General features: G+C 54.6%; 48 protein-coding genes (1 of these 48 running past the window's edge). 15 read left to right on the top strand and 33 right to left on the bottom strand.

Annotated features, from left to right (window positions below; genetic code table 11):
* The 5 genes from G6R38_RS27120 to G6R38_RS27100 form a co-directional block, all read right to left on the bottom strand.
* Nucleotides 1-859, bottom strand: partial view of a prolyl oligopeptidase family serine peptidase gene (locus G6R38_RS27120; RefSeq protein ID WP_166831918.1) — the 5' portion only. The gene continues 71 nt to the left of window position 1, outside the view; the window shows 859 of its 930 coding nt (coding positions 1-859); the start codon lies at nt 857-859; its stop codon lies beyond the left edge, outside the window.
* A gap of 94 nt (nt 860-953) precedes the next feature.
* The gene (locus tag G6R38_RS27115) at nt 954-1,286 is read right to left on the bottom strand and encodes a carboxypeptidase-like regulatory domain-containing protein (RefSeq protein ID WP_166831917.1); all 333 of its coding nucleotides are present in this window, start codon (nt 1,284-1,286) and stop codon (nt 954-956) included.
* Between the two features lie 168 nt (nt 1,287-1,454).
* The gene (locus tag G6R38_RS27110) at nt 1,455-2,495 is read right to left on the bottom strand and encodes a DUF1559 domain-containing protein (RefSeq protein WP_166831916.1); all 1,041 of its coding nucleotides are present in this window, start codon (nt 2,493-2,495) and stop codon (nt 1,455-1,457) included.
* Nucleotides 2,496-2,630: 135 nt separating this feature from the next.
* On the bottom strand, nt 2,631-4,277 hold the full coding sequence (locus tag G6R38_RS27105; protein ID WP_166831915.1) for a carbohydrate-binding protein: 1,647 nt from the start codon (nt 4,275-4,277) through the stop codon (nt 2,631-2,633).
* Between the two features lie 542 nt (nt 4,278-4,819).
* A complete protein-coding gene (locus G6R38_RS27100; protein ID WP_166831914.1) occupies nt 4,820-5,401 on the bottom strand; it encodes a sigma-70 family RNA polymerase sigma factor in 582 nt (193 codons plus the stop codon).
* Between the two features lie 161 nt (nt 5,402-5,562).
* Between G6R38_RS27100 and G6R38_RS27095 the strand changes: the two genes are divergently transcribed.
* The 4 genes from G6R38_RS27095 (at nt 5,563) to G6R38_RS28545 (ending at nt 9,236) form a co-directional block, all read left to right on the top strand.
* A complete protein-coding gene (locus tag G6R38_RS27095) occupies nt 5,563-6,216 on the top strand; it encodes an ISAs1 family transposase (RefSeq protein WP_166831913.1) in 654 nt (217 codons plus the stop codon).
* Between the two features lie 657 nt (nt 6,217-6,873).
* Nucleotides 6,874-7,662, top strand: coding sequence for a class I SAM-dependent methyltransferase (locus G6R38_RS27090; protein WP_166831912.1), 789 nt, complete (start codon nt 6,874-6,876; stop codon nt 7,660-7,662).
* A 19-nt stretch (nt 7,663-7,681) separates the two neighbouring features.
* Entirely contained in the window at nt 7,682-8,719 is a 1,038-nt protein-coding gene (locus G6R38_RS27085) for an NAD(P)/FAD-dependent oxidoreductase (protein WP_166831911.1), read from the top strand.
* Nucleotides 8,720-8,753: 34 nt separating this feature from the next.
* Entirely contained in the window at nt 8,754-9,236 is a 483-nt protein-coding gene (locus G6R38_RS28545) for a carboxymuconolactone decarboxylase family protein (RefSeq protein WP_166831910.1), read from the top strand.
* A gap of 208 nt (nt 9,237-9,444) precedes the next feature.
* Here G6R38_RS28545 and G6R38_RS28540 read toward each other — a convergent pair whose 3' ends face one another.
* From G6R38_RS28540 to G6R38_RS27060, 4 genes are all read right to left on the bottom strand, one after another.
* A complete protein-coding gene (locus tag G6R38_RS28540) occupies nt 9,445-9,810 on the bottom strand; it encodes a helix-turn-helix domain-containing protein (RefSeq protein ID WP_390881483.1) in 366 nt (121 codons plus the stop codon).
* Nucleotides 9,811-10,669: 859 nt separating this feature from the next.
* Entirely contained in the window at nt 10,670-11,035 is a 366-nt protein-coding gene (locus G6R38_RS27070; RefSeq protein ID WP_166831908.1) for a hypothetical protein, read from the bottom strand.
* Nucleotides 11,032-11,613 carry a transposase gene (locus G6R38_RS27065; protein ID WP_166831907.1) on the bottom strand — a complete coding sequence of 194 codons (582 nt, stop codon included), beginning with the start codon at nt 11,611-11,613 and terminating at the stop codon, nt 11,032-11,034. The genes G6R38_RS27070 and G6R38_RS27065 overlap by 4 nt, the downstream gene beginning before the upstream one ends.
* 141 nt (nt 11,614-11,754) lie before the next feature.
* Nucleotides 11,755-15,219, bottom strand: a complete 3,465-nt coding sequence (locus G6R38_RS27060; RefSeq protein ID WP_166831906.1) for a serine/threonine-protein kinase — start codon at nt 15,217-15,219, stop codon at nt 11,755-11,757.
* Between the two features lie 529 nt (nt 15,220-15,748).
* On the opposite strand from G6R38_RS27060, the gene G6R38_RS28535 reads away from it, so the two are divergent.
* Entirely contained in the window at nt 15,749-16,096 is a 348-nt protein-coding gene (locus G6R38_RS28535; protein ID WP_166831905.1) for a transposase family protein, read from the top strand.
* Here G6R38_RS28535 and G6R38_RS27050 read toward each other — a convergent pair.
* The gene (locus G6R38_RS27050; RefSeq protein WP_166831904.1) at nt 15,977-20,020 is read right to left on the bottom strand and encodes a flagellar hook assembly protein FlgD; all 4,044 of its coding nucleotides are present in this window, start codon (nt 20,018-20,020) and stop codon (nt 15,977-15,979) included. The two genes, G6R38_RS28535 and G6R38_RS27050, sit on opposite strands and share 120 nt — an antisense overlap.
* Nucleotides 20,021-20,347: 327 nt before the next feature.
* On the opposite strand from G6R38_RS27050, the gene G6R38_RS27935 reads away from it, so the two are divergent.
* From G6R38_RS27935 to G6R38_RS27040, 3 genes are all read left to right on the top strand, one after another.
* Nucleotides 20,348-20,881: a transposase gene (locus tag G6R38_RS27935; protein WP_240928406.1), complete on the top strand. Its 534-nt coding sequence runs from the start codon at nt 20,348-20,350 to the stop codon at nt 20,879-20,881.
* Between the two features lie 23 nt (nt 20,882-20,904).
* A complete protein-coding gene (locus G6R38_RS28530; protein WP_390881482.1) occupies nt 20,905-20,994 on the top strand; it encodes a fasciclin domain-containing protein in 90 nt (29 codons plus the stop codon).
* A 253-nt stretch (nt 20,995-21,247) separates the two neighbouring features.
* Nucleotides 21,248-21,430 (top strand): DUF6435 family protein, encoded by a 183-nt coding sequence (locus G6R38_RS27040; protein ID WP_166831902.1) that lies wholly within the window; start codon nt 21,248-21,250, stop codon nt 21,428-21,430.
* A 229-nt stretch (nt 21,431-21,659) separates the two neighbouring features.
* Here the strand turns inward: G6R38_RS27040 and G6R38_RS27035 are convergent, their stop codons facing one another.
* The 4 genes from G6R38_RS27035 to G6R38_RS27020 all read right to left on the bottom strand — a co-directional run bounded on the left by G6R38_RS27035 (nt 21,660) and on the right by G6R38_RS27020 (nt 25,466).
* Nucleotides 21,660-23,171, bottom strand: a complete 1,512-nt coding sequence (locus G6R38_RS27035) for an SDR family oxidoreductase (RefSeq protein WP_166831901.1) — start codon at nt 23,169-23,171, stop codon at nt 21,660-21,662.
* Nucleotides 23,172-23,628: 457 nt separating this feature from the next.
* Entirely contained in the window at nt 23,629-23,889 is a 261-nt protein-coding gene (locus G6R38_RS27030) for a hypothetical protein (RefSeq protein WP_166831900.1), read from the bottom strand.
* Between the two features lie 154 nt (nt 23,890-24,043).
* A complete protein-coding gene (locus tag G6R38_RS27025; protein WP_166831899.1) occupies nt 24,044-24,913 on the bottom strand; it encodes a MerR family transcriptional regulator in 870 nt (289 codons plus the stop codon).
* Between the two features lie 364 nt (nt 24,914-25,277).
* On the bottom strand, nt 25,278-25,466 hold the full coding sequence (locus tag G6R38_RS27020; RefSeq protein ID WP_166831898.1) for a hypothetical protein: 189 nt from the start codon (nt 25,464-25,466) through the stop codon (nt 25,278-25,280).
* Nucleotides 25,467-25,540: 74 nt separating this feature from the next.
* Here G6R38_RS27020 and G6R38_RS27015 point away from each other — a divergent pair, with 74 nt between their 5' ends.
* Nucleotides 25,541-25,837 (top strand): 3-oxoacyl-[acyl-carrier-protein] synthase III C-terminal domain-containing protein, encoded by a 297-nt coding sequence (locus tag G6R38_RS27015; RefSeq protein ID WP_166831897.1) that lies wholly within the window; start codon nt 25,541-25,543, stop codon nt 25,835-25,837.
* A gap of 74 nt (nt 25,838-25,911) precedes the next feature.
* On the opposite strand, the gene cls is transcribed toward G6R38_RS27015, so the two are convergent.
* Together cls and G6R38_RS27005 are read right to left on the bottom strand one after the other, a co-directional pair.
* On the bottom strand, nt 25,912-27,351 hold the full coding sequence (cls, locus tag G6R38_RS27010; RefSeq protein WP_166831896.1) for a cardiolipin synthase: 1,440 nt from the start codon (nt 27,349-27,351) through the stop codon (nt 25,912-25,914).
* 473 nt (nt 27,352-27,824) lie between these two features.
* Nucleotides 27,825-28,607 carry a TetR/AcrR family transcriptional regulator gene (locus tag G6R38_RS27005; RefSeq protein WP_206028759.1) on the bottom strand — a complete coding sequence of 261 codons (783 nt, stop codon included), beginning with the start codon at nt 28,605-28,607 and terminating at the stop codon, nt 27,825-27,827.
* Between the two features lie 58 nt (nt 28,608-28,665).
* Here G6R38_RS27005 and G6R38_RS27000 point away from each other — a divergent pair, with 58 nt between their 5' ends.
* Nucleotides 28,666-30,303, top strand: a complete 1,638-nt coding sequence (locus tag G6R38_RS27000; RefSeq protein WP_206028758.1) for an efflux RND transporter periplasmic adaptor subunit — start codon at nt 28,666-28,668, stop codon at nt 30,301-30,303.
* On the top strand, nt 30,300-33,614 hold the full coding sequence (locus G6R38_RS26995) for an efflux RND transporter permease subunit (protein ID WP_166831894.1): 3,315 nt from the start codon (nt 30,300-30,302) through the stop codon (nt 33,612-33,614). The genes G6R38_RS27000 and G6R38_RS26995 overlap by 4 nt, the downstream gene beginning before the upstream one ends.
* A 330-nt stretch (nt 33,615-33,944) precedes the next feature.
* On the opposite strand, the gene G6R38_RS26990 is transcribed toward G6R38_RS26995, so the two are convergent.
* The 8 genes from G6R38_RS26990 to G6R38_RS26955 form a co-directional block, all read right to left on the bottom strand.
* The gene (locus tag G6R38_RS26990; RefSeq protein WP_166831893.1) at nt 33,945-34,409 is read right to left on the bottom strand and encodes an MBL fold metallo-hydrolase; all 465 of its coding nucleotides are present in this window, start codon (nt 34,407-34,409) and stop codon (nt 33,945-33,947) included.
* A 181-nt stretch (nt 34,410-34,590) separates the two neighbouring features.
* Nucleotides 34,591-35,502 (bottom strand): metallophosphoesterase family protein, encoded by a 912-nt coding sequence (locus G6R38_RS26985; RefSeq protein ID WP_166831892.1) that lies wholly within the window; start codon nt 35,500-35,502, stop codon nt 34,591-34,593.
* A 95-nt stretch (nt 35,503-35,597) separates the two neighbouring features.
* The gene (locus G6R38_RS26980) at nt 35,598-36,794 is read right to left on the bottom strand and encodes a class I SAM-dependent methyltransferase (RefSeq protein ID WP_166831891.1); all 1,197 of its coding nucleotides are present in this window, start codon (nt 36,792-36,794) and stop codon (nt 35,598-35,600) included.
* Nucleotides 36,795-36,813: 19 nt separating this feature from the next.
* Nucleotides 36,814-39,627: a heparinase II/III family protein gene (locus tag G6R38_RS26975; protein ID WP_166831890.1), complete on the bottom strand. Its 2,814-nt coding sequence runs from the start codon at nt 39,625-39,627 to the stop codon at nt 36,814-36,816.
* A gap of 134 nt (nt 39,628-39,761) precedes the next feature.
* Complete coding sequence (locus G6R38_RS26970; protein ID WP_166831889.1) at nt 39,762-40,478, bottom strand: transposase; 717 nt, start codon at nt 40,476-40,478, stop codon at nt 39,762-39,764.
* A gap of 85 nt (nt 40,479-40,563) precedes the next feature.
* Nucleotides 40,564-40,716, bottom strand: coding sequence for a hypothetical protein (locus G6R38_RS26965; RefSeq protein ID WP_166831888.1), 153 nt, complete (start codon nt 40,714-40,716; stop codon nt 40,564-40,566).
* Nucleotides 40,717-40,736: 20 nt separating this feature from the next.
* On the bottom strand, nt 40,737-41,138 hold the full coding sequence (locus G6R38_RS26960; protein WP_166831887.1) for a hypothetical protein: 402 nt from the start codon (nt 41,136-41,138) through the stop codon (nt 40,737-40,739).
* 178 nt (nt 41,139-41,316) lie between these two features.
* A complete protein-coding gene (locus G6R38_RS26955; protein WP_166831886.1) occupies nt 41,317-44,250 on the bottom strand; it encodes a PQQ-dependent sugar dehydrogenase in 2,934 nt (977 codons plus the stop codon).
* Nucleotides 44,251-45,147: 897 nt separating this feature from the next.
* Between G6R38_RS26955 and G6R38_RS26950 the strand changes: the two genes are divergently transcribed.
* Complete coding sequence (locus tag G6R38_RS26950) at nt 45,148-46,605, top strand: alanine/glycine:cation symporter family protein (RefSeq protein ID WP_206028762.1); 1,458 nt, start codon at nt 45,148-45,150, stop codon at nt 46,603-46,605.
* Nucleotides 46,606-47,082: 477 nt separating this feature from the next.
* Here the strand turns inward: G6R38_RS26950 and G6R38_RS26945 are convergent, their stop codons facing one another.
* From G6R38_RS26945 to G6R38_RS26915, 7 genes are all read right to left on the bottom strand, one after another.
* Entirely contained in the window at nt 47,083-48,288 is a 1,206-nt protein-coding gene (locus G6R38_RS26945; RefSeq protein ID WP_166831884.1) for a M24 family metallopeptidase, read from the bottom strand.
* Nucleotides 48,289-48,352: 64 nt separating this feature from the next.
* Nucleotides 48,353-49,243 (bottom strand): PIG-L deacetylase family protein, encoded by an 891-nt coding sequence (locus G6R38_RS26940; protein WP_166831883.1) that lies wholly within the window; start codon nt 49,241-49,243, stop codon nt 48,353-48,355.
* A 261-nt stretch (nt 49,244-49,504) separates the two neighbouring features.
* Nucleotides 49,505-50,197 (bottom strand): TenA family transcriptional regulator, encoded by a 693-nt coding sequence (locus G6R38_RS26935; RefSeq protein ID WP_166831882.1) that lies wholly within the window; start codon nt 50,195-50,197, stop codon nt 49,505-49,507.
* A complete protein-coding gene (locus G6R38_RS26930; protein WP_166831881.1) occupies nt 50,198-51,160 on the bottom strand; it encodes an N-acetyltransferase in 963 nt (320 codons plus the stop codon). It lies immediately after the preceding gene.
* A complete protein-coding gene (locus G6R38_RS26925; protein WP_166831880.1) occupies nt 51,157-52,239 on the bottom strand; it encodes a DUF3419 family protein in 1,083 nt (360 codons plus the stop codon). The genes G6R38_RS26930 and G6R38_RS26925 overlap by 4 nt, the downstream gene beginning before the upstream one ends.
* Before the next feature lie 141 nt (nt 52,240-52,380).
* Nucleotides 52,381-53,586, bottom strand: coding sequence for a C45 family autoproteolytic acyltransferase/hydolase (locus G6R38_RS26920; RefSeq protein WP_166831879.1), 1,206 nt, complete (start codon nt 53,584-53,586; stop codon nt 52,381-52,383).
* Nucleotides 53,587-53,649: 63 nt separating this feature from the next.
* The gene (locus G6R38_RS26915; protein ID WP_166831878.1) at nt 53,650-53,844 is read right to left on the bottom strand and encodes a hypothetical protein; all 195 of its coding nucleotides are present in this window, start codon (nt 53,842-53,844) and stop codon (nt 53,650-53,652) included.
* A gap of 303 nt (nt 53,845-54,147) precedes the next feature.
* Between G6R38_RS26915 and G6R38_RS26910 the strand changes: the two genes are divergently transcribed.
* Nucleotides 54,148-55,713, top strand: coding sequence for a sigma 54-interacting transcriptional regulator (locus G6R38_RS26910; protein WP_166831877.1), 1,566 nt, complete (start codon nt 54,148-54,150; stop codon nt 55,711-55,713).
* A 32-nt stretch (nt 55,714-55,745) separates the two neighbouring features.
* On the opposite strand, the gene G6R38_RS26905 is transcribed toward G6R38_RS26910, so the two are convergent.
* Entirely contained in the window at nt 55,746-56,258 is a 513-nt protein-coding gene (locus G6R38_RS26905) for a site-specific integrase (RefSeq protein WP_166831876.1), read from the bottom strand.
* Between the two features lie 120 nt (nt 56,259-56,378).
* Between G6R38_RS26905 and G6R38_RS26900 the strand changes: the two genes are divergently transcribed.
* Together G6R38_RS26900 and G6R38_RS26895 are read left to right on the top strand one after the other, a co-directional pair.
* A complete protein-coding gene (locus tag G6R38_RS26900) occupies nt 56,379-56,567 on the top strand; it encodes a hypothetical protein (protein WP_166831875.1) in 189 nt (62 codons plus the stop codon).
* Nucleotides 56,568-56,697: 130 nt separating this feature from the next.
* Nucleotides 56,698-57,243: a prolyl hydroxylase family protein gene (locus G6R38_RS26895; protein ID WP_166831874.1), complete on the top strand. Its 546-nt coding sequence runs from the start codon at nt 56,698-56,700 to the stop codon at nt 57,241-57,243.
* Between the two features lie 31 nt (nt 57,244-57,274).
* Here the strand turns inward: G6R38_RS26895 and G6R38_RS27930 are convergent.
* On the bottom strand, nt 57,275-57,671 hold a 397-nt coding region (locus tag G6R38_RS27930), incomplete at its 5' end, for a hypothetical protein (RefSeq protein WP_206028757.1).

The following is a 57,671-nucleotide window of genomic DNA, read 5'->3' as shown; positions in this document are numbered from 1 at the left end:
ACAATATGCCTTTGTTCTCGGAAACCGTTTCTATAAATTCTAGGGATCGCTTGATGACTTCCGGTGTCACATTCATATGACCTTCTGCTGCATAATGATGGAATACAAAGGGAGCATTCTTGGCTTTTAGCTCCTCGACCATCGAAAGGGCATTTTCAATTGGAACCGATTTGTCGTTGTCGGCGTGAAAGATGATTAATGGCCGCATGTCCTGATTGACGTGCTTTATGGGAGATGCGTATTCCCTGGCTTCCATTGAGGGTTGGTAATTGGGTGTCCACAAATCTCCCCAGGGACAGGTTGTCAGATCAAGGGCACCTGAGACGCAAATCGCCGCACAAATGTCGTTTCGTGCTTCTTCCCAGCCACCGGTCTTTCTGTATTTTCCATTACCAAGTGTCGCCGCCAGCGAGACCATGTGACCGCCAGCAGACTGGCCAATCAGAAAGATTCGATCTTCGTCGATGTGATACTGATCGGCGTGGGCATGCAGATAGCGGATAGCACACTGCACATCCTGATAACAGGCAGGTGGAGGCGAACAGCCCCGTAGACGATAATCGATTGTCATTGCAAAAAAACCGAGATCGGCCCACTGTGCAACGTCAATCGCACCATAGATATTTTTGTTCCCGGCTTTCCAGCGACCTCCGTGCAAGGAAATGATTGCGGGCTTCTTGTTGTCAGTGCGTGGATTGGCGAAATCTGCTATTAACGCGGCTCCATGGACCCAGCCATAAACGATATTACGCTGTACAGAGACTGTCCTCGAATCAGTTGCCGCCTGATTGTCATTCTCTGCACTGGAAATTCTTGTAATGCTCAGTACAAGAAATAGTCCGAGACTATACTTTGTCATTATAACGTGTTCCTATCGAATATGAATAAGATGGCTATTGTTGAGTTGCGAATCGTTCGGGTCTGATACGACTTCGGGACGCTTCTTCGATGATTCATTCCAGATTGAACGTTAGTACGTTCGGACTATCCCGAGATACAACGGCCGTAAAACCGCTAGTTGATATGCTTTGATATTTCGAAGGAACGACAAAAAGCGAAAAACTCGACGCTTCATCGCGGGGTGCAGCGGTTGTCCCTGGCGCTGGCGGTTCTGGAGGGCTGACTGCGACTCCATAATCTCCGATTGGAACGTTTTTGATCAGGAATTTGCCGTCCGCGTCGAGTGATGCGTAAGCAGAGAAACCCGATTCAGCCGATTCCAGCAAGACAATGCCGGTTGTTAGCGGAGCCCCACTTAGCGTGATGGTTCCCTTAACCGGAGCCATTTGGATTCCTTGATCTCCCTGAGAACACCCTGGTAGAGCATGCAATGACACCAGGGCGACTCCCATGAATAAAGTACGTGATGACAGAGATGACAGCATGAAAAAGTCTCCTAGATACAAAAAGGATACTATGAGAATCTCATAGTTCTCTGATAAGCATTGTTCAGTCTAATACTCTGTTACGATCTCGCCATCATCCTTAGCACCTAAACGCAACAAAGTCTGGAAGTCGATATTTTCTGAGATAAATCTCACGCTGCCATCTGTTAAGCAGGCCTGGATTCCGCCTGGATGTCTTGAATTTAGCACGGTATTTCCATCATAGGGGTTGTTCGAACCCACGGAAGCGGTTGGAGAATTAATCTGATAGCGAATCGTGGTCATGCCACTTGTGAAAGCCCACCAGACAGCGTTCGGAGCGGTTGTATAACTATTCCAGCCCCACCATCCACCAAAATAATTGGCTCGTCTATCAACCCCTTCCAGTGGTGCTGATTGCTCACCAACAATGATGACATTCGATGTTCCATCAGCACAATCTGCCATCCTGAATGTCTGATATGGGACCAGCATGCCATTGTTACAGAAGATCCCACCGTATTGTTTTTGAGACGAGCAGACCCCAGAACGCCCACCTGGATCTGGAGTGGAGCCCATGATACCAACGTAGTCATGAGTCTGTCCGTGATCGTAGTTGTTCAATCCAGCTGTGTTCGCATTCGTTCCCAGTTCGCTCGATGGGCAATTGTAAGCCGGTGCAGCATAGCCTTTGAGCACAGAATTGGCTCCCACTCCATACCCCCCGGAACCTGATCCATTGTATGAAGCAAAGCCACCTGCGGCACCGGCTCCCCAGGAATCTGTGACTTCTAGACATGCTGTGTCAATCTGATTGGCGATTGCGGTTTGTTCCATGTAGGCCAGCAACGCAATTCTCCAGTTCGGACGCGTGTAAAGCGCTTGTCCTCCAATCGGAAACGTACTGTAAGCTGAGTGATAGTTGTGCAATGCCAAGCCAATCTGCTTGAGATTGTTCGAACACTGTATTCGTCGTGCGGCTTCCCTGGCTTGTTGAACCGCTGGGAGCAGTAAACCAATTAGTACAGCGATAATAGAGATCACAACTAACAGTTCAATTAGGGTGAAACCATTCTTTACTGATCGGCATGACGGCCACTTTTTTCGCCAGACAAAAGAAACGTGGTACATCAATCAATCCTTTCCGTTAGAGTACAGGAGAATTGTCCAAGGGACTTACGTCATGTTTCCGTACAACGATCAATTCAGGACGGATTGTCGTCACACCAGTCTCATGAATTGAATATCCTACAGAAATCGCGGTCATCAATTGTCTTCATCAGAAATCCCCGGTGGTGATACCCGATCGATGCGGAACCAGTCGAAGTTGCCTAGGCGTCCACTGGAATGATTGGCTTCCATAACGATCCTGAGCACCTGCCTTCCAGCCGGAAGTAAGATCGGCTCGGACTGAACGGTGCCATACCAATCCTCGAATTTTGCCTCTTCCAGAGGCGCCTGGGGCATGTCGAATGAACTGGTTACTACAAAAGGAGCACCAGGTTCGCCAATTTCAAAGCGGAACTTGCCACCTTTGAGTTTTGAACCGGCTCGAGCAGAAACCGTATACCGTCCTGGTTCTTCGATGTTGATGGTATAAGTCAACCATTCACCGGCGCGAACGACGGAGACGTTCGTGTGTGTCTCCTCTTTGAAGACATACTGTTTTAATTCAACACTCTCATTTCGGCGATAAACGTTCGATAGCGAATCTGCGGTCGTGTCGTAGTAGGCGACGTCTTGTCCGCCCAAATCGAAATCTTCCGCCTCGATTTTTTCACCGACTGTGAACGGTCGCCCTTGAAATGGTTTTGAGAGCCGACGTGTTTCTGTGTAGGCAGGAAGTGTGTTGACTGCTTCGTCATCGGAGACCAGAACCCGTAGTTGATCGCTCTCTCCTCCGGCAGTGCTTCGAACCGTCAGCGTCTTCCGGTCACTGCTGAGCCGAACCCAGTCGTTAGGGGCAGGAGATTCGTGTGTGTAGTGAATGTTCCATAGCCCGGTCATGCCTCGCATCCCGTAGGCAGGGGTGATGTTTGCTGAGAAGTCGTCTCCTTCCAACTGTCTGAAATTGGGTTTAGGAAGGTACTCGGTTCTTGGGGAGGCGAGCCAAGGATCGCTCTGCGAGAGCTGATCTCCACGGGCAATTACCGCGATAATCGGGCGATCGAAGGTAACGGAACCCTCGACCGTCACCGGAGATTGATTATTGGTTGAGCCCACAGGATCAAAATGGACGAGATAGCTTTCCACGTGCAGCCCCTCAGGCAACCAGGAAATGCGATCGTTAAAAGTTGTGTAGAGTCCCGGTTCGGTGAATGTGACGGCGAGTGGCTGGTTTAGAGTATGCTGTCTCTCGGCGAAGAGGAGTTGCGTCTCGCTGGATTCGGTCTCTCCTTCGGCAACACTGCTGGGGGCAGGGTGAGTGAATCGCATGCCTCCGGTTGTTTGGGCAATCCGGTTGTTGAGTTGCCAAGCTTTAGAAAAACGCTTGGGATTGAAAGCGATGCTTCGCACGATTGGACCGACCATATCAAATCCATTCGCCTGGCCCGTTCCTAGAGTGATCGAACTCTGATCGCTGCTTGCCTCGACAAAACGTGGTCGTACCTCGACCGATCCCTTAAATACGTGAACTTCGGATTCACCTTGAGAGTTCGTCGACAAACCGAATTCTGTGCCAAGGTCGATCAACCGAATCGCGGGAGTGTCAATGGTAAAACCCGAGTCCTCCGCGGAGACTTTAGCGACAAGCTGGCCGTTGCGGAGAAACTTCGAGCCATCTTCGCAAAACTCGAATTCCGCCGGAGCTTCCAAAGCGACTTCCGTTCCCCAGGGAAAAAGTAGCTTGGCGACACCTTCTTCGAGAAGATATCGACCAACATGCAAGTCATCTCCCTCTTCAATGGTCACAGCTTCATCGTTCAATCGCCAGACACAATCCGATGAGCGAATGACCCGAGCCAGATTCTGTTGGTATCTAGGGCCTGCCGGAGGGCTTGCAGTCAAGAAATGCCAACTCAAGAACACGAAAATCAGACACGCCACAACTATACATGACCAGAGTATCCTACGATGATTTCGCGCGACGATCTGAATACTTTCCGTAAAAGATGTCTGCTGATGATGAGTCTCACCAGATCGATTGTTCAATTCGTCAAGGAGCGTCAGAAGCTCGTTTTGCCGCTCCTTCGACTCTGTCCCCAGAATCCTGCTCAATGTCGTTCTGATACCCTGCCGTGATTTTCGTCCTGCGGATACCTCCTCCAAATGTCGACGATGAATCAGAATTGCATCGTGAACATAGACAAGATAAGCCCCACGGGCTTCTTCGGAACGCTGAACCAATTGATCGAGTCGCTCGCACTGGGCATTGGTGGCATCTCCAGCCAGGATCAAGTCGACCAGGGGGCCAACCTCTTCTGCGAAATTGCTAGCTGTAAACTGAGATGGTCTCATTGATCCTCCATCGGCCGAATTGCACTTTCGACACACTTCTTTAAAGAGCGACGTAAACGAGAGAGGGACTGATAAAGAGACGAAACTGTACGCTCTAATTTGCAGGCAATTTCCTCAACCGTGCTATCACCGCTATAGAAATCGCCCAGTAACTGTTGATGGCCTGGGTCTAGCTGCTCCATGCAGTGTTCCAGGGCTTCCAGCCTTAACTTCAACTGATCGGACTTAGATTCGTAGGCGGCCGAAACACTCTCTATGAACGAATCACTAAATCTGAGTCGGTCGCGTTGACCATCGTTCCGATAAGTCAGAACCTGGTAGTAAGCAAACCGACAGGCCCAAGGGAATACATTCTTTGACTCGTCCCACTCCTCAAGCCGTTCCAGCAGTCGCAAATACGTCTCTTGCAAGATCTCTTCTGCAGCTTTCCAGTCCAACACTAGGGAGAGTACATAGGAATGCAACTGTCGTTCATGTGAGACAAGCTCACGCGTAAATCTCTCTCGTCGAGCACGGGTCATCTCCAGTTTGTGCTCTTCCGTATGCTCATTCTGCATTTGCCAGTAGTCCTCGGCCATGGTTGTAATAAGCCATGTTAGATGGCTGCTGTTCCACAGTGTTTTCAGTGAATACTATGAATAGGCAGGGAGCCAGAATACTTGACATTAATTTTTCGTGAATGATGCCACAGTCTCGAACCCAAGGGCCAGTGGTGACTTTGGGGGATATGGATCGAGGAGTGAGTGTTGCGATTGGGTTGGTGATTGTCGATGTGCTCTCGGCTCTGAACTCCGAGGCGTTTCAACTGGCGTTCACGCAGTGGCTCGCCATGGATGGCAAAACGCTTCGCCGCAGTCATGACCGGACCGCGGGACTCGGAGCGTTGCACTCAGTCAGCGTGTGGGCGACGGAGTTCGGCCTTTCGTCGGGGCAAGTCGCCACTGATGAGAAATCCAATGAAATCACCGCGATTCCCCAGCTATTGAGACAGGTCGACATCGCCGGGGCCATCATCACCATCGACGCGATGGGCACTCAAACAGCAATCGCCCGGCAGATTACAGAGTCCGGTGGCGACTTTGTGTTGGCACTCAAAGGCAATCACGAGACTCTATTTGAAGGCGTGAAAGCCAAGATCGATCTGCAGACGGAACCGGATTTTGCTGAGGTCTCCCCCCGGTGTCAGATCACGAAAGAGCCCCGGCATGACCGAGAGGAAACACGCGTGGTCGTGCAGTTGCCCGCTCCCGAGACGCTGCCGGGACTGAGTCGTTGGCGGGGTTTGAAGACCATCGGCTTAGCGACACGATTCTGCGTTCAAAGCGGGCACGAGACGACCGAAGAGCGTTGTTCTATCAGCAGTTTGCCGATGGGCGTGAAGCGGTTTGCTTGAGCCGTTCGTTGCCATTGGAGTTTGAATGTGATCTATCACGAGGACGAATCCCGACTCCGCGCAAAACACCTGCGAGAGAACTTTGCTTGGCTGAGGCGGTTCACATTATCGTTGTTAAAGCAGCATCCCGCCAAGCTCAGCCTCTCCATGAAACACCAAAGCTGCGGCTGGAGTACAGATTTCTTAATGCAAGTCCTAACAACGTCAATCACTTAGTACGCGCTGGCCTGTTGCCTCAACGGAGCTGCTTGACCAGTGATAACGTAATCCCAATGACTAAGACGACGAGCCTCCACTCACTTGCGAGTACCGACTCGAAAATGTTGAAGAGGACATCATGGACGTCGAGGAACTAATCGTAGGTCATGGCGAGCCCTTCAAGTTTGGCGACTTCCCGATGCCAAAGTGCATGGCGAAGAAAGCGACAGCCGCCCGACGATCAGGCTCGTATTTCGGTTTTGTTCGAGTGAGTGTTGACAATGCTTTCTCTCGGAGGATTTCATGCCCGAGAGCGGTTGCCCCACAGCAGCAAGAATCTGTAAAGAAAAAGCAGACATCTGGAATACGTGTCGAGTCCTTCGCCATAAAATCATCGACAACTAGCAGGTGATCAGAGTGTGAGTGAAAGGCGGAGAGATGGAGACAGACAAGGTTCAGATGAGTACAGAACAATGGAACGCCATCGCAAAAGGGTACGCCCGGTTGCGGGAACCTCTAACGTTGCCGTATGGCCTTGACACCTTGGCGGCAATTCGAATTGCACCGGGTGAGAGGTTGCTCGACGTTGCTTGCGGCACTGGTGCAGTTGCACTCGCAGCGGCACGTCAAGGGACTGAGGTTCTTGCGGTCGATTGGTCACCCGGAATGGTTGACTTCCTTTCCGCACGAGCATTCGAGGAGAGGGTGGAGAACCTTACCGCACGGGTGATGGATGGTCAGAACTTGGAACTGCCAACGTCGCACTTCGACGCCGCTTGTTCTGTATTTGGGATTATGTTCTTTCCAGATTACCGAGCCGGTCTCAGTGAACTTTTACGAGTTCTCAAACCCGGAGGGCGGGTTGGATTGGCAGTGTGGGGAACTCCGTCTCGAATGGAACATCTTGCAATATGGGAACGAGCGGTCCACACAATCCAAACTCAAGCGCCGAACTTTCCTCGCCCAAACGCTTGGGTGCAATTGGACTCACAAGAGAAGTTGCATCAAGAGATGCAAAGGGCTGGGTTTCGGGACGTCTCCGTAACACCAGTCGTGCATGAGTGGGAAGTTCCGTCGCCACAATGGTTCATCGAAAACGCCGACAGCAGTCAGTCAATTTCGGAGCACTTTGGACTGGACTGTCCTGATCAGTTGCTCCAAGTGATACAGCGGCAACTCCGTCAAAAGTATGGAGATCGTCCATTTACACTGACTGCTCACGCTCACATTGGCATCGCTACGAAATGAAAAGCAAGAGGAGAGATCAATGATGTTGCCCACTGAGGTAAGTCGTCGGGAAGCGATCACTCTGATCGCAAGTACGTTGGGACTGCTCATTACTGATGTCAAGGTTGACGCAGAGGAATTGAATATGCCCGTCCCCAAGTTCGACTACGATGTCGTGATCGTCGGTGGTGGTCCATCTGGTTTGAGTGCAGCTTTGGTACTGGGGCGGTCCTGCCGTAAAGTTTTGGTCTGCGACGAGGGCACTCCTCGGAATCACAAATCACACGCCGTCCACGGCTACTTCTCACGAGACGGCATTAGCCCTGAAGGACTTCTCAAGATTGGTCGTGAGCAACTCAAGCCGTATGCCGTCGAGTGGCGTGGAGTACGAGTCACGAATGCAGAAAAGCTCGATGACGGGTTTCGGGTAGACATCGGTGATGGCAAATCTGTCGTTGCCCGCAAGTTGATCTTGGCAACCGGCGTCAAAGACAAACTTCCAGAAATTGACGGACTGCCCAAGCTCTGGGGAACGAGCGTACGTCATTGTCCTTACTGTCACGGTTGGGAGGTCCGGGGAAAGCCTTGGGCATTTCTTGATCGTGGAGAGCAAGCTGTTGATTGGGGACTTGAACTGTTGGGCTGGACACCAAATCTGACCCTCTGTTCAAACGGTCCTGCCGGATTGAGCGATGCCGGGCATCGCATCTTGAAAGACAGAAACATTGAGGTTCGGGAACAGAAGATCGAGCGATTAGAAAGCAATGATGGAGCGTTGAACGCAATCGTGTTTGAGAGCGGACGAAGACTGGAAGTTGGAGTCTTGTTCGTTCGCACGGTTACGACCCAACGGTCTCCACTGCCCAAAAGTCTTGGCTGCAAACTGGAATCTGTAGACGGAGCGTTGATCGACAGCGTCCCCACTGACATGTTCGGTGCAACTTCGATCACAGGCCTGTATGTCATTGGCGATGCGTCTCGTGGTGCATCGCAAGTGACAACCGCCGTCTCAGAAGGGTCAATGGCGGCGGTAATGGTGAATAAAACTCTGATCCGAGAAGACGCTGAGCGAACATAAAACATTGATCCCTCAAAGGAATTGGAGTCGAACGATGCAAGCCCGCATGACCAACCCCATGATAATTCTACCTGACGTGATGCCAGCACTAATGTCATTTGCGAAGGCGATGAAGCAAGGAAATGTGCCACCGACAACGTTGAACCTTGTCAGTTTGCGAGCGAGTCAGATTAACGGTAGTAGCGTGTGTGTCGAGATGCGCACTCGTGAGGCTAGAATGGCAGGTGACACTGAGAACCGTCTCTTTTCCGTAGCAGCGTGGCGAGACGCCCCTTGTTTCAACGACGCAGAGCGAGCCGCTCTCGCTCTGACCGAAGCTGTCACTCGCCTTTGTGATCGATCAGACCCGGTTCCAGACACACTTTGGTCCGACGTTTCCCGGCACTTCGACGAGCAGGCTCTGGCGACTTTGATCTTAACGATTGGGATGGTGAATTTCGGCAATCGAGTCAATGCAACGACGAAGCAAATTGTAGGCGAGTGCGAATGTCCCAAACCGAGATCGATGCGAAGATAAGTCCGCCGAGAACAAGGCGATTGACACCGCAGCAGGTGAGCACGCAACTTGAAAACGCTGGCTTCAGGGTTGAAGTCGTCAGCGAATCGATGCCATGGCACTACATGATCGTAGGACATAAAGTACCGTAATGCACGGGACACCTTCGTAGCCTACGAGAGTACTTGCGGCAAACTCCAATCTAGTTTACAGAATGGCAATTGATGATTCACTGACGAGAGATGAGTTCACCGGGCGTACAGCCGAAAGCCCGTCGAATATGATGCGACAGATGACTCTGACTTGAGAACCCGGTTGCCAAAGCTACGTCAACGATGCTTCGCCCTGCAAGTAGCAATTCCCTCGCACGTTCGACCCGACGACTGATGACGTATTTGTGCGGGGACGTTCCCGTCGATGCCTTAAATAAACGACTAAAGTGAAATTGGCTCCTGCCGACAAGTGATGCCAAGTCAGCCACGGTCAGGGGTGAGTCAATGTTGACTTCAATGTGCCGATACAAACGGTCTAACTCGCTACCGGAAAGGCATGACGCCGGTTTCGGAATATGACATGTACCAACATACTCTCGCATTAAATGAATACTGAGAGCGGTTGCCAACGATTCGGACATGAGTGGAGCACCAATTGGGTCTTTCCGACTGACCTCCTCAGCGAGCGACCCCACAAGCTTATGGACAAATGTATCTTGTCGCATTATTACAGGAGCAATGTGTGCCTTGGGGGCATCGTCAAGTTGATCGGCAATACGATTGAAAACTGCTGGAGATAAGCAAAGAAGGATACTCTCGTATTCCTTCTCACAATGAATTGTCATGGTCACATGGGCCGGACAAAAAAAGACATCCCCGGCTGTCGGTCGTATGGAACGGCCGTTTTTATCTCCGTAGCACCAGTTGGCCGAACCAGGACTGGAAAGCAACACGGTGAGTGAATGGTAGTCATGCGTGTGACGCCCGCATCCATCTCCCGGCGGCCGAGTTCCTTTTAGCAGTGCAACTCCTTCAGTTAGCCATGTAGCTCTGTTAGGAATTGGCAGCATCTGGTTTCGTGGGTCTCTCTCCATTTCTGGTGCTGTCCTCTGGCAAAATGCGGCGACGGAGTCTAAACCAGTCATCGTTGACTATACTGGCCAACGGCTTGCAAAGCCACGCATCTCCTTATCTCGACTATTACCAATTCAGGCAGCCATTGCCAGGCGTTTGAGTAGGTAATCTTTGAATTCGTGCGGGAGTTTTTCAACGGCCCCGACATATTGGGGTTGCTCAAAAACCCATTCATTTCAAATGAGCCTTCGGACTTCCGAAAGAACAGTACTAAAGGTGGGCTACGTTTTCTCATACAATGGCCAACTCGGAACTGTGACTGAATGCGTGGTTTGATGTCGGTGATCGATCAGACTCACGAGACGATACAAACTCATGAGCCACGGTTTAGTCGACTCGCTCGACGGCGAGTCGACTAAACCGTCGGTGAGAACCGAGTCCTAGTCTGGCCTTGCATTCCCAGAACGTGACTTCAATTGCCCACCTGGATACATAGGATTCGACGATGGCCGAATCCGACCAGCTTGGATCGCTACTATAGAAATACTCGGAGCGATGCGTGCATTCTAAGTCTTCGACATATACAAGCGAAACCGGTACGAGACCAAAGCTGGGTTCGGGCTGCCGCTCTCCTTTGACGCGAGGCCGACCGGTGCCGGAACACGTGGGTGACGGGTGATACAATTTCGCGTTGCCGTAGAACCGACCTACGAACGTCAATTGGGGGCAATACGCATGAGCGAATCGCGTCATCTCGTGTGTGGAGATTGTCCACCACCGGTCAAAACAAGACGCCGCTCGGGAAACCATCCCAACAAGCGTCGGATGAGAATGCGAGCTAGTTTGCCCGCAGTGCGGTGTTTGCGGCCGAGACGCTGGCTTTCTTCCTGCGGAGTATGCAGTGCGAATAATACTGGTAAGGCCCAAGGCCGATTCGGCCAGGGGAAGCGGATCGTGACCGCTAGCACCACCCACTTATGTCCCCAAATCCACTTGGTCAAGCTGTGAGAACTACGGACCGCATCACGATGCTTGGCCTTGCCCCAGACGTTGCGACCGGGATGTTCGGTGGTCCTGTCATCGACGACCAGTTCGACCGGCGGTGCCAACTCGATGACGATGTCGGCTAATATTCGACCGACGGACCACGTCGACCAAGCGGGCCTGGAAAACAAGCGATAGTCGGTGCTACAATGGCCCGTCAATAAACCCGAGGCCACCATCAAAGTGGCCGACAGTGTGCGATGTCCGATGGTGATGATGGTTGCTAGAGTCAACGCTAGCATTCGGCAGGCCGTCGGCTGGGTGAACGCAGGCGAGAATCGCATCATCAAATCCTCAGCCACTTGGGGACTTTGATCCGTTGCGGACTCCGTTCAAAAAGGTCAAGTCGTGATAACTGCACCTTCCCCCGGAGTCCGCATTTTTGCAATCAAACCCCATCCAAAATTGGCAATAGTCGAGCTAAGGCATCACCGAGAATCAAGTTGCTTGATGTATTCGCGTCCGGCATCAATGACCTTATAGGTGCCATTAGATTTCACACTGACCGCGTATCGTCCGTTCGGAGAGACGGCTAGTTTATCGATTTTGTCGTCGTCGAAGACGGGGATCGAGACGAGTTCTTCCGCAGCACTAGTATCAATCACCCGCAGATGACCATTTCGCAATGGCAGCAGAAGCCGCGGAGAGCGAGGCAAAAACTCGCCTGGTTCTTGCATCTCTTCATGAGAAACTGCGAGCGGCTTTCGCGATGTTTCAGTCAGTGTTGCCCCCGACCATTTCATCTGGATCAGAAAAAACGTGAATGGTTCTAGAGTCGCTGCTGCAACGGTTCGGCCATGATTCCCCACTTGGGCAATAAACGTATTCGGGATTTCGGCAATGATCTTGTCATCGTTCAAGTCATAGATCAAACCGCGACCGTTTTTCCATGGCACGCCCCGATCGCGAACATCGAATTTTGAATCGTATTTGACGAGGTTCCACGACAGGAATGATCCGTCTGTTGAGAAACGAGGACCGCGAAAACTCGAGTTTTTCGAACTTGACCGATGAGACCAATCCATGGCTTCTCGGTTGAACAGGCGGATTTCCGGTTCGACTTTTCCAACGACTGCGAGATGGTTCGAGGCCACCGCTGGATGCGAAAATGTCGAGAACGGATCAGTGTCGGATTCTGCGCGTTCGTGAATCAGCGACACCTCGCTATTATCGATTGCGAGTAAGCGAAAGTATCTCTTGCCCGTAGATTGTTCGCGGAGGCAAACGGACTTACCTTTCGGATCGAGTGTCAATTGGCAGATGCCACCGTCCGTGAAGTCGGTCAGGTCACGCCGTTCAATCTGATCCGATCCATAAGGCACGAATACCAATTCGGGATTTCGAGTCGATTGCGCCAACTGTGAGGACGGATCAAGTCGATTCCCCGCGAAGATCATTTGGTCTGCGGTCGCTGCGACATCCTGAAGGCGGAAATTCGGAATCTTTCGCGGTGATGGCACACGATAGGCTTCGACATCCCAGACAAAAGCGTTCTGGTCGTCCAAGGTCACCACTTGATGTCCAGACGGCGAGAATTGACACCGTCCGACCTTGCCTGCCTCCGTGAATTCGCTCGTTAGCGTGAGATCGGGAATTGACCACACCTGTACGGGTCGACTGCCATTCCAGGTTAGAAGTTGCCGACCGTCTGCGGAGAATAAACAGTCAGCGGTCGAGCGAGCTTGTTTGTCGATTACAGTTTGTTGAAACGTGGTCGCTTCGTCGATTGGATTTGCATCGACAGAAACGCAGACGAGGCGGCCGTCCTTTGTTGTCAAAGCCAAAAGGTTCGACGGCTCGTGATAATCAAATTGCACAAAATCGCTCTGTGTCAATCCAAGAGCGGTAAGATCGATTGTTCGTTCAATCTCTCCGCTCTGAATATCGAGCTGATAGAGCAGCAGCGGATCCTTGAGGTTGTATTCGGAAGGTCTCCCGAAGACAACACATTTTTGCGTCGTCGGTTGCTTGCCGACCCCGAAAACGCTTGGCAGCTTCACCGGAATTTCCTCTACAAATTCCAGTTGGTAGCCACGTTTTCGGTAGCGACGAATGGATGCATCTCGAACCTCCAACTTTTGCTCATCAAAATCGACATGCCACAGATCAATACGAGACAGATCTGGAGCATATCCAAGAAAACTCATCGAATCGTCATGGACGATGCTGAGCTGATGACCGTTGGTGGTGGTCCAGAGCGTGAGGTCCGTTTTCCGACGTACTAACAAATTCGGATCGTCCGACGGTGCCAACGGAGTACTGAAGGTCACGAGGAACTCGCCGGACGGATCGAGCATAAATTTTTGGATCGAGGACGGTGTCCACGGTGGGGTTTGTGATAGCGGGAATTCTCGGACCAAATGCGCGTCGTATGACCGGAAAAGGCCGAAGGAGGATCCTGTGAGATGCTTGATGAAACGCGTCGAACTTACGACCAGGGGATACGGTTGAGAATCCAGAAACCGCGTCGGCTGATGTGGAATAACAGCCTCATAATGGGGCTTAAGTTCTTTATTGAGGAAATACCATTCCCACTCTCGAACATCCTTATCGCACGCCGCAAGAAGTGGCCGAGCCTGAGCCACGTGCTTGCGTTGCCATTCTCGGAATGCCAGTGACATATTAGGGCGATAGGCCGCTCGACTGACTTCAACCGCCCGTCGATCCGCCAGTTCCCGCTCCTGTGTTGCAGTCGCTAGGGCATCTTCGAGTTCCTCTCGCTGCTTGCGAAGTTTTTGAGCCGTCTGTGATTGATAGGCGGCAAAAACCAATCCAAGGGCACTTGTCGCAATGAACAAGATGATCGTAACGATCAGACTCGTTGCCAATCTGGGCTCGCGACGACACCACCGAGTCAGTCGACCCCATTTGCCGATAGGACGAGCCGATACAGGTTCTCCCTCGAGCCAGCAGGTTAGATCATCCGCAAATGCCATGAGATCCGGATAGCGGCGATTGGGTTGCTTTTCCAATCCGCGACTGCAAATGGCAGCTAAGTCTTCTGGAAGATCGGGTTTGATCGTCAGGGCACTGGGAACTTCTACCTCGCTCGCAACGGCCAGGAGAACTGCATGCGTCGGCCCGACGTACGGGCATTCACCGGTCAGGATTTCAAACAGTACCACGGCGAGGGAGTATTGATCGCTTCGGGGACCGATCGCTTGCACGTTGCCACGGGCTTGCTCGGGTGACATGTAAGCTGGCGTACCGAGCAGTGAGCCGTCCTGGGTTTGTAGCGAGGAGTTTGTATTGGTCTGCTTAGCGAGCCCAAAATCAGCAATCATGGGACGACGGGTCCGACGATCGAGCAAGATATTCTCTGGTTTCAGATCGCGATGGACGACTCCCTCTTCGTGGGCGTATGCCAATGCAATCGCCAATTCCCGGACCCAATTGATCTTCGTTCGGAGTTTGATCGACTTACGGCTGATGACATCGGCAAGCGTGCCGCCGTCTATCAGTTCGTTTGCGATGTAGTATTGGTCATCATCCGTGCGTCCACTGTCGAAGACGGAAACAATATTGGGGTGATGTAGCTTAGCGGCGGCCCGCGCTTCCTGCGAAAACCGCCGACGTCGCGCTCGGTCGTCAACGGGAAACTTCCCGCACTTCAAGGCCACTTCACGTTCCAGAACCGGATCATAAGCCCGATAAACAACTCCGAAGGCCCCTTCCCCGAGCTTCTCAACAACCCGAAATCGGGCGATCGATTTGTCAGAGTCATCCGGGGGCGTTGCAGATCGGTTCGTCGAAAGTGAAGCAGACGGGCGATTCGACGCTTTCTTCGTCTTATAAGACCGTCCGCACACCGGACAATGGATTGCGGATGACGATGATTGTTTGACCGATAACTGAACCCCACAATTCGGGCAAACCTCTGATGAAGAATGCATTCCCATCAATCCGACCTCCGACCGCGAGCGAAACCATTTCCCATTGTGGGACCGCATGTGCGATGTTGCCACCTACGAGTCGTGCAATACCACAAAAACTCAGAGACGTCAGAAACGCCGCCCTCAACGCAGAGCAAATCGACGCTGCCGCATGATAATCAGTGAAGCAGATACCATTCGCAGCTAGCTGGTTGATATGTGGTCTCTTGACCTTCCTGGCTTCTTAGCCGCCGACATCGGAATACCCGAGATCATCGGTCAGCATGAAGATGACATTGGGGCGATGTGCTGCGAACAGGTTGCTGGCGAAAGTCAGTGCGATAGTTGTGATGAAAACTCTGATCACTGAATGTCGACGCTTCTGTATTCTGCTCCGTGGGCGTGTGTGTTGATGCCGGAAGAAGTCACAGCCATGGATGGAACACGGATTTCAAAGTTCATCCACTATCCGTATTCGATCTATTTTTCATCTGCGACATAGATCAGGCTCTTGCCGTCCGACGCGGGATTACGTTTGGACCGTGTGGCAATGAGTGATGTCCTCGTGACGTTGTCTCTGAGCTCTTCTGCTCTGACCGCCGCATGCCCCGGCTGTCGTCAGCAAACCGGCTGCGGTCATAGTCGTTACACTCGAGCCGCCCGGGACCTACCAATTCAAGGTTGCCCGGTCCGGTTATACTTCACCGTTCGCCGATTTTTCTGCCGGAAGGCCGATTGTCCGGGTTGCGTCTTCTGTGTGAACAACGGCTTGTGGGAATCAATTCGAGGCTTTGGTGTCTTCGGATTCCGGCGGCATCGCGCTGAACGAGATATTCCACAGTTTGTCCTTGTCCTCGGAATCCAGCACCAGCCCGATGACGTTGTCGTACATCGCTGAGTGGCCACGGTAGAAGATGCGGTTCCAACCCTTTTGCAGGGTGATGCGTTTTTTGACCGGCGGATTGACATCGCGTTTCGTTCGCACCACTTCTTCGTCACCGATGTGGATGGACGAGACAATGAATTCCCCCAGATAAAACGTGGCGTCAAGTTCCATCTGTTCGGGAACGTGGATCCACGTCACGGCATAGTGAAGCTGGCTACTGGGCCCAAGTTCTAATACTGGCTTCTTTGATGACGGGATCTCCTGGGTTGTCCACCGGAGCGTCGCCTCGCCAAAAATCCGGCGTTTTCTGTCACGATAGTTTCCGGTCAAAGGTCCCTCGTAGGTCGCGTTGAAATCGAGCGGTTCGAGGTCCGGCGGATAACGCCGCTGGCCGAGGATGGCACGAATTCGAGCCTTCTTGTTCTTGTCCTGAATGTCTTTGAACGATCCGTCCTGGGCTTTCAGCGATGGATCCTGAAGTTCCGGGCCGCCCCAAGGACCGAGAGTGAGCCAGCGGCGGACCGGAACGCCGTTTGTGAACCCCTCAAGTTCCAGTGGGGCCCAAGAACCGGGATAGAGCCCAGCCTCGCTCGGCTCGTCTTGCGTGATAATGTTGGCTGAGCCATCAGTGTTCGCCCACCAAAATTTGTTGTGGCCGCCGAGCGTGGTCGAGAAGTTGATAAAGGTTCGCAGTCCCGACCGAAATTCCGGCACCGTATTCGGCAGCGCTGATCGCGGAATCGTCGCCACGATGACAAAGCCCTTGTTGTCTTCGTCGATTCGTCCGCTGAGACGAACTTCGTCGGCCGGTGCCACGTGCTCGAATGGCGCTTCACCCACCAGCGAGCCGTAAGACATCGCCTTGCCCTGGCCATTCCCAAGCCAGACCGGATGCATCGCGAGTGCCGCCGGCACCACTTTTCCCTCTTCATTCTTGCCCATGGTGAATACAAAACGAACGTCGCCGCGTCGTCCCACGGCTGGATATTTCGCCGGTGGATCGGGGTTACACTGCATATAAAAGCTGACCACGTCGCTTTCCCGGTCGTGAGTAAACACACGGTTAAGCGGATGAAGGTCTTGAGGCACAAACTCACTGGATTTGCGAACGTGCATTCGCAGATAGTGGTTGTCTCGATCGTAGAGGCCGTGTATCTCAGTTCGTTGCTTCCCCTGGGAGTCACCCGAGTACGTAATCGGTTGGGTCTGCGTCCACCCCTGGATCGAACCGTCCATTGCGACATCCCCGGCGAATGGTCGGAACTTTGCATACGGTGCGGTTCCCAACCCGCCACGCATAGCGACCGCCCGCGTCGGAGTCTTCGCAATTTGCTTGGGTCGTAGTGTAACCGTTGGGGAAACGTCCTTCAGACGTCGCACCGGGCTGCCATTTCGGGTCCAGCCGTCGAGTCGGTACAGCACGGGCGTGGTTTTTCCGATCGAGAGATAGACCTGTCCGGTCTCGCCGTGCGCGAAGGGAAATCCATTGAGGAAGTGTTCGCCCGGCTGAAAGTACGCTCCCAACTTTGACCGGCCGTGAACCCGGTCGTCGGGCAGGACGCTCGTGACATAGAGTCCGTCGCTTGTGTAAAGGTGGACGGTGCTATAGGACGAGTCATTAACGCCAATCAGTCCGCCCAGTGGTGCCCAAGCCTGCATTTGCGAGTAGGTTTCCCCCGGCTCGGCCGTGGCGAAGGCGGCACGACCAACCCTCCATTTCAAGCGATAACCGCCGTTGCCGTCCGGCTCGTAATGGATCAATTTGTTTTCGAGGCCGTGATTGGCTGACTTGGTGTCACCGCGAACCGGAACATAGAAACCGCGGTCGAGACTTCCATCGGGTAGGCCCCACGTACTAAATCCCTCAGCGACCTCGTTACCACCGCGAGTCGCGGGGAGCGTCTGCCCCTTTTGCTTGGCTTCGTAGATCGGGTCGGTGAGCAACATCTCCCAGTCGTCGCCGTGGAAGATGGGATTGCCATGCTCGTCAAAACTTCTTGGAGCCAGCCGCATCAACTGCGGTTCCCCCCGCATGCGGAAGATCAGCGATAAATCATCGAGCCACTTCTCACCCCAGTAACCGGGCTGACGAGGCAGCTTGGCTGGGTTGTTTTCGTACTCTTCCACATCGAGATCGCCCTCGCCATCGGCGTCGTGCCACCACCAGCCCTCGACGAACTTCCGCTTGCTGTTCGAGATGTTCGGATCGGGAATCAGCCCGGCGGAGAGAACCCAGTTGTCGCCGTCTTGACGGTAGACGATGACGCCGAAGTCCCGCTTCGTGCTGTCGCAACAGACGAGGTATTTCCGTTCGTTGTGCTTTTTGATTTCAATCCGCTGGACACCGCCGGGCCATCGATCGGATCGTTGACAGATATCTGGCCAGACCGCATCAACGGTCCACGGTCCACCCTCGAAGTCGACGTTGTAGCGGACGAGCCCTCCCGCGTTGCCAGTGACATAGATTTGATTCGGCCGGTCCGGATCATAGGCAACCGAACCCAGATGAGAGTGAGACTGCGTAGGGATCCATCGGCGGAGCAACTTGCCATCGAGCGACCACTCGCTAAGACGGTTCGCCCCCTCATACTCCAGCACGAGCAGACGATCGTGGCCTTCGTCGTCGGTCCACATCGCGAGCCGATGAGGCGACATGAAGATGTTCGGGTCGTATGAACCGGGCTTCTGTTGACCTTCGCTGCCCAGTCGCAATGCAATCCTGCCGTCTTCGTCAAGCCGAACAACCTGATTCTGCGTGGGCAGCGACACGTAGAACCGGCCAGCGGTGTCGCGGGATAGATCGTGTGGCTCAAGTTCCGACGACAACTTCAAAACCGAGTGAGATGACACCTGAGGCACGCCGTCCCTGCCAAGTCGCAGCCTGCTGATGGCCCAACTGTCGCCATCCCGATGCAGTACGAAAGCCTGCTCCGCCGAGAGAGTCACCGCCCTGGGCTCTTTGAACGCAGTTTCAAAGAGTTCTTCCGACGAGTAGCCATCAAGCACGATCAGTCGGCCATTGCCATTGTCTTCGGTCCCGGGCTGAACGACAAACAATCGTGGTCGGTCGCCGAACTTCCGCACCGCCAAATCCCGAACGACCTGCTCGACGGGATAAACATTTCGCCGCCATCGCCCCCGCCCGTAGCCGAACTTTCCTTCGCCACGATGGATGAAGTCCGGCGTGCCATTATCGGAGAACGCCCAAACGTCTGTGCCGTCAGTTGCCACCGCTTGACCGCCTGCCGCTCCACCGGAGGGATAACTTTTGATTCCCGCGGCGTGGCCGATCGGCTTGGTCAGATCGAAAAGAAACGCATTGAGGTTGTTCTCCAGATAGTCGTGATAGACAACCGCCTTGCCATCTAGGGAAGTCGCCACATCGCGAAGCAACCCTTTGGGATTGCCTGCCTGCCACAATCGCTTGCGGTCTTCGGTGTGATCGGGATTCCAGCTCGTGGGCGAGCCGATGTACTGCGGAATAATCCCCCGATACTCCCCGGTGACGTCCCACTTTTCAGCTGGCATGTAAATGCCCTTGACGCCGTATTCGCCCGCAGGAACCGGCATGAAGTTGTCGTCGAGTCCGTTCCAGAACTCCGTGAACCGCCCCTGATTTTCTGCGGTCACAGTTCGCACGGCCGCGGCTACGAAGGTGCTGATGACCCAGTCGGGGTTGTCCGCATCCGTAATTGCAAGCGTCACCTGATAGGTCTTTGGTAGCGGTCCGTCCATCGGCAACTGATACGTCACCTTCGCACCGGACGAGTCCCCGGATTCCGCACCATGCACGCTGACGTGGCCCCAACCATTGACCAACATCGTCGCAAACACGGCTAACGTGCTCACTAGAGAAACGCTGGGGAACATTAGTGAATTCAACGGAACTCGATTTTGTTCTCGCACTTTTGAAGTCCCCGCGAAATGGCGTTGCATGAATTGCTCATCCAATGGCATTGAAGGCATGTAAAACACTTGCCCGGACGCGTTCTTTCCTCACGCTGACGCGTTAGTCACAGAAAGATCAAGCGAACGAAGGCATGTAACGCAGCACGATGCCACGCCAATCAGGCAACCGTTTTGTAAGCGACACAATCGCAGCCGTCAACAACGTACTGTAGGTCTGCTCCACGACAGAACAATGTACTGGATCTTCGCGGAAAAGTTTACGTGGATGCCAAGTTGCCAGACTGCCGCTGGGATTCGGGTTTCACATCCTTAGAAGAACGCAATAACTGTACCATGGTGATCGGAAAGACGTCTTTGGTTCCGGATAGATGTCTGGTTGCTCCAGGTGCGTTGATTCTGAGCCCTTTGGCGCTGACCGCCGATTGTCTGCGTCGAGTTAAGAATGCGGGGCCGAATGCGACACCTGCTCCACGCATCATTGGGGTCGACGACTGGGCCATTTGGAAAGGACAGTCGTACGGGACGATAATCGTCGACCTGGAGCGTCGCGAAGCTGTGGAACTGCTGCCGAGACGTGATGGCAGTGAGTTGCGGACCTGGCTAACGCAGCACCCGGAAATCGAGGTTCTTTGCCGCGATCGCTGGGCTCCGTACACCGAGGCAGCCACCGCAGCGGCTCCCCAGGCCCAACAGATCGCTGACCGTTGGCATCTGCTCAAAAATATCCGGGAGACACTCGAGCGGTTTCTCGATCGCCACGCAGGGAGAATCAAAGCCGCATTCACTCCGACGATTATCAATTCGCCAGATTCCAATTCGGGACCGGAAACGCCAGCGGAAGCTTTATCACCAGCCACTGCCAAGCAGAAGCAACGAGAGGCGAACTGACGATCAATGTCGTCGATAGTAAGGTGAGCGTCGATGAGGCCTCGGTTCTGAAGACCGACATCCCCTGCGAAGTTGGTTTGATCCACGCGATCGACAAAGTGTTAATGCCGTAAGCAAGTCATGGCAATCCTAGCATCTGTTGCGTTTTGAAAGGAAATATATACCGTACCGGTTCGCTATAGCTGTGATAGGGTGTGGCATGCTTGAGAAAGTACGCCTAGGTGTCTTCTTATCACTCAAATGCCAATCGAAATCGTTGGCAAAACCATTGCCTTTGATATTATTGCAAACATGAGAGAGTCACACACTTTAGGAGCATGTGAGCTTCTAGCTATTTATCACAACTGCTTTGCGAAAGGTTGAGACATGTTTCGATGGTTCCGCAGAAATGAAACAAAAAATCTAGAGAATGCCTACGCTCGCAAGTTGGAAGAAGCTCGAGACGTGCAGCGTCGGGGCGATATCGTGCGATACTCCGAGTTGATGGCGGAAGCGGACAAGATTCTACAAGAGGTGGAGCAACGAAGTGGAGACACCGGTGCTCAGTAATATCAAACAAGCAAGGCCAGCGATCAATAGTAGCTTACACCGTAGGTTGAGTGAAACCGTCCATATCCGATCCACCAGGTAGAGAACTGAATGACGATTAGACTGCCAGTTCCGGTTGTCTTTCTGCAGTTGAATGGCTTCAACGCCACTGATTGAAGAAAGTTCATCACCTCCGCTACTTCTCGACATCCTGTCGCCAAAGTTGAGTTTGCCTTTATCTTCGCACCTGTTAAGAGACGATAGCCGATTGCGGCTCTTGTGATTTCATAGGGGTCGCCCCCAAGCCTTCTGCGGCGTGTGCGATGTTTCGGAGCATGCCCGCGAAGACGAACTGATGAAGCGGCCAAACCGAATACCAGTACACAATTCCGAACAGGCCGATGGGATCAAAGGTTGCAGTCTGTCGAATATGGCTGCCGTCGTCATCACCACTGACTTCGAATTCGAGCCACGCCCGGCCAGGAACTTTCATTTCGGCCCGTAGTCGTAGCCGGTGATTCGGCTCGTACGCTTCGACTCGCCAAAAGTCGAGTGTATCTCCCACGCGAAGGTCTTTTGGGTCGCGGCGTCCGCGTCGCAATCCGATGCCGCCTACGAGTAAGTCGAGCCAGCCGCGGATTTTCCAAAGCCACGTCCCGTAGTACCAGCCGGTTGTTCCACCGATGCGTTGGATGGGGGCAAATGCTTGACTCGGTGGCACGCTGACTGGGCGAGTACGGGAGTCGAGTAGTCGCGAGCCAAATCGTACGCCACCCCACTTTGGTGCACTTCCACCGGATGACAACGCGTCAGACCACCGAGTTTCAGCAATTCGCTGGTCTTCGTTCTTCAACGCTCGCTCAATCGATTTCGATAAACCAATCGGACGGACCGAGAACGTTTTCTCTGCAAGATTGCTGGAAACCAGCGTGGGATTCCGCAGCCCTTCAATCAATTTGCGACCGATCCGCGAGTATAACGGTGTGACAAGTCCCAGCCACCGGCTCGATAGACCTGGAGTGAGAACAGGCACTGGAATCATCACGCGTCGTAGTCCGCGTTGCCGAGCATATTCTTGAATGATGCCGGCATACGAAACCACTTCCGGGCCGCCAACTTCATAGATCCTGGACGAGTTGCCTTCGAGGTCCATTGCTTCAAGCAGATACTTGAGCAAATCTTCGATGGCAATCGGTTGTGCTAGTGTCCGAACCCAACGGGGGCAAATCATAACCGGTAGACGCTCCGTCAACGAACGGATTAACTCGAATGAAAGACTGCCCGATCCGATCACAATCGACGCGCGGAACTCGATGACCTGGGCCGTTGACTGTCGCAGCAAGTCACCGACTTCCTGCCGACTCCGCAAGTGCTTCGAGAGATTCGGATCCGGCGTCCCCAGGGCGCCAAGATAGATAATACGCTGCACGCCAGCCTGTGTCGCAGCGGCTGCAAAGTTGCGAGCAGCCTGCCGATCGAGTTCCTCGAAGTCGTCTCGACTCCCCATCGAGTGCACGAGGTAATAAGCCGTATGTACCCCTTCGAACGCGCTCGTTAATGAGTCACGCTCCAAGACGTTTCCCGTGACCACCTCGGTCGTCCCAGAGACACGGCTTTCCAGTTCTTCAGGGCGACGTGCTAGACAACGAACCGTCACTCCCGCGTTTTCAAGCAGCGGCAGCAGTCGGCCACCGACGTAGCCGGTCGCGCCAGTCAACAAGACTCGATTGGGATGACTGTCGCCTGAGCTGTTCAAACTCATTGTTCTAACCACTTTCTTTGCGAGATGTCAGGGTGGACGGTATGACTGAGATGAGTTCGTTAATCGGTCAACTCGAGGCCGGGCAGTCTCGAAAAACGACTCTCACAAAGCGACGTTGAGTCGAACGTTGATCGGAGTCGTTGGTCGCCATACGTGAATTCGAGATGTCAATCTTCACGAAGCAGACCGGCGAGGAATTTACCGAACTCCAAGCCGTCCGATTTCACGTCAGTTTCACGCGTTTCTTGATCTCGTGAATCGCGAGACGCTTTGAAACGAACGTTTAAGCCACATCGGCCAAGATGGGATAACTTGGGTTGCTCGACATTCGAGTTTTGGCGCTGCCTGCTGGGTCGTAGCCTTAAGCCGACTTCTTTGAACTCATGAAGGTCCTTGAATGTCGTTCCACGCTGCAAGCGTTGCGCGGCAGCAGCGGCATGTTCTGCAAAGCTGGCACTCATGGAATCAAGCCTTGTTCCGATGTCGATCGACCTTCGGTCAGGACGGAGGGGTTGTGGATCAACCAACTCCGCAATCGAAGAGCTTCGCGAATAGCTGCCGTGTCGATGGCCGACGGTGTCCCGCTCAAGACTTCAATATTGCGAATCCAAATTCGACATTCTCGACCATTGCGACGAACGATCAATTCGAGTTCAACGACTCCATCGGGCTGTTCAAGAACGAGTTTTATGGTTGTCGAAGACAGTTGTCGATTCATAGGTCTGTTCCTTCTTTGTTGGAAACTATCGACTGCAAGCTGGATCGAATTCCTAGACTCAACTAATCTGAAACTCTCGCGCAATACTTCTGCAAATTCGCGACCACAAACGATTCGCGAATCCGTCCACTCAAACAGTTGAGCCCCTGAGCGGTCACTCGGCTCGACGTTGCCGTTTCAGATGTTGGGCGATGTCTCGTAGCTGTTGCATATTCTCACACGTTTGGATCGTCGCCCCCTCATAGGTGGAAACGGACTGCCCCCCCATGACGAGTCGACCGCCATACTGAGAAGTGGCTTGCTCCAAATGCGTGATCTCGCGGGCGAGTTGGCGGCTTCGGAGTGGCGATGTCACCGCTAGCCAGACGAGAGTCGGTTGTTCATCTTCGACAGCGTCCGCCAACACGTCGAGGGGAGTATTCGGTCCAAGATTCGTTTCCGCGTAGCCAGCTTCATGCAACACAAGCGATGCCATCAGCGACGGCAAAACGTACGGGTCGTCCTGCGGTGCTCCGCCGAGCGCGCTCGGGCAATCAGTTGTCGGCTCGGGGAGCGACAATCGAAGCTGGTTCAATGCACGGACACAGAGCATGGTCGCGCGGTGTTCCAAAAACACGCTGCGCTGATTCTGCGGCCACAAGTCACCGATATGAGTCAATGCGTTGTGGAGCGGGCCGTCGCAGATCTCCGCGACATCGAGCCCATCCAGATACATGGCGAAAACCAATCCCGAGACAGCCTGGGCTCGACCGTCCAACAGCAACGCGAGGAAACGGTCGCTCCAATCATTGTGACGACCGGCGTTTTGATTCTCTTTCAATTGGGGCAGGCCCAAACGATCCGGCCGCACGATCGAAACTTTTGAACTCCGAATGAATCGGACCGCTTCCGCGAGCGGAATTCGACGGTGGCCCCCCGATGTCCGCGTGATGGCCAGTTGCCCGCCGTCGGCCCATCGGCGAATCGACGACTCGCTGACCCCGACGGCTTCGGCCAATGCTTTGGGAGAAAGTGCTTGTCTCATCAACGATCCTCCTGACAGTTTTGAAAGATTATTGCCCAAACACCGACTGTGGCAATGTCTCAACCCTGAGAAACCGGCTCTTCAACTGCCAGAAAATACCTGTATTGGCAAGGCATGCTCGGCTGTACTGCCTACATTGCAGTATGGATCTGAGAGTTTTGGACGTTTTTGCAACCTATTAAGGAATTACGATTTCCACTGCCCTGAGATACGTCGACTGGCTGTTCATGACTCCACTGCATCTGATTCAATTCCCGATGTCGTTCCGTCTCGGTCAGCAAGGTCGGCTAACACAGGGTGGGAACTGTGAACAATTGCCCAATAGTGGCTCTTCGGTAACTTTGATGCGGCTGGCGAAGTGGTGTCAGCTTGCCATCGATCGTTTCATCGTCTTGACGCATGCGGGCGTTCGCGTTTGCTCTGGTAGTTTATCGATCAGCCAGTTGTGGATGCCGATGAAGTGCATCGCCGTGGCGGTGGCGATCTGTTGCAAGTGGGTTTTTGCTTTGCCGGCATAGCGAGATCGTCCGATCGATCCCGGCTCGTTGGGCATATTGCAGTCGCAATTCCTCTGTGTTCTCGCGTGACCGAGTTGCTTTCAAGGCGTCGAACGCCTCTCGGAATTGGATGGTGCCGGAAGTTGCCTCTCATCGAAGCGTCCAGAGTGATCGCCCCAATCTGGATTCACATGAGCCGAGAACCACTGGGGGATCGAAAGTCATCACAGCGATCGGTCAGGTGTTGATTTTGTCGCCCGAGCAACTTGTTCCATCACAATCGATCCTCAAACGATACGGCAACATGTCCTCGCCGACCATCGCATTCATTCTGAGTGAATTGCAAAGAAATGGGGCCAGCGGTCCCTGCGTACCCCTCGCCTTCGGCCCCGGTTTAACGGTTGAAGCTGCGTTGCTCACACGTTGACAGGCCGTGATTTTCGATCGTTCCCACAATCCATCGACTGGCTTGAGTGCCTTTTGTGTGTGCTGTCTGCAACTTCACAGGTACGGGGAAAGCAACCTCGCCAGGCCGTCTCGAATACGCATCGCGAACGGATCCCGGTCGAGTTCCTCAATCAGTAACTCGTGAGATTTCGCGATTTTCGCGTCGACAATCCCCTGGATACGTTGAGCTAAGCGTTGATCGTAGCACTCAACGTTGAACTCGAAGTTCAATCGTAGACTGCGTGGATCCCAGTTGGTCGAACCGATGAGAGTCCAAACATTGTCCACGATGACGACCTTTGTGTGATCAAATGGAGCAGGGGACAAGTGAATGCGACACCCTCGATCCAGCAGATACCGTAGCGAGGGCCGCGTGGCCCATTGAACGAGTGCGATGTTATTCTTGGCAGGAAGCAAAATGTTGACCTCCACCTCTCGAAGCGCGGCCGCCTGAAGAGCGGTAAAGATCGCTGTGTTCGGTAGGAAGTACGGGGTGACGACTGTCAGAGATTTTTGAGCAGCTGAGATCGCTCCAATGAGCGTCAACGGCATCTTGTCGAGGTCTTCGTCAGGACCATCGGGAATGCCGCGACACCAAACATCACCTACTCTCGACAGGGCCGGAAACCAAGTGTCCCCTTGCAGGGATTCCCCACTCGCAAAAGCCCAATCTCGGCAAAAGGATTGTTGAAGGTGATTTACCACGGGGCCTTCAATTCGAAAATGAAGACATTGGACGGGAAATTCCGGCGAGAGCGAAAGTTGATGCCCTTCTCGAATGTTGGTTCCACCCGTGAATCCAATCCGACCATCAACAACCAGAAGCTTACGGTGGTTCCGCAAGTTGGCGTACTTGAACAATCGAGGAATGCGAGTTGGCAAGAAAGTCATCGCCTTGACCTCGATGTGATTCAGTCGATTCAGAATCGTTGGCCGACTGTAGCGCGCGCCCACATCGTCCACGAGAACTCGGACGTCAACGCCACGTGCGGACGCTTTTCCAAGTTCGACCGCGAATTCTTGGCCGACTCGATCATCATCAAAAATGTAACTGAGAAGGCTGACCGATCGTTCGGCTTGACCAATCGCTTTCAACATCTCGGGGTAGGCCTGATCGCCGTCAATCAGCGGATCAACTTGATTTCCCGGCACCACACGATGACCGGTCAAGTTGCGGACGAGTTTCGCCTGCCCCACCAACGCGGGAAACTCCTCGATCAGTCGATCACGTTTTATTTCCTCCGCTGGAAGTAGGGTAACCTGCGATTCCCAAGATTGATTGAGGTCCAGCGACTCGGCTTTTCGCTGGATTCGGTTGATGCCAAAACAGAAGTAAACAACCGCGCCGAGAATCGGAGCGAACCAGACTAAGCCGACCCAGCCGATAACGGCGCGTGTGTCTCGCTTATTCAAGACAGCGTGAACGGTGGCCCAACCGACCAGCACAATTTCCATCGCCACAACGATGATAGGCCAAAACAGATTGCTCCACATGCGGAATGACGATTCTGTAAAACGAGAACGCGGTCGAAGATGACCTTGAGATCATGCCTGATGAGTTCACGTTGGAGGGTAACGTCCGCTGCGATTGGCCGCAATGTTTGGTACGTTGGCCGGCACTTCACAGTCCTCCGCCAATTCACCGAGCGGTTTGGTTTTCGACTTGGAATTCCTTTTGACAAGCACTGCAAACCCCACTCTCACCTCAATACACCGAAACCTCACGAGATACCAATAATTCAAATGTGGACAACGGTTCGATACTACCACTCGTTACTTGATTCGGGCGAGGTCTCATCACGTGCCGATCTCGCCCGCCTCTTAGGGGTGAGCCGGGCACGAGTTACTCAGGTGCTGAACCGGTTGAGGCCATCTCAGGATGATGTTGCTTGAAGCATGTTTTCCACCGACTCCCCCGGATTCCACGGCAACCATCACTTCATTTGCTGATTGGGTGCAACGGTTCTTCAGTCAGAGCACGCTTCGTATCTACTAAGAAACATTTCAACGGTGCGTGCAACGATTTGATTTTGCTTGCGGCGTGAAGGCCGGGGCTCGCCGTGGACAATCGTCGGCCAGAAAGCGAATGTGCGCAGCAAGCCGACGAATTGCAACGCCGCAAACTCTGCGTCGGCTTCGAGAAGACAGCCGGATGCCTGTGCTTTTTTCATCCAGGTCGTCACACGCTGAAGAAAAAAGCGTTGATCGACCTGTTGGCCTGCATCCGGTTCGCCCAAAACTCGAGATAACCCAGCACGAGCAAACGCTTGCACCTCTTCAGACGTCAAGAAATCGATCTCCGAGTGAGCCAATTCCGTCAACTGCTCGACTAAATCACGCGATTCGTCGAATTCACACGCCGGAAGCTGCTCAACGCGGAATTTTAGCTCATCAAGAATCGCGTCAAACAACGCTTCCTTGCTATCGAAATGGTTGTACAGCGTTCGCTTGCTGACCGACGCGGCTTCGGCAATGCCATTCATGCTGGCAGCATGGTAGCCGTACCGCTGAAATGCCTCGACTGCAGCCTTCACGATCGAAGCTCGCTTACGATCCGTCAAACGCGTTCGCGGCTCGTTTTGCGAAAGTACACTCTGGGGTTTACTTTTGTCTTTCATAAGGTAAAGTATACCACGCGGTTTACTTTTTACAATTATTGATACTGCCTCTCTCAGTTCGCAAGTGATGCATCTCCCCACGTCTAACTTCGTCGTCTTAGCGTGTGTCTCATTGTGTGGCTTGGCAATCATCGGCTGCACGCAGAACCAGACAGATTCCGTTCCGCTTGAAAAGCCTCCCAAGCCAGTTGTGATTGCGACGTTGCGGCAGACATCACCGACCACCGGGCGATTCATCACCGGGACCGTGGTCCCATGGAAATCTGAGCAGATTGGGTTCGAGGTCGCCGGTCGCGTCACCGAAGTCATTGAGCCGAACGAATCGGTGACGCCTCAAATTGATGGTGAGTCCGTTCGACAGACGCCCGATCCAACCCCGCTGGCTCGTCTGGACGATGAGAGACTCAAAATTGCCGTCCAGTCGGCTCTGGCCAGCGTGGAAGTCGCGAAGCTAAATCGTGATGCCAACCTGGTATCGATCGAGCAGCAACTGCCTTCCCAGATCGAAGTCGCTAAAGCCGAAGCTGACCTCGCCGACATTGAGCTGTCCCGCGCGGTAAGGCTTTCCAAGCGAGACGCCATCTCACGCTCGGAACTGGACGCCGCTAAGACCAACGCTTCGACGACAAAGTCTCGCTTGACCGGCACCCACGCCGAATTGGCTCAGGCGAAAGCTCGCCAGTTGGCACTCGAAGCACAAGTTCTGCAGGCCCAGCAGCAACTCTCCGAAGCTCAGCGTAATCTCCGCAACGCAGTTCTGTTCAGTCCATTTCCCGGAATGATTTCACAGATTCACGCCGTGCCCGGCACGTATGTGAAAGAAGGCGATCCCGTAGTGACCGTGCAGATGATGGATCCGATGACCATCGAATTTGAAGTCACTGCTCATGATTCTCGCCGCTACCGTCGCGGCGACTTGTTGCCCGTTCAGGTTACCGATGGCAGTGGAACATCCCGGCAACTTACCGGAATGGTTTACCGGGTCGATACCATGGCTGACCCAGCGGCACGCACTTTTACCGTGACCATGCATGTGCGAAACGAGATCGACGACTCCGCGCTCCCGCTGCCAGATGAAGACGAACTGCTGGCATGGACAGACCAGATCACACCATTGAACATCGGCCCGATGATCACGGGCGACCGACGCCAGCTGGTGATTCGCGAATCGGTTCATACGGTCGGCGGCGAGACGTTTGTTTGGAAAGTCACCAATCGTCGATGGGGGAGTCCGTCGCCGCCGAGTGATCGTCTGCTTTCGGTCACTAAAGTCCCGGTAAAGATCACCAGCGATGTGATTCCTTATCTCGGGCGGTGGAAGTTCGTCGCGATCGAGTTCACCGATCCAGATGTCGAGGTGGATTTCGAGCACGATCTGATCACCGGAAGCCTATACTTCAAACCGAATGAGTCCAAGCCGCAGGGCGACGCGGCAATCGCATCCCCGAGTCTGCAAACTTGGACTGGTTCACACGTCATGCTTGACGGACAACGCTGGTTGTTGCGAGCAGGCGATGTCGCGCAAATTTCGTTGAATCCAGCTCCACAGGCCGATGGCTATTATGTCCCGATGAAGGCTGTCCGTCAGGAGCAAGGTCAGACCTTCATTCATGTGATCGATACTGCAGAAAGCCAACCGATCGCGCGTCGGGTTTTGGTCGATGTCGCTCAAGAAGAATCAGTCCTTGGCGAAACAGTGTTGCTTCGGATCAAGCCGGCTGCATCCAACAAGTTGCATGATGGTATGCGAATCGTTGTCGAAGGCACTCATTACCTCGCCGACGGAGACCGCGTGATGATTTCGCCGCTGGCGGGAGTCGACCAATGAGGGATCTGCCCGAATTCGCCGTGCGTCGCCCGACGATCACGATCACGTTGGTAATGCTGCTGGTCGTTTGGGGCGGCGTCAGCTTCTTGACGATGCCGCGTCGCGAAGACCCTGAATTCACGCTCAAGATCGCCGTCGTCACCACTCGTTGGCAAGGTGCATCGGCGGAGCAGATTGAAAAGCTGGTCACCGATCCTCTGGAAGATGCGATCGGGCGACTGGAAGAAGTTCGGTTGATTCGATCGACGTCTAGTAGCGAACAGTCCGTCATCTTTGTCGAACTCGAAGACAGTGTGCCGGGGGCGAGGGTCGATGACGCGTGGGATCGTGTCAGGGCACGCATTCGCAACGTGCCGATGCCTGACGAAAAGATTTCTCCCTTTTTGTTTGATGAGTTTTCGGACACCAGCGTGCTGTTATATGCCGTCCATCAACAGCCGCTCGAAGGAAACTCGGCTGTTGCCCCAAAGTACGCCTACTCACCGCGACAACTTGACCTGTACTCAGAACGTATTCGAGATTCGTTGCGACTACTCCCAGGGGTTTCACAAGTCGGCCGGTTCGGAGTCCAGGAAGAAGCGGTCTACATCGAAACGGACGAAGGGAACTGGTCAACACTCGAATTGACGACGGCTCGAATCGAGACCCTGGCCCAGTCTCAGAACATCGTCGCGCCGGGCGGCAGGATGGACAGTGACGATGGACGTTTCTTCGTCAAACCCAGTGGTGACGTCAGCGCGGTCGAAGCGTTTGACTCGTTGGTCGTTGGCGTCGTGCCGACCGGGGATGAACCCGGCGATTCAGGTGTCAATCAGGTTCAACTGAAAAATATGGGGTTGAACGTCCGACGCGGCTATATCGATCCGCCCCAGCGCATATGCCGTTATGGTACGCCCGAGTTCGAGACGCCCGCCATCATCCTGGCGATTTCGATGAAGTCCGGCGCCAACATCATCGACATCTGCGACCGCTCCAAACAGAGCGTCGCGGAATTGCAAAGCACGGGCGTGCTGCCGCCCGACCTGGCCGTGTCCATCATTTCCGATCAGTCGGATAGCGTGAAGCAGCGAATTCGCGAGGTTGGCGTGAACATTGTTCAAGCCATTCTGGTCGTCGTCGTGCTGGTGTACCTCGTCGTCGGATTCCGCACGGCTGCCGTCATGGCGGCCAACATCCCGTTTGTCGTCATTTCATCACTGGCGATCGTCACGCTCTTTGATGTGCAACTGGAACAAATGTCGTTGGCTTCGATGATCATTTCACTAGGGTTGCTGGTCGACAACGCCGTCCAAGTCTGCGATCAGAGTCGAACCAACCAGATTGCCGGCATGAGCCCGCGCGATGCATCGGTCGCTGGTGCAAAAATGCTCGGCCCTTCGATGCTGAGTGGCACCGCGACGACAGTGGCCGCGTTCGTCCCGATGTTGATTGCGATGGACGGTGCGAATCGCGAATTTATCTACAGTCTGCCGATCACGCTGTCCGTCATGCTGGCGGTCAGTTGGATACTGGCGATGACGTTCTGTGTCATCCTCGCCGCATGGTTCATCCGGCCGCCACAAGACCCAACTCGGCCGACCGCGCCGCTGGCATGGCTCATGAATAAGCTAGGAACAGTATTGCGGAGGCTGCGCAGGAAGAACGATGCATCCGCATCATTACATGCCGAAACACAGCACGGCAGCTTCTATCTCTTCTACACGGCTATTGTCGGTTGGGCACTGCGTCATCGGATTGTCACGATCGGCGCGTCAATCGGAATGATGGCATTGGCGACGCAACTTCCGGTTTCCAGCGAGTTCTTTCCACTTACGGAGCGCGACCAATTCGCCATTGAAATTTATCTGCCTGAGTCGGCTTCGATTGAACAAACCAACAAGGTCGCGCGGAACGTCGAAGAGATGATTCGCGCACTCAGTCCTCATGTCGATGCCGAGGGAAAGTCGCATGAGCGATTATTCAATATGCGGACCATCGTCGGAGGCGGAGGCTCGCGGTGGTACCTCGCTTGGGAACCGGAGACCCTGAAGCCGAACTACGCCGAGATCCTGATCCACACGACCAATGGAAAATTCACCCACGACTTCGCCGAGCAACTACGGGTCGTTGCCAGAGAGGGAGACGAATCGTTAGGGCTGTCACCGATCGCTGGCGCTCGAGTGGTTCCCGTTGAACTGGCACTCGGACCGCCTGCCGATCCGGTCGTTTTTCGCGTGATGGGTAACGGCCTCGCGGATGCAGACGAACTTCGCCGCATCGCAAACCGCGTTCGGCAACTCGTGGATGCTGAACCTGATACGTGGGATGTAAATGATTCGTGGGGTGTGGCCGGCCAGCAATTGTTTGTCAATGTGGATTCCAATCGAGCGAGCCTTTCGGGGATTCGCAATGCAGAAGTCGCTTCAACGCTGGACGCCTACTACTCTGGAAAACGGCTGACGATGTATCGCGAAGGCGACCGGCAGATCCCTGTCTACTTTCGACTGAATCCCCAGAGTCGCCAATCGTTGGCCGCCATCAAAGATGCTCATATCGAAACACGCGTTGGCAAGGTTTCACTCGCGGCGATCGCGAGCGTCAATCCGCAATGGAGATTGGAGTCAATCGATCGCCGTAATGGGAATCGAACCATCGAAGTCAGGTCGCGAATCAATTATGGTGCGTCTGGTAACGACATCACCATGCGAGTCTTCAATTCGGAAGCGATGCAAGAGCTGAAGACTGAATTGCCTCCTGGATTTCGTATTGAGATCGGTGGAGCGTTGGAAGAGTCGATGAAGGCTCAAGGGAAGATGTTTCGATCGTTCGGCATGTCATTCATCGCGATCATCCTGTTGTTGATTTTCCAATTCAACAGTCTCGCCCGCACAGCGATCATCATCGTGACGTTACCGCTTGCTCTGGTGGGCGCGCTATTCGGACTATGGGTGACGGGAAACGCATTCGGGTTCATGCCTCAGCTTGGTGTGCTAGCGCTGTTTGGGATCGTACTGAACTCGGCCATTTTGTTTGTCGAGTTCGCCGACATCGTGATCCAGCAAAAAACGTCGAAGACGAACCAGCCTTTGACGCGAGCGGAATATCACTCTGCCATCGTCGATGCTGCTCGACAACGACTGATGCCGATCTTCTTGACGACTGCGACCACGGTCGGTGGTCTTATCCCGCTCGCCCTTGCTGGCGGACCGTTGTGGCAGGGCCTGGCCTGGTTGCTGATCTTCGGTCTGACATTCGCCACCATTCTGACGCTTATCGTCATTCCCGTCCTCTATTCCTTCCTGTCGCCGACAGCAGTTTCGGCAAGCACATAAAGCCTGGAGTTCGACATTGGTCAACAAGAACCATTTTAGCCCCCAAGGCTGGACGCCAGATCGACTCGGCTTCTCCCCGAGGCGGTTTCCATCCGAACCGGGGCTTTGTCGATCTAGGTGCCTTTCGTATCAAGAGGTTGCGGCGATTGCCTGAGATCAAAATGTTCAAGTGAAACTCGATTTCGGATCACAGTCGGTCCGAATCTAAGTCAGTAAAACCAAAGCGTGATCGCATGCATTTGGCCCGTTACTACCAGTCGCTGCTTGACTCTAGCGAAGTTTCTTCACGTGCCGAATTGGCCTGACACCTCGGTGTTAGCCGTGCCCGCGTCACACAAGTACTTCATCGATTGGACGATTCTGATTTCCGATCCAAAAAGACTGTTTGACCTCAGGCGGCCTTGCCGAGATCGTATATCGTCGATTCATGATAAAGATCATGCTGGTGGCAAAAAACAGTCCGACAACAGAAATGCGATTCGAGGCCAGTGGAACTGCCCGATGATGCCAGCGCTGAGGAACTAGCCCAGCTTGCTTGGGCGGTTGCTCATCCTGCTCGCGTTCGGATTGTGCCAGTTTCGCCAGCTCGATGAGTTCGGCTTCGCTGAACATCAAATCTTTGCCGATGCCGAAGTTGGCGGTCCCGGCAGGAGCGACGATTACCTGTGGCCTGAGTCTCTCGATGGCGGTCTCGACCATGTCCGTCAACACCGTATCTCCGGTGATGTAGACCGTTGGTTCATATGGGTGAGCCAGATAGTAGCCGGCAACCGGTCCCATCAGCCATCCGATCATGCCATGTCCATGCGTGGCGGGAATGGCTTCAACCGACAGGTCGCCGGCGTTTTCATTGATGACTCTGGCAGCCCCCGCATTTGTGTCGGTTCTTCAGCCTAACTTACAGCCACTGGTACCATTATCACGACCAATAGTACCAGGATCTGGAACAATCGCTTCAGGTGGTGAGTGATTCTGATCATGCCAAACGCCATTTCAGAACTTTGGATTCGCCGTTCCAAGGATGCTGAGCATCAGTGGTGTGAGTCGTGAGAGTCACGCCATTGGCGGTGAGCTTTGCCGTCGTCCAGCCGGTCGTCGACTTCTTTGGATCGGCGACATACGACGTCGCGGGTGTGTTGAGAATGTGAATGCCTTGATGTTCCGCATAGCTGCGGTCATGAATGTGACCGTGGATGTAGGCTTTGACCCACGTGCGTGGTCCGATGATCTCCCAGAGTTCCCGCGAGTCAATCAGACCGCCGGGAAAGTGCAGTGGATCACCGCCAAGACGCGGATTGTGGTGCGTGACAATGATCGCTGGCTTCGTCCTCAACTTGTCGAGCGCAGAAGCCAGCCATATCAGTTGCGTCTCACCAATCGTGCCCTGGGTGACCATCGTTTTCTGCAACGAGTCGAGCAAAAAGAAGTTGGCATGCTGCGTCTCGACGACAGCAATGTGTCGTGACTCAACAGGTGGCTTCTCTGGGCGTTGCTCGCTCAGGATTTCGTAGAACGCTTCGCGATGATCGTGATTGCCAAGCGTGAGATGAGTCTCAATACCCGATTCCTGAAGCGGATGAATCAGCTTGGCAAAGTGCCGATAGTCTCCCGGTTGACCATCCTTGAGTGCCAGATCGCCGTTGATGAGCACGCACGCTGGCTTCGTCGGTCGATCCACCAACTCGGTGACGACCTGACGCAGGTGACTTGGGACGGGGGAATTCGGCGGGTGCTTCTCGCCAATATGCGTGTCATTGAGCAGATAAACCAGATCGGACTCGACGTCCGTTGGCTCAGCGGCATTCGCACCACGTCCGTACAACAGCACGCTCGCGCCAGCAGCTTGCAGAAAACGCCTGCGATTCAAAGTGGCCAGATGGATGGGCATGATGAGCGACTTTCATGGGAATGTCTCAGGATCATTGGATTCGTTATCATACCATCACGTCTATCGTATGCTCAAAGTGACCGATTCATTCGACATCAAACTGCTCTGCCGAGATAGAACACGTAGCCGTAGCTATCGGCGTATTTCTTCCACAGATCGACTTCCGTTTGCTGCATGTCCAGTATCGCGTGGGCGACATCGTTCCCGGCATGCTGTTCCCGAAAGCTGGCAATCCGTTGTTCCACCGGGCCGTAGAAGTTGTGCCAGTCTTCGGTCGGTAGGGTGAAGTGGTCGATGATCTCGAATCCTGCCGATCGCATCTTCTTGAGATTGGCATCGACATGGGAAATCGCGGGATACTCCGCTTCCCAGAACTCAACCGCCGGTTGCGGGGGATGGTCGGTCAGCCAGGTGAGCTCGGTCACCGCGATCAATCCACCAGCACGCAGCAGCCGACGCCAGCGTTTGAGCCCGGCTTCAAAGCCGATGTTGTAGATCGCTCCCTCGGACCAGATCAGATCGACCGAATCATCCGGGATCGGCGGATCAGCCATATCCGCCAGCAGGGTTTCGATGCGTTCTTCCAATCCTGCGCGACGGGCCTGTTCATTGACTTCGGCGAGGAACGGCGCGTGAATATCGCTCGCGGTGATTTGGCACTTCATTGATTTAGCGATCGCGAGAGACGCCGCACCAGCTCCGCAACCGAAATCAACGACGCGGGGTGACGGGGGCAACTCACCCAGCATCGACAAGGCTTTCAGCGTGGTTGCTTCGCTGCCCGGTCCTTTTCGTGCCAAGCCTTCGTAGAATGAGAACATCAACGCCATCTGGTAGTGAGTCTCGCATGCTTCGAGCATCTTGGCTAACGGCTCGGGATCAGCCAGGCGATGGTCGTTGCCCACTTCCATCAGCGTCGGTGCTGGCACTCCGCTGTTTGCCACGAGTACTTCGCTGTGCTCGAACGGGACAATGTCGTCCTTCCGGGAATGCAAAATGGTGGAGTTGGGTTTGAGCTTCGTGACCGTTCCCCATTTCTTCCACGCTGGACACAACAGGATCAGTGGCGTGTCATGCGAGTCGATGTTCATCGCCACCGCGCCGCCACGAGAGCTGCCGACAACAACGTCCGGTTGATAGTAATCGTATTCAGCTTGTGCTGTTTTGACCGCTGCCTCGAAATCGTCATCGTCGAGGGCCGGGTTGATCACAGTGTGACCGTGACTTTTGAGAAACGTCGGTTTGACGCCGCCGGGGACGGATTGCCATCCATGCAGGAACAGGATTTTCATTGGTGGTGCATTCGTCTGATTATTTCTCGGGGGCAATGAATCGCGAGGTTGCTGTGCTGTCCGCATCAAAGGAAACGACACCGACATCGCTCTGGAGTTCAGTTCCCTCGAAAGTGATCGTCTCGCGTTGATTCTCTGGACGGCGATAGACCAGATCACTGCTGCCATCGGGGCGAATACAGCGAATGATCAATGTGTTGGCGTCCGCCTGCTGGAGTTCGACGCGATCGACGCACCAGTTTTGGTCAGGCCCGGCTGGGACGAGAACCCAGGCTCGTGTCGTGGTTCCGGTTGCCTTCCATTGGAACGTCGGAGTCCACATCGGGGCACGGTTCTCGCCGACGACATGCCAGCCCTGAATGTGTGGCTCCGTCTGTCCATGAATCAGCTCGACATCGAGTCCATCCGTGACAGCAGGCATGATGCGGAGGGCCGCACCGGCATCCCAGCAATGGACGGTTTTCGATTTGTCATCGACAACGCCCGCGTGATTACGACGGCTGTGGAACAGGGCTTGGTATTGATGTTCCTGATCATCGGCCGGTTCGACGGTATCGAACACAACCCAGTAAGACGTTTCGGGCGGATTAGTTCCTTTGATGAATATTATTTGCCGCGTCTGCTTGCCTTCGACATGTTTACCCGGCGGAAACCAGCCGTGTGCATGGAAGCCTTCTGCATAGTCGAAACCGTCCGTCGTCACCCAGCGACGTTGTTCGGGAATGTGGCCCTGAATTTCTGTTCGGTGAGGAATCCTCGATTGGACGCCTCCATCAACGAGAATCGTGTTGTAGCCACGAGTTGATCCGGTGTAGGCCGCGAACGGACCGCCCGAATACGAACCACGTCCGCCACTGGCCAGTAGCTGATGGCCACCGTAATCAACATAGATGTTGAGTTTGTCCTCTTTGCCGTGACTCGCACCGACCGGCCCGGCGTCCATGAACAAATACCGGTGCTGCGGTCCCCAGCCAGTCCGCATCACGATATGACCCGCATTGGGAAAGTAGATCGAACGATAATCGGGCGGACTGCCTTGTTCGCCTTTCGTCGCCATCCAAAGGAAATCGTCTCGGTGCGGATAGAACTGGTGCGCGCGACGCATGTGGTCATCGATCATGCCCCAGGTACTGTCATTCAAGTCGATCTGCCCCTGGTCAGGGCGAGAGAGTGCGATCGGATGTCGACACGCGAGTTCGAGCACGTCGAGAAACTGCTGCGGGACTTCCCGGCCCACGCGACGGTACAGGGCGATCATGTTCTCCATCGCCATCAGCGACGCCCAGTTGTAGCCGGTGCTCAGGCTGACATGACTGCCATCGTCGTGAAACTGTACCTTCAGCACTTCCTGCCAGCGTCGAACCGCTTCCTGTTCCCAACGCTTCGACTCCTTCAGTTCGGGCAGCATCAACGCGGTCTGCAATAACGCCACACAGATGTGAGCACCGCCGTCATCGTGGGCGGCGAAACTGCTGGGGTTCATAATCAGCCGACATTGTCGGATGAAGCCGAGCAACATGTGAAAGTGAGCCTCGTCTGTGAAATCGGCCGACTTGCGGAACTCATCATAGGCGGGCCACCAGGTCATCTCGCAACGCCGCCCGATGTTGCTGGTGTTCAGGAAACCCAACTCGAACGTCGTCCCGTCCATCCAGTTCAACTTGCCGATGTCGGGATTCCGAGGATGCAGGAACGGCTCGCGAGTCACCCAGTCCTGAACTTCGCGTGAGAAGCGATCGACGTAGCGTTTGTCCTGAGTTTCTGAGTAAGCCTTTGCCAGCGAAACCCAATGGAAGTGTCGCGTCAAATGCCCGCTGCACAGGTCCCAGCGGATGGTGCCGTCATCGTCGACGAATTGCTGCCTGTTGCCCGCACCATCGACGTACGTTTTCGAGAAGGTGTGAAATGGTCCCTGCGTGCCGTAACGATTTTCGAGAACCGCATCAGCAACTTCGCGATAGTTGGTACCGCAATACTCCGGCTTGAAGCCCGGTCCGATTGGAGTTTTGCGTGTCCGCAGATGCTCCAACAGTAACTGACCGGCCTGCTGTCGATTGCCACTCTCGATCGCATCTGCGACATGCTTCAAAGCGGGATGTGTCAGATCGAGAGCATCCAGCACAATGTCCCGTGCGGATGGCTGTGTGTACGATTCGAGGTTGTTCACTTTTGTGACTGACAAGTCGCGGAATGTCGCGGTGTTCTGGCGAGCTTCGTTTCCGCCAGTGACAGCGTAGAACCCAATATGTCCCGGCGTCAGTGTCCGGTTGAGGCTGAACTCGTAAATGGGCCGATCAAAGTGTTCAAAATAGAACCGCAATCGGCTGCCACCATCTTCGGAGGAACACAGAACACGGAGTTTGTAGTCTCCCTCGTGCGGAGTGAACTCCCACGGCTTCTGATACTGGCGTGTGTCGACCCAACCGGGAGGTTTCGGTGACGGCTCGCGACGCGGCTCATTGACACCGTCAATCCAGATGTCCCAGAACCCGCGATGCTCACCCTTGCGAAGCTCAAACTTGACAGACTTCGGCGCTGTGAACGGGTCGGCCTCGGGTGAATCAAGCCCGATTGCAAATCCCGCAATGCACTGAAGATCGCCGTCCGTCCGCTTCGTTGGATCAATGCGGACGTCCACGACGAAACTATCGAGTTCAGCAAACTTCTCGGGGAAGTTGTGACTCGTTTGCCGGGTGGCCGAGGCTGCAACGGTGGTCAACCTCACCGCGGCTTTTCCGTCTGGGACATCCGCAAGTAATTCTGGTGCAGGCGTCAGAACAACTGACAGAACACCAACGACAACCAGCCCACAACGAACATTCACGGCAAACATTTTCCTGTTCCATCATTTTCCACGGAGAACCAGACGCGGACATTCTACCGCAGCAGGCTCTTAGGCTCCATTTCCAGAGATTGCTCGCCCATTGACATTGCTTGGTAAAACACGAAACGAGAAGCAACTCCAATTTATTCGGGGTAGGGCTCCGCATCCCATTCCTCATCCGCATCATCAGCGTACAGATCAAACAACCGACGATTGATGGGGCGTCGAAACCTCGATTCATGCTCACCTTTGATTCGATCCCAAATCGCTTGTACGTCTGAACCTCTCATCGTCCCGTTTGTCGACAGATGTTGTGCGATCGGACCGATGTATGCCTGCCAGCTTGGCAAGCTGATGTATCGCTCTCCAAGAGCAATCTGTCGGTCCAAACAGGCGACTCGCTCAGTCTCATCGTGATGAAGAAATCCGGCCGCTGCCCATGCCTGATGCCAGTCGTGCTCGTGTTCCTTGATCGCCGATACTGTGCAGGGCCGACCTCGGTGAAGAATTTCCAGGATCGGTCCAGCCAAGGCTAAGTGGCACAGGTTTTCCATCAATCGAGGCAGCAGAAAGCCACAGACGCACTGGACCCAATCCGGCAAGCCGTTCTTACCGTTGGCCGAGTCAGCAAAGGCGACTTGCAAACGACGAAACACGCCATAGACCGTGCTCCAATTCGGAAAATCACGGGGCAACATTCGCCACTGACAGCCCGTGCGGTTCTGATAGCGGATCGCATCGAGAATCCGGCGGCGATCAATCGGCCGGCGTCCCCGACGCTTGGGCTTCGGCAACATCCTCTGAAGTCTGTTCCATTGCCGATTCGTCAAATTCGTGGGATACTGACGTCGAAAACACATCGATACGGCTCCTTCCTGGTTGGTCAGGTCTATCCAAGGGAGTCGTAGCCGTTTCCACAACCAACTTCAATTTTCAAACAGCTTCTCAGGAGGAATCTTGTAAGGATAAGGCTTGGTTGGCGAGTTGTTGGAGTTGATGGATGTCGAAATCGGTTTGGCTGAATAGGTCGTGCATGGCGAGCAGGACCACGTAGCCAGCGAGCAACGCAGGGGCGGTGGCTGGGCGACCCGACTTCATGCTGCGACCGCTCAAGCGAATCAGAATCGCTTTGGTTTCGTCGGCCTCGGGGGATTCATCACGCTCCGAATCCCAAACGACCACACAGGCCATCGCCGCGACGAGTAACCGCCTCTCGCATCGATCAAAAGAGCGGTCAAGAGGTCGTAGCCCACATCGTCGGCATGCGTGATCTGTCGAACCACGTTCTTGCTCGCATGCGATTTGTCGTTCAGTTTGCACCAGTTATGAGCGAGCAGCACAAACGCCGAATCGTTCTGCTCACAGGCCTGCCGACCGGCGTCCCGCAGCGGCTCGGCAAGTGCAGCTAGCTCCACCCGCGGATTGTTGAGAAACCGCCACGCCGCCTGCGTTGCCGAAGCCGACTGAACCTGCCCCACCGGCAGCGATGGCCCCGCCGCACTGCGATTGGCTGACTTCATGTGCTCAGAAACCCAATGTTCACAACGCCGCTGCAGCCGCCGATCCAGCGGCGGCCAGTGAATCCCATCCAGACCACCCTAAATCATCGCGAACAAGACGTGTAGAGACCAATGCCGTAATAGCACGCAGGCAATGGCAGATTTCGCTTGATGAATCGCAGTCGCGGGAACGCTGCTGTTAGGGTTCGGTCGGCGGGGTTTGCAATGATTGTAGAAAGCTCAGGAGATCCGCCAATTCTTTGGCCGTCAAGTCGCGGGCGAGCAAGTCCGGCATCAGTGACTTTTGCGCTGGGACCAATTGCTCGACATCGCTCATTGGCACGCGAACGTCTTTTCCATCGGTGCCGCGGAGCACAACCGCTTGGTCCGTTCGCTCGATCAACAGTCCCGAGATCACGCGGCCGTCGGCTGTCTGCACGAGCCACGTGCGGAATTTTTCGTCGATGACCGCGGAAGGGTCAAGGATGCTTTCGAGCAGTTGGCGACGCGAAAGTCGCTTGCCAACGCCGTCCAGCCGGGGGCCGACGTTTCGTCCCTGCTCGCTGACCTGATGACAGTTCCGGCATTGGACGCCGGTGGCGTTCAAGAACAAATCCCGGCCGCGTTTCGCATCACCATTGAGGCCGAGAATCATCGCCAGATCGACCGATTCCCCCAGCCGTTTCGATCGCCGCGATTCCGGCAGGAAGCGTTCGAACAGGCCGCGAATGTGGGGCGGCGTGCTGTCGGTCGCCGCTTCAATGATCCGCTGTTGGACCGTGGGCGAAAGCGTGCCTTCGTCGAGTGCGCTCAGCAATTGCAAGGCGCCGCTCGTTGATGCCAGTAGTTCATCGACTGCTGACTCCTCCGTCCGCATTCTTGCGAGGATTGTCGCCTGTTCTTTCCGCAGTTTTCGAACAGCCAATGACGGTTGTTCCGCGGGCAGCGAAGCGATCCACTCGCGAATTAATCCAAGACCGGATTGATCAATGACGCGGGAACCGACATGCGGCATGCGGCCGCGGCCGAGCGTTGCCATTCGATAGAACAACACGCTACGGTGAGGATCGCCGGCCGCCACGATTTCCGGAGCGAACAGTTCGAACGTGCCCTGCGTCGGGCGTTCGCCGACGAGACCCGTTCGCTCCAGCGGCAACTCGCGTCGCACTTCAAAATTCGCCGTCCCGCCGCCGCCACGGATGTGGCAATGAGCACAGTTGAGGTCCAAGTAAGACCGCGCCCGGGCCTGCAGGTCAGCACTGGTGTCGGATGGATCGGTCAGCGGGTGCGGCTGGACCTTGAGCTTCGCGAGCAGAGGGTCGGGGTCATCGAACAGCCGCATCTCGACGAGATTTGTCAGTTGATTTCGCCCGGAGCCGATCGGTCGATCGAGCTGCTCGACACGGAAGCCCTGGATCGAGCCGCTGCGGGTCGTATGGCAGACGAGGCATTCCGTCCGGCTTGCAAACCGCCACGTCTGCTGTCGACGACCAGCGGGCATCGACTCGTCGACGACGTGGTAAGTTTTTTGCGTTCCATCCGTCGGCACGAGTTCGGCATCGGTGCCATCGTCGTTCCAGGCGAACGTGTATCCCTTCCAGGTTTCGCCGTCGCGGTGTAGCAGTTGCGTCTCGACGGGTTGCCGGCGATCCGGAGCCGTTTCCAAAGAGAGCGTTTTCACGAACACGGTTTCCGCAGGAAACTCCCATTGGCCCTTGAGGTTGCCGACTTGGGCATTGCTGCTGCGGTAGACGTCGAGTTTAGAAGTTCCCGGCATCGCGATCGCCCGCTCGGCACGGGCTCCGTCCATCCACGGTTCAGCGACGATTCGGTACGGAATCACGCCGGTCGCCGGTGTTCGCTGCTCGACGGATTCGAACAAACCGGTTTCGCTCAATAGGACGGGGAACTTGCTGTTCGTTGCTTCCGCCGCGTTCGGCACCAGACGATGGATCGTGCCATCATAGCCGACGATGAATAACTCCCCCTCGCGGGTTTCGCCGAAGGTAATGATCGCGAGCGAGGAGTCCGCGATTTCCTGCCGCTCCGTCACCTGACCGTCCTGGTCACGAAAGCTCCAAAGTTTGCCGGTGACGTAATCGCCGTAGATGTAGGCCCCGCGGAGTTGCGACAGCCGATCGCCGCGGTAGACGGCCCCGCCGGTGATCGAACGCGATTCGATATGCGAATGGGCGGCCGCTGGAGGCCGAATCGGCGTCGGTCCGCGGGGAATTTCCGGACGCACCGGTTGCGGACCTTCCGTGATGCTCCACCCGTAGTTGCCACCGCTTTCGATGCGATAAATCATCTCCCACAGTTCCCAGCCGACATCACCCACCCACAAGTTGCCAGTGTCGTCGAAGCTCATCTTCCACGGGTTCCGCAGCCCGTAGGCCCAGACTTCCGGTCGAGCGCTGTCGTGATCGATGAACGGGTTGTCTGGCGGGATGCGGTACGGTCGATCTTGGCTCGCACCGCGGACATCGATTCGCAAAATCGACGCGAGCAGATCAGAAATGTCCTGGCCGGTGTTCAAGCCATCCGGGGGGCTCGGCGAACTCGCATCGCCCGTCGAGATGTAAAGCAAACCATCGGGACCGAACCGCAGGCAGCCACCGTTGTGGCCGCCGGACTGCCATTCGATCAGCACGAGTTCGCTCTCCGGCTCGACCCGCGGCGGGTTCGCATCAGTAACAGTAAATCGGGAGACTTTCGTGCCACGCGGATCCTGTCTCTCGGTGATGTAGCTGAGGTAAACATACCGGTTTTGCTGGTACTCGGGATCGAAAGTCAGGTCGTATAACCGCGTGAGGCCCGTGATTTCCGCCGGTCCGTCGAAGAACAGATCCGCCCGGGTCACGTCAGGCTGGTTCGGAAAGGAATACAGCTTCCCGCCGAGTTCCGCGACGAACAGGCGGCCGCTGCCCGGTGCCGGCATCATCGCAACTGGCCGATCGAACTTAAGACGAGGAAAGACACGCTCGGTGCGATACGGTTTCGGTGGTTCCGGTGAACCGTGCACACGCGACGTTGTCCACGCTGGCCGCGACGAATCATCAGCCGGTGCGGCTGTAGCCAGCGTCAAGAAGAATCCTGCCGACAGAAACAGCGAAAGACGAAGCGAGATAGGCATATCGGCACCGAAGGGAGGCTTGTGCAAAATGGATCGCCCTCAAGTACAAGGTCCCGGCATTACGAGACAACGTGCGCTCAAGATCAGGTGGCATCGTAACCCGAGTCATTCAGAAAGGTCAAAACAGCCGCTTTCACCACCCCCTGGTCAATCATCCGCAGCATGGAACATTGACATTCAACTTTGTCGGTACACTCTCCAACATCCTCACCGCTGATGTTCCCCAACCCACTGACTTTTCCCCGTGACTCTGTCCGACAAAACTACGGTTTTCTAGTCGCTTCGTTTTTAAATATTCTCCGAGGAACCAACAAAGCAGCTTGAGAGCGACTGGTTCGAAACCATGGCCGAAACATGACTCGAGCGGCCGGACGACTGACATGATGAAGAGCACTCGTGGTCACTCGTGAAATCCTTGCAACCACAAAAGGGTTGACAGTCAGTCGCGTTATCGATGCCCCATCGGATATAGCCATCCGACCGTAGTGTCAGTTGCGATCCTGGAGCGCTTCCGTACTTGATCTGTCGAAAAGCAATCTATAACCTGGCGACCACCTCTCGAAAACCACGACGCACGACGTGTCGTCAACCACCCGCTTTGAATTTGACTGAGCACAGAAAGTTGCAACCCCCAATGATGACCAATCCGGTCGTGACGAAATTGCGCTCTCCCGATTTCACCTCGTATGGAATTCTGTGGAAATGAGACAGTTTCAACTTGTTTTGCCGTTCTTTTTACTGTGTCTTTTCGGGCTGACTCCGCTGGGATCGCACTCGGCATTCGCTTTCCAGCAGGATAGTCAATCGATTGCTCAGTCTGATGCCGAATCCGTCAGCGATGAGGTCGCCCGAAAAGATAATGGAATCACGGAGCAGAACACGGCCAACCATGATCCGATGCGACAATTTGAAGCGAAAGTCGATGATATTGCCGGCGTCTGTGTTGACGGTTTCGCCTCCGTGTTGTTCTACGACGTCCTCGGTGTTCCGTTAGTTGTGCTGTGGCTAGTCATGGGAGCTGTGTTCTTCACGCTTCGCATGGGCTTCATCAACTTCCGCGGTTTCTGGCACGCGATTCAGGTCGTCCGTGGGAAATACGATGACCCCAACGATTCGGGTGAGGTCAGTCACTTGCAAGCGTTGGCTGCCGCGTTATCGGCGACCGTCGGGTTGGGGAACATCGCGGGCGTGGCGATTGCAGTGATGGTCGGCGGTCCCGGCGCCACGTTTTGGATGATTCTGTCTGGCCTCTTGGGGATGTCGAGCAAATTCACTGAATGCACACTCGGTCAGAAATATCGCTCCGTCCGACCGGATGGCACGATCATGGGCGGACCAATGCATTACCTCTCGCGTGGGTTGGCGGAAATTCAACTTGGTCAAGTGAGTCTTGCCGGTTTTGGCAAATGCTTAGCCGTCACGTTTGCCGTGCTTTGTGTGGGTGCGTCGTTCGGAGGGGGTAATGCGTTTCAGGTGAACCAATCGCTCAATGCCGTCCAAGAAACAGTGCCCGGACTGGAAGACTACCGTTGGGCTTACGGGTTGATTATGGCCGTCGCTGTGGGAATTGTAATTATTGGCGGCATTCGTCGGATCGCCGCGACCGCGGAACGAATCGTGCCGTTGATGTGCGCCATCTATTTGCTAGCCTGCCTGTGGATTCTGGTGATGAACATCACGCACATTCCGGATGCCATCAGCAAAATCTTCACGGAGGCGTTTTCTCCGAAGGCGGCCTACGGCGGATTCTTGGGCGTGTTGGTCATGGGGTTTCGCCGGGCCGCGTTTTCCAACGAAGCCGGGGTGGGATCGGCCGCGATTGCTCACTCCGCGGCAAAGACAGATTATCCCGTTCGGGAGGGAATAGTCGCATTGATGGGCCCGTTTATCGATACGGTCGTCATTTGCACCATGACAGCATTGGTGATTGTGATCACAGGAGCCTATGCCGACCCGGAAAACGCTCACTTCGTCGCGGAGAATAACGGAGCGGGTTTGACTTCAACTGCGATGTCCACGCAGATTTCTTGGTTTCCGTATTTGTTATCGTTCGCTGTCGTCTTGTTTGCCTACTCCACCATGGTGTCTTGGTCATACTATGGCGAGCGGTGCTGGGTTTATCTGTTTGGCGACCGATACTCGCTGTGGTACAAAATCATCTTTCTCGTTTTCGTGTTCTTGGGCTCGGTGGTGTCGGCGTCTAATGTCATGGAATTCAGCGATCAGATGATTCTTGGTATGGCGTTTCCCAATATTTTGGGAGTCGTCTTATTGTCGGGGAAAGTCAGAAACGACTTAGACAAGTATTGGCACAAATACAAGTCCGGTGAACTGGACGCTGAAGTTGAAATCTAGTGCCTCACTCACGGCTCTGATTTCGGGCGGTATTGAAATCACAAACTCTATTGTCACTGCTTGTGAGTTGACCAACCCCAACTCCCCAAATAGATCCTTTGCGAGGTTGTGTTGATTGAAGACTGAGCGTTTGGGTGTTTTACAGAAGCATGATGTCGATCAAGGCCAGTCGACTCTCTAACATCAAGCGATCCAAGCCTTCGTGATTCCCGAAGGCTTCCCCCCTCTTGCGAAAACGCGAGGCACGTGAGCGGCGACAGACGGCGATCACGGTCTTCTCGCTTCCAGAAGTTGAGAGGGCAGTACGTGACGCTGTCTGTCATCAGGAAACACCAGCACAAATGCGGGCAGTTCGGTCGTGCTGATCAGGCCGAGACCCGCAAAACATTCCCGACCTTCGCGACACAGCAGGTTTTCGATCTGACTCAACTGCATCCTTGCCTGGGACTTATCAGAGTTTAAGTTTCTTGGCTTGTGCTATTTGACTCTTAACGCACGTCGGATGAACTGGCCTTGGATTCGTGTTCTGGGTTTCCATGCCGTCATTGTGAGGTCTTCGATTTTTTGAGGAGCATTCGTCAGCAGTTCGTAGCCATCGCGGGTCACGCGAATCGTGTCTGAATGGCGGCAGCCACCGAAGCCTTCCAGATAAATCCCCGGCTCAATGCTAACGACCATGTCTTCGGCTAGCGTCTCGGTGCTGCCTTCGGCTAGGAACGGACCTTCGTGATGGCTCAATCCGAAACCGTGGCCTGTCCGATGCAGACGCTGGTCTTCTCCGCCAAAGCCTTCCTGTGATAGAAAAGCGTTGACACTCCCGTCGATCTCCGCACAGGATGCACCGGGGCGGAGCATTCCCAATGCAATTCGGCGGGCTTCTTGCATGGCTTTGAAGACGCGGCGACTTTCGGGACTGGGCCGTTGTGTGAAATAGGTCCGTTCGCTTTCCGCAGCGTAACCGTTGACACGGGTCAACACCAACGCCACGTGCGGGCCAGCCTCTAGACGGTCGGCTAGTTGTGGGATTGAATGCGGCATGGCACTTTGGGGGGCGGCCCAGGTCGCCATCAGGACTCGGGTTGTGATTGGGTCCCAATCGGGCGTTTCCCGAATAATTCGAGCGGTCACTTGGCGCGTTCGGGCAAAACCCTCAGCGACGGTCGAACCATTGTAAGACGCCGCAAAGAGTTGATTGACTCCAAAGTCGGCATAGCGTGCGGCACGGGCTATCATTTGGATCTCCATCGGAGATTTGACGGAACGCAACTCTTCGACGAGCGGTTTGCAACAAACGCGTTCCCTCGGCAACTCAGATTCGATGTCCTGCCGAAGCGAAGGTTCGACACCGATCATATGATGGCCCTCAAGGAGCGAAAGAAGTCGTTCTGGCCAACCCTGTCCCTCGGGAGCGGGATAGTCTCGGTAAGTTTGGATTTTCTCTTGTGCAAGATTTCGGGCCTTTTGCATGTGCCGCTCATCGAGTTTCGGCACCAAGAGTGTCGGTGGTTGGTTTGGGAAAACGAGCAGAAAGAACGGCCGTTCCAACGGTTCGAAACCTGCTCCCGTCAAGTAATAGATGCTCTCGAACGCCGAGACAACGAAGACATCGAGTTCAGCACGCTGGATTTTTTCCTGTAGGCCCGTCAATCGTTGCTGGTATTCGTCATTTGATATTTGAAGCATGCCGATCCTTTCTCATTTGTTGATCTCTCAGTCTGCCGGCGGACAGAGAGATGTCGTACCTGTTTCACCGCAACTCGTTAGTTACGGGGTCAAAAGCCAAGAAATGTTCCTGGTCGAAAAACTCAAATAGCAACCAACCCGGGACGGGGTATGCCTGGTCCAAATGCTGGGAAGTATGGGTCCGCCAGCCTGTCAGTTTCGCAACTTTGTCTATCGGCATTGAGTAGTTCGGACTTGGTTGAACTTTCGCAACAGTTCGAAGCTTCTCATCTCCCAGCATCTGTAGTGCTCGCTTGGGAGCCAGAATATATAGAAGAGAATCTGGAACATGTGCGGAACCTAACTCTGGCTTGTACTCGGAATCGGCAGCGTAAACGATCGCTCTCGTTGTTAGGCGTCCTGTTTCTTGGTGATCGATATGGCCAGAATACCCACCGTCCGGGTCGAAGCTGAGAATCAGATCAGGCTTGTCGCGCCGAATCTGCTCGACAAGACGGTCGACCAATTCGCTCTGCCCCTGCTTTGGCAGTAGGCTCAGCTTTCCATCCGGGTAGTCCCACACATCCTGTCTGTCAATACCCAGGAAGAATCCGTAGCATCGCAGTTCCGCTTCACGAACAAGTTTCAAGTCTTCCTTCCGACAGATCGGTGGATCCGGGTAGCCCGCTTCGCCTCTTGTTAACGTAATGGTATGGACGAAAACAGAGTTTCGTTGCCCGGCATCGGCAAGAAATCCCGCTGCGAGTGTCTCATCATCTGCATGTGCAAATATCCCTAGTACTGATTGAGCCTTGAAATACGCAACGAGTGAGTCCACTTGTTTTGCATTCTTCTCTTCAAAGAGCTCGTTAAACCAATACCCTGCCATCAGCGTCCCGATTGTCACCACGATCAAAACAGCCACAAGAAATAACCTCAGTCGCTTGAATCGACGCAAGAACGAAAAGTGTTTCATAAACCAGAGTCCATAAGTCAATGAGAGTAAGATGCCAGACGGAGAGCCGACGGAGAAGAAGGTGAAACCAAGGAGGTTCTGCTTCTGTCGACTGGAGAGACGTGCCGAAACCTGCTGTTTCGGTGTTTCTTTGACTTGCACTGTTTAATACAGCGTTATGAACTTCTTCCTGCACAGCCAAGTTCATGCCGCGCTGCAGGTACCGCCTAGCAACAGTTTGCGACGAAGTTTGAAATCATAGTTCTCACACTAGGGATACTTTCATGTCTCTGCTTCGAGCAGGTCCCGGTAGAGCCGATCAAAAATGTAGGCTCCGAGTGCCAATCCCTGTTCGATGTATTGGCGTCGATTGGTATCGTGCCAGGCGGCTTCAATGATTGCGAAGAACTCTTCGGCGTGGCGGGCGTCAATCTCCGCATGAAGCCGGTAGTGGATGAGATTCTCTGCGGGAACCCAACCGCGTTGCACAACAGCGCTGCCAATTGCGGCTGAGATTCCGGAAAAGGCGTACTCAATGATCCCCATGCAAGCCAGTCCCGTTTCCAACTCGTCCAGGACACAGGCCGCATTCAAGGCGTTGTTGAACGCGTGAACGGCTGGCCCAATTTGGGCCTGGTTCGGAACTCCAGGATCGCGACCGAGCGTATCGAGGAACTGGCAAAACGTTGTCTGGTGAAAGGCTTGTTCGTCGAAATCGCCGTGCTCCTCGTTCAGATTTCGAAGAATGTCGAGACGCTGTCTCGGCTCTGGAATCCGAGCGACCAGAACCGCCATGGGACGCGGAAAGAAGCTCACCGCAAATAGGAACTGTTCCTGCGTCCGACGGAATTGGCTTTGTGACATGCGGCCGCTCGAAAGCGCTGCGAAGTACGGATTGTTTAGCACTCCGGTCGTTTGTAGGACGGCGTCCGCACAAGCGGTGACATGTGGGGCGTGACTTGTCGAATTCGTCATTTAGATCTCCGCTGTGTTGATGTGCCAACGCCGGTCGGGTTCGAACGCCACGCCAAACACTTTGGCCGACGTCAAGATGGCGTCACTTTCGGCGAGTGCTTTTCGAAAGTCCGCCGCGTCCTCGCCGGGAACTGCGACGAATAGACCGGTAAGATGGTGACTCGAAGCACACCTCACTGCGTGTCGTAGCAACGCAACGCCGTCGCGGGGTGTTTGATAAGTAAAGCCCGAAAGGTGTGCACTTCGCAGTTCGGTTCCGTCGCTTGTGATTAATCGTTTGGCGTGACAGGTGTCTTCCAAGCGTCCACACGCCCGGCCGTTTGGTTCCATCAGCCAAATCGGCGACATTTCCGACCGCTCCTCCGGATGGCCGTCAAGGCAGACGTATGCGTCGGCACTCAGTTTCTCGCAGCAGACGTGTGCTTGTTCCGGCGTAGTCACCCAACGTGAACTGGGCGAATCGGGAGGCTGTGAAGCGGGCAATCGCAGAATCGCAATGCGTCCGACTTCGGAGAAACTCGGGATGCCGAGCCGTCCTGTGTAACGCGACGGCATGTGTGCTGTTCCCTCCATGACGATGGCGAATGCTCCGTCCACACGCGTGCCATCGATTTGTGACGAGACCCAATGACGCACCGCATCCGCCAAACGCAGCAGAGTCTTCCCACCGCGTCTTGCTGGATCGATCTTGAGATCACCGAAGTAGATAACGATGCGTTCGTCCCCTTTGGGGGTGACGAGACGGCGAATGCTCGCCCCCAGTACGCCGGCGATTCGTCCGTGTGACTCGGCGACAAAACACACCCCTTTGCCCAGGGCACGAAAGAATCGAGGGTAGTCCTCACCATGCGAAATGCGGAACGTCTGTCCTTCGCCAAGTGGATAGGCAAATTGCTCCTCGAATCGCATCAACTCGTGAGTCAATTGTTGTGAAGGTGCCGAGGAAAGTTGATGCACATTCATCGCATTGTCCCCCAATGCAATTCGCGATAGAAGAAACTACGATCGCATGAATGCAGTTGGGCTGCCTCGATCGTGTGCCATTCAAAACGGTTGCTCAACTCACGTACTCTGAGCGTCGAGTTCAATTGACGAATCAGCACGGAACCGCCCGGTCGCAGCGAGTCCCAGGCTGCTAATATCGTTGATCGCGCTTCGGCCGCTGGAAGCCAGTCCAGAATGTTTGAAAGGAAAACGAAGTCGAATGCGCCAACTGCCTCGCGCAACGCATCGGCCATGAACGCGTTCGTCCATGAGATCTGCGGCATGCCGGTGCGAATCGGTAAGTTGTACCAAGGAGCCTCATGCCCCTCGGGATAGCGTCCGGCAAGCAACTGCCAGAGATAGGGGTTTTCGGCAGCGGGCAACGTGGACAGACAATGTCTGAGTCGGCTTGCAAAATGTCGCGAGAAGGGCTCAACGGCATTCCGAGTCGCGTCCGCCCCGAACAGCCTGACCAAGTTCGGCATCGTGAAGACAGCATCGAAAGCCTGATCGATGCGTTGCCCGAGCGATGTTGAATTTGCGACTCGTCGGACTTGCTCCGCCGGATCGGATAGCCGAAGTAAAGCCTCGACATCCTCTGAACAGTCGCTCAATTCGTGACGTAACGCTGCAAAAACACATTCATAGCGACCGGCATAGTCTGGACCAAGACAAGCGACTTCCGGCGGCGAACCCAGTGCATCGGCTGGTAAGTCAAGCGCCGACAACTCCGCTTCCAGCCACACTTGCCGTCTGTCGGTTGCCATCGGAGTGTGACCGAGCAACGCCAATCGGGATGCCGGATCGACGGTCTCTAATAGTCGAAGTTTGAGACGTGACAATGCGAGTTGCGACGGATTGGGATCGACCAGATGGATTCGGGCGACATTCGGAACTGCCGCCAGATGAGCGGCGGTGCAACCACCGGACGCGACGATCGCCACATGTGTTGCGGGAGGTGCTTGTTCCACCACCCGCCAATCAAGCAGTGAATCTTCACGGACCTGAGCAAAGGCCACCGGCAATCGCGCGGCTTCTAGCGCCCATGGCGAGATCATGTTTTTCTCCCTGTCATTTGACACTTGCTGAGCTTGGGTGTGCCATGTTTTTGGGGGCAAGAATTCGTCACCGGCCAACACGAGTGTCAATCCTTTGCAGTTGAGTCTTCTTCTGTCGACTGCGTGAACGCGTTGTGTGTTTCAGTGAAGTCGAAACTCTTGGAAGTCTGCTTGGCAGGCCGTCCCGTAGTGCACGCGGATCGCGCGTTCGGACGGGAGCAGTTGTAAGCAAGCAGTGGTGTGCCAATAGTTGCTATGCATGCAGAGCGTCTCGCTGCTCGGACTTTCGTCGGAGCCGTGGTCCGAGAGCAGTTCTTGCAAATCGCGAAGGCCGAATTGTCTGCCAGTTGTCAAAGTTTCGAATCGAAGGTCGCGTGACTCGGCCGATGCGTGGACCCGAATGTTCCGCAGTGGAATCGGTGCATGATGGTCGTAGATTGATTGGCGAGATAGTTCGACGTCACGTGTCGGACGGCACTGAAAACGGTTTGTATGCGTCAGTAAATCGTGATTGTCCAAACCGAAACGGACGGCCGACCGTGTGTTCGTCAACTCGACGGAGGCAATGCGACCCTCGGCGTCACCGAGCATCAAGAGACCGCCACCCCACCGCCGCGAACGCGTCAGGTACTCGATCGCTTCCGGCACCAAGCGAAACTGCCCAAGCATTTCGGCGATCCGCATAGAGATCGTCGGTGCTGGCTCGGATGAATCAACGCCATAACCATAATTATAAGTCACTGCCAGCCCGGCTTCGTTGACTCCGTCGACAGTCCCAACCAACGGAGCTGCCGTGAATTCCAGCGAACGGAACCCGTCCGTCGGTCTGTTCTCGCGGATTGTGTAGAGCGGCTGCACGATTGGCAGGTAATCGAAATTATGGGCCAGCAATGGCAGACCAGTTGATGAGCGAGAACCAGTCACCGCGATCGCCGAACACGCCCCCGAGACCGGCACATGGGTCATGCTCGATACATCGGACAACGCAGGTTCCAGGGCATTGAGCAGGCAAATCGCAGAGAAGTCGAGACCCGAGCCCTCAGCAATCCCATGGAGCCGATCACGCGTAGCCGTCCCGGCTTTTTCGTCGGCGAACGCTTTCATGAGAAACCGATAGGCTCGCATGGCAGCAAACCGACGAAATGCACGCAGCGGCAGAATAGGGGTCTTCATCAACTGGAACGCTTCGAGTTGCAGGACTGTCGCCCATGCCAACTGAATCCGTTCCTGCAACGCCTCACCCTGGGCACGCCCCATTTCTCGGGGAGTGCCGCTGCAAAGGACATCCAGACGCGGCTGAACGACACGGGATAGTGCACCCGGCAAAGTTCCATTACAAGGAGTCATTGTGTCACCAAGCAAGATTGTTGACGGAGTCGGAAAACGGATCTGAGTCGTTCGTCGATCTGCTCATTCAGCCGTCGACGCATCGTCTCGGCCGAAATTGGCAGATCGCTCATGCCGAATACCATTCTCTTCCAGCACGTCTTTGGTCGCCTGCTGAGCCGAACCGAACACGTTCTGAGGGGCCACTTTCCGCCAAGGATAAAGCAAATTCGACGGCCGCTGGGTGGCATAGACACGGACAACGGCGGACTCAACCAAGGGCTTCGTTTCATCCGCGTCAATCCCCTGAAGCGGGGGTCGAGAAGGCTACGATACAACCAAGAGTGAACCGAACAGTCGCAGCAACAGGAAGTGAAGGCATGTTGAATCCTTTGAAGGAAAAGTGAACGTGCTCCCTTCTGGCGAATGTCGTTCCGAAAACGCAGTGAAATCTCAAGTGCCTTCACAGCAACGGTTTACAAAACGTGCCTTTTTCAAGAACGAGAAGAACCCGGCAAGGGGGCGCCTTTCTTTGTAAGCTGCACTCCAAAATTTGTCGCATGTTTCGATCAGGAGTGGTCAATGAGCATTCTGACGACTGAAGAACGTCGTATCGCAGAGGCTTTGGCTGGGATCGGTTACTGCAACCCGTTTTTGCCGGAGCGGATGGTGCTGGAGCGGATCGCACTTGGCAGCGATTGCGAATCGGACAGGGTCGCTCTAAGCCATCAACCTGGTGCCTCGTTCAAAGAGATGTTTCCCAACCAGCAAAAACTCTGCTCGCTAGCCAAACAACTAACCGACAAGTTCCGCGCCGGAATCATTCGCGAAGCAGCGATCAATGAACGAGATCGGCTTCTCTATGAGGATCTGGCTCTTTACCACCTCTACACCGAATACATAAGTCCGTTGGATCAATTGACCTATCAGAGCGAACTGACGGCCGAGAGCCCATTCCCGCTGTGGGAGCAGTTTCAGCAGGATTTCAATCACTACCTACAGCTACCGGAAGTGACACTACCCGATGCATTCGAGCCCGAGCATGTGTTGGCTTGCTTCTATCAGATCGAGCGGGCGTTTCACCTAATTTTCGATTTTCTGATCGGCGCATCGGTGCCCATGACCCGCCTGCGAGCCGCGGTCTGGCAGTCCATTTTTACCCACGATATGCGGCGTTATGCCCGCGGTCTTCATCAGCAGATGCACACGATCTCCACATTGATCACCGGCCCGTCCGGCACGGGTAAGGAACTTGTCGCCAAAGCGATTGGGATAGCACGGTACGTTGAGTTCGATCCGAGCACAAAAACGTTTCCCGCTCAGAACCCAACAAACTTTCGGGCAGTCAATCTAGCAGCACTCGCGCCGACACTCATCGAGTCGGAAATGTTTGGACATATCAAGGGGGCATTCACCGGAGCCGTCGAAGATCGAACCGGGCGATTGGAAAGTGACGACAAAAAGACGACAGTCTTCCTAGATGAAGTGGGTGAGCTGACCTCGGAGATTCAAGTGAAATTGCTTCGGGTCTTGCAGACTCGGGAGTTCCAACGAGTCGGTGAATTCGGGGATGCGCGAAAGTTCGAAGGCCGCCTAGTTGCTGCCACAAACCGGGACCTGGCGGCCGAGATGCAGTCCGGCCGTTTCCGTGAAGACTTCTATTTTCGGCTGTGTGCGGACACAATCCGCACGCCCAGTCTTCGCGAGCAACTCGCCGAACAGCCGGACGATCTCGCGCGGATGGTCCGTCATATCGCGACCGACGTACTTGCCGACATGCCGGGAGAAGTCGAACAGCTTACGACCGAGGTCGTCGACTGGATTGAATCGCATCTCGGGACCGATTATCCCTGGCCTGGCAATATTCGCGAACTTGAGCAGTGCGTCCGGAGCGTCATGGTTCGCAAGCACTACCACCCGCCGTACCGTGCTCAGCCAAATTGCTCAACGGCTCTCGAGCGGTTTGCCCAAGACGTCATTGCGGGGCATTTAACGGCAGAGGAAGTGCAGAGGCATTATTGTTCTCTCGTCTATGCTCAGTCAGGGAATTACCGAGCCGCCGGAAGACACCTAGGCGTCGACTGGAAGACCGTCCGAAAGAAGGTCGATTCTCAGTTGGTCGAACTCTTTCGGGCGTCTGCCGAATGATGGCACTGCATGATCGGCACGGATTACCGACGCTACCCACCCTCCGCGAAGACTTCGGCGATGCGTAGTTCCTCCCGCAGCCACCGGATGCCATCCTCCAACACGGTCTGGGGTGCAGCGGCGTAATGACGATCGACGACCGATCTCGGCGCATGGCCCAGAAAGTGATCATAAATTGACACGAAGCGAGGTTGGGAACGAAGGAGACTCGCGGAGGTCTTGCGGAAACCGCTCAAGGGCAAATCCACGTCGCGCCGCTTGCACAGGCGATTCCATGCCGAGCGGATGTTGTCCGTCTTTTTGTATTTTCCGGACTCCAGTAGTGTTTCGGTCAGCAGCGGTTCCCCCCGTTGGTTGAGAAGGACTCGGGTTCCGCTCTCCGTTTGCTCTTGCTGAAGGAGGGCCAACGTTTCCGGCCAAAGAGTATACCGCACGATCGGGACACTGGTTTTGGTCCGTTTTCTCGTGATCGTACCCTGCTCGAAGTCCACTTCGCTCGGCAAGAGATTGGCAACATCCGCTTGTGTGAAACCACGATTCAACATGAGCAAGATGTAAAGTCGGGTTCCACGGGCTCGCTGAGGCGATCGGGGAGGCTGGCGAGGGGGAAGCCGACTCGGTGTTCGCGTTGATGCGTCACAACGACCTGCGGCAAGAGTTTCCCCATGCGGGACGGATTCACCGATGGCGACGTGGAACTTCGGGACGCTGAGATTGTGCGGCGGATTGTTGCTGTGGCAGAAGGCAATAAGCTGGCATTCGGTGAAGACAAACGCCTGCCGCGTATTCAAACTGTGGGACGAGTTTCATTCACGCCGTTTGCCGCGCGAAAATTATGTGGTCAATTGGCCTAACGGATTCGACACACCTCTCTTCCACGTCAGAAATTGACTAGCATGACCGTCGCGAGTATTCTCAAATTGGATGGTCAAGAGAAAAACAAGTGAGGTTGCACGTAACTCGTTGTTCAGACGCGAGGCCACGATGAAACTGGAAACGCTGGAAGGCGATGACCTTTTCGTGATCCACGACTTGATGTCGGCCGAAGATTGCCAGGAACATATCGACCGCAGCGAAGCTCTCGGCTACGAGACGTTTACGATTGGCGGCGAAGTTGTGCATAACTATCGCGACAATTCTCGCGTCATTGTGGATGATCCCGCGCTTGCTGATGCGTTGTGGCAAACGGCCGCAGGTATGCTGCCGGCCAGACGTGAGGGCATGGTTGCGTCTGGACTAAATCCTCGGTTCCGCTACTACCGCTACAGCGGCACTGAATCATTTAAGCCACATCACGATGGGTCAGTTCGGATCGGCCGCAGCGAAAGCCTGCTGACGTTCATGGTGTACCTGGCGAATGTTGGTTCGGGCGGCGAAACCCGATTCTACGCACGTGGGCTTGGTGTTACCCACGAGATCAAGCCGGAAGCTGGGAAGGCACTAGTGTTTGATCACGGCCTGTTGCACGAAGGCGTCGCAGTAACGGAAGGCACGAAATACGTACTACGCACGGATGTCATGTACGGGTAAAAACCACATGCTAGTGTGATGAGGCGTCGGTCTATGCCGTTGGAAACCTGGGCAATTTCGCCTGTGCAACCCAACTACCGAATACACCAGAGCGGCGGACACGGTCGAGTGTCTTGTAAACGCATGTTCGTCGGCAATTGGTGGTTCGGTTGAGCGACAACGAGAAATCCCGGTTGTGTTTTGGAATAGTTGAATTCGTCGACTTCGCTTTGGTCTGCTTGGCGGTTTCCACTCGGTCGCCGTGCGGGCGAAAAACATCTGCGAACGGATTTGCAGCATAGGCGTCACGTATTGCAGGGAAACTGCCGGCCCACTCAAGAGCAGGGATATCAGCGGCGACCCCCAGCTTGGAAGCAACGAGTAACTTGGCGCGGCGTTGATCGGCAATGAAGGCTTGGAGGAGTGCGAGACTCACTGCTTTGCCGCAT

The organism is Thalassoroseus pseudoceratinae, assembly GCF_011634775.1.
Classification (GTDB): domain Bacteria; phylum Planctomycetota; class Planctomycetia; order Planctomycetales; family Planctomycetaceae; genus Thalassoroseus; species Thalassoroseus pseudoceratinae.
The sequence above is the reverse complement of the archived record's forward strand: the minus strand, read 5'-3'. Positions and strand labels throughout refer to the sequence as shown.

Bases quoted from the DNA above. Each gene is read 5' to 3' on its own strand.
- G6R38_RS27115 (WP_166831917.1), bottom strand. From the start codon at position 1,286: ATGGCTCCGGTTAAGGGAACCATCACGCTAAGTGGGGCTCCGCTAACA.
- G6R38_RS27110 (WP_166831916.1), bottom strand. From the start codon at position 2,495: ATGTACCACGTTTCTTTTGTCTGGCGAAAAAAGTGGCCGTCATGCCGA.
- G6R38_RS27100 (WP_166831914.1), bottom strand. From the start codon at position 5,401: ATGGCCGAGGACTACTGGCAAATGCAGAATGAGCATACGGAAGAGCAC.
- G6R38_RS27090 (WP_166831912.1), top strand. From the start codon at position 6,874: ATGAGTACAGAACAATGGAACGCCATCGCAAAAGGGTACGCCCGGTTG.
- G6R38_RS27085 (WP_166831911.1), top strand. From the start codon at position 7,682: ATGATGTTGCCCACTGAGGTAAGTCGTCGGGAAGCGATCACTCTGATC.
- G6R38_RS28545 (WP_166831910.1), top strand. From the start codon at position 8,754: ATGCAAGCCCGCATGACCAACCCCATGATAATTCTACCTGACGTGATG.
- G6R38_RS28540 (WP_390881483.1), bottom strand. From the start codon at position 9,810: ATGCGAGAGTATGTTGGTACATGTCATATTCCGAAACCGGCGTCATGC.
- G6R38_RS27070 (WP_166831908.1), bottom strand. From the start codon at position 11,035: ATGACGCGATTCGCTCATGCGTATTGCCCCCAATTGACGTTCGTAGGT.
- G6R38_RS27065 (WP_166831907.1), bottom strand. From the start codon at position 11,613: ATGATGCGATTCTCGCCTGCGTTCACCCAGCCGACGGCCTGCCGAATG.
- G6R38_RS27060 (WP_166831906.1), bottom strand. From the start codon at position 15,219: ATGCATTCTTCATCAGAGGTTTGCCCGAATTGTGGGGTTCAGTTATCG.
- G6R38_RS28535 (WP_166831905.1), top strand. From the start codon at position 15,749: ATGAGTGATGTCCTCGTGACGTTGTCTCTGAGCTCTTCTGCTCTGACC.
- G6R38_RS27050 (WP_166831904.1), bottom strand. From the start codon at position 20,020: ATGCAACGCCATTTCGCGGGGACTTCAAAAGTGCGAGAACAAAATCGA.
- G6R38_RS27040 (WP_166831902.1), top strand. From the start codon at position 21,248: ATGTTTCGATGGTTCCGCAGAAATGAAACAAAAAATCTAGAGAATGCC.
- G6R38_RS27035 (WP_166831901.1), bottom strand. From the start codon at position 23,171: ATGAGTTTGAACAGCTCAGGCGACAGTCATCCCAATCGAGTCTTGTTG.
- G6R38_RS27030 (WP_166831900.1), bottom strand. From the start codon at position 23,889: ATGAATCGACAACTGTCTTCGACAACCATAAAACTCGTTCTTGAACAG.
- G6R38_RS27025 (WP_166831899.1), bottom strand. From the start codon at position 24,913: ATGAGACAAGCACTTTCTCCCAAAGCATTGGCCGAAGCCGTCGGGGTC.
- G6R38_RS27020 (WP_166831898.1), bottom strand. From the start codon at position 25,466: ATGCCCAACGAGCCGGGATCGATCGGACGATCTCGCTATGCCGGCAAA.
- G6R38_RS27015 (WP_166831897.1), top strand. From the start codon at position 25,541: ATGGTGCCGGAAGTTGCCTCTCATCGAAGCGTCCAGAGTGATCGCCCC.
- cls (WP_166831896.1), bottom strand. From the start codon at position 27,351: ATGTGGAGCAATCTGTTTTGGCCTATCATCGTTGTGGCGATGGAAATT.
- G6R38_RS27005 (WP_206028759.1), bottom strand. From the start codon at position 28,607: ATGATTGCCAAGCCACACAATGAGACACACGCTAAGACGACGAAGTTA.
- G6R38_RS26995 (WP_166831894.1), top strand. From the start codon at position 30,300: ATGAGGGATCTGCCCGAATTCGCCGTGCGTCGCCCGACGATCACGATC.
- G6R38_RS26990 (WP_166831893.1), bottom strand. From the start codon at position 34,409: ATGATCGGATGGCTGATGGGACCGGTTGCCGGCTACTATCTGGCTCAC.
- G6R38_RS26985 (WP_166831892.1), bottom strand. From the start codon at position 35,502: ATGCCCATCCATCTGGCCACTTTGAATCGCAGGCGTTTTCTGCAAGCT.
- G6R38_RS26980 (WP_166831891.1), bottom strand. From the start codon at position 36,794: ATGAAAATCCTGTTCCTGCATGGATGGCAATCCGTCCCCGGCGGCGTC.
- G6R38_RS26975 (WP_166831890.1), bottom strand. From the start codon at position 39,627: ATGTTTGCCGTGAATGTTCGTTGTGGGCTGGTTGTCGTTGGTGTTCTG.
- G6R38_RS26970 (WP_166831889.1), bottom strand. From the start codon at position 40,478: ATGTGTTTTCGACGTCAGTATCCCACGAATTTGACGAATCGGCAATGG.
- G6R38_RS26965 (WP_166831888.1), bottom strand. From the start codon at position 40,716: ATGAAGTCGGGTCGCCCAGCCACCGCCCCTGCGTTGCTCGCTGGCTAC.
- G6R38_RS26960 (WP_166831887.1), bottom strand. From the start codon at position 41,138: ATGAAGTCAGCCAATCGCAGTGCGGCGGGGCCATCGCTGCCGGTGGGG.
- G6R38_RS26955 (WP_166831886.1), bottom strand. From the start codon at position 44,250: ATGCCTATCTCGCTTCGTCTTTCGCTGTTTCTGTCGGCAGGATTCTTC.
- G6R38_RS26950 (WP_206028762.1), top strand. From the start codon at position 45,148: ATGCGACAATTTGAAGCGAAAGTCGATGATATTGCCGGCGTCTGTGTT.
- G6R38_RS26945 (WP_166831884.1), bottom strand. From the start codon at position 48,288: ATGCTTCAAATATCAAATGACGAATACCAGCAACGATTGACGGGCCTA.
- G6R38_RS26940 (WP_166831883.1), bottom strand. From the start codon at position 49,243: ATGAAACACTTTTCGTTCTTGCGTCGATTCAAGCGACTGAGGTTATTT.
- G6R38_RS26935 (WP_166831882.1), bottom strand. From the start codon at position 50,197: ATGACGAATTCGACAAGTCACGCCCCACATGTCACCGCTTGTGCGGAC.
- G6R38_RS26930 (WP_166831881.1), bottom strand. From the start codon at position 51,160: ATGAATGTGCATCAACTTTCCTCGGCACCTTCACAACAATTGACTCAC.
- G6R38_RS26925 (WP_166831880.1), bottom strand. From the start codon at position 52,239: ATGATCTCGCCATGGGCGCTAGAAGCCGCGCGATTGCCGGTGGCCTTT.
- G6R38_RS26920 (WP_166831879.1), bottom strand. From the start codon at position 53,586: ATGACTCCTTGTAATGGAACTTTGCCGGGTGCACTATCCCGTGTCGTT.
- G6R38_RS26910 (WP_166831877.1), top strand. From the start codon at position 54,148: ATGAGCATTCTGACGACTGAAGAACGTCGTATCGCAGAGGCTTTGGCT.
- G6R38_RS26905 (WP_166831876.1), bottom strand. From the start codon at position 56,258: ATGTTGAATCGTGGTTTCACACAAGCGGATGTTGCCAATCTCTTGCCG.
- G6R38_RS26900 (WP_166831875.1), top strand. From the start codon at position 56,379: ATGCGGGACGGATTCACCGATGGCGACGTGGAACTTCGGGACGCTGAG.
- G6R38_RS26895 (WP_166831874.1), top strand. From the start codon at position 56,698: ATGAAACTGGAAACGCTGGAAGGCGATGACCTTTTCGTGATCCACGAC.